Source organism: Pseudemcibacter aquimaris (assembly GCF_028869115.1).
GTDB classification, from domain to species: Bacteria; Pseudomonadota; Alphaproteobacteria; order Sphingomonadales; family Emcibacteraceae; genus Pseudemcibacter; species Pseudemcibacter aquimaris.
The window spans coordinates 2,575,172-2,632,842 of the sequence record NZ_CP079800.1 but is presented as its reverse complement, the minus strand read 5'-3'; the positions used below and the strand labels follow the sequence as shown (position 1 = coordinate 2,632,842).

Below are 57,671 nucleotides of genomic sequence, written 5' to 3'. Positions count from 1 at the left end.
GCGCTTGTGCCGGTAAAGCCGCAACCGATTAAGGTAATATGATTTATTTTGGTCATGTTATGATCACCTCGCTGGTTTCTTTAACTGTATCCAGAATGATGAATGATTCCGTACGAGTGATTGCTTTTAACGGTTTTACTTTTTGGCTTAAAAAAGATTGAAGTGCATCCGTGTCGGAAACACGAATTTTTATGAGGTACGATCTTGCGCCACTGATATGATGGATTTCTTGAATTTCCGGGAATTTGGCAAGTTTTTCGGTTGCTTCCTTTTCACCGTCATAATCCATATCCACAAGAATAAGCGCAGCAAGGTTCGCGCCGACCTTTCTTGCATTCATCACTGCGCGCCATTCCTGAATGTAGCCGTTCTTTTCAAGTTTGCGAACGCGTTCATTTGCTGTTGAGACAGATACGCCAACAGCTTTCGCGATTTCTGCGCTGGAAAGGCGGCCATTTTTTTGAATGAGGCGCGTTATTTTCTTGTCAATTTCATCCATATCAATAAAAAATCCTGAAAAATTATAAAATTTCAAGAAATAATATTGATGTGATCACGTTAGTCAAGTGAATTATTTAAGTATTCAAGAATATGATTGTTAATGTCATCCATATTCAAATCATTATGACCGTAACCAAGAAGTTCATTAAATTGAGCATTGTTATTAATGTTGGCTAATTTTTGGCCAAATTTTATCGGAATAACTTTATCACGGTTTCCATGAAACATCAGAATAGGAACATCTACATTCTTAATATGCTCTATGTTGTTATAACGATCTTTCAGAAGCAGCTTTACCGGAAGTATTGGGTAATGGCTTGCGGCCACATCAGCCATACTGGAATAAGGAGATATTAGAGCAAGAAGTGATGCATCATATTTTGTTGCCATTTGGACGGCAACCCCAGTACCGAGTGAGCGTCCCATTAAAATAATATCTTTTTCATTAAGTCCTTGCGAGATCAAATGATTGATTAGGTTTTCTGCATCGGCAATATTGGCTTGTTCAGACGGCTTGCCGGGATTGTCGCCGTATCCACGATATTCCGCAAGAATGATATTAAACCCTTCTTGTGCAGGGCGTCGCATCATCATAATACGGTCTGCCGCATTACCCGCGTTACCATGAAAGAAAACGATAGTTTTCTTATTCTCACGTCCTTGAAAGCGCCAGTGTTTTAATTCGAACCCGTCATGGCTTTCTATGGCGAATTGCTTGAATGGGTTTTCAGGTGTTAATGCAAGAGGTGATATGTCTGTTGGTTGATAAAGAAGACTTCTTTGAAAAACATAAAGTAACAACAAAAGCAATATATAACATGCGGCGAGTGTTGTTAGTATTTTAATCATTAATCATTCCAGTTTGGCGCCATCGCTGAACCGATAAGCGCGGGCATGTCCGACGTAATAATCGAAACAGGTATTTGTTTATTATAATCGGTCATGGGCCCTTTATCGGTAAATTTTGCAATAAAATCATCATGACCGATCAAGTCTATGTTTTTCGGGATAATGCCGCCACCAATAAAGACGCCACCCTTGGCACCTTGCGCCACGGAAATATCACCGGCAATACTGGCAAGCATTTCAAAAAATAAATTCATGGTTTCTACGCAAAGCGGATCATTATTATTTTGTGCGTTTTGTGATATTTGCGCGGCGGTTAATTCATCCGCATTAAGTTGCTGATCAAAATTTAGAAAATCATATATCCTGCAAATGCCATTTCCTGACATAAATGTTTCAATGGAAACATGTGGAACAGATTTTTTGGTAAATGTCAGTAATTTTTGTTGTCTTTCTGTTTTGGGCGCAAATGAAATATGCCCGACTTCGGTTGGTACAACGTTTAATGCGTGTTTTGATGGTACACCAATGGCACCACCTAACCCTGAGCCCACTCCAAAAACGCTAAATGGTGCGCCGGTAAGACCACTTGTCGCAGGTGAGATTGTTTTTAAATCATCATTGCTTAAATGTGGTATTGAATGCACCAAGGCTTCATAGTCATTAAGTAATGTTACGTTTTCGAAATGAAATTCATTTTCAAGATCTTCTGCAACAATTTCCCAGTTAAAATGCCATAGGTTTCCGCGTCTTGCGGTCATGGCGCCAGCAATGGCGAAACGAGCGATTGCTGGCGTTTCATTGATGGTCGAAAGATAATCTTTCAACATTAAAGAGAATGTCTTGTATTCACGACATTGTAAAACGCCGATGTTGGAAATACTGTCCAGTTTTCCATCAGCGTTAAGGGTTGCGATTGCAAATCTACCGTTTGTCCCGCCAACGTCGGATACTAATATTTTGTGCATTATTATAACTCTTGAAAATTTTGCAGGTATATTGCCGCAGTAATTCGATGTTGTCTAATGCTCTTTTATATGAAATAACAAAATAAAAAGGGTGAGGAATAAATGACATGCTGGCAGTAACATCTTTTATTGGCTTTACGGGGCTTGTAGCGCTTATTTCATATTTGAAAACCCGTGATGATCATATGAATTCGTCAGATGATTATTTCCTTGCAGGACGTAGTTTGACGGCGTGGGTGATTGCCGGTTCCCTGATTCTGACGAATTTATCAACGGAACATATGATCGGTTTAAATGCCGATGCATTTGCGCATACGATTGCGGTTATGGCGTGGGAAACGACGGCGGCGCTTGCGATGGTATTAACCGCGCTTTATTTTCTGCCGCGCTATTTGCAACGTGGGTTAACGACGATCCCAGAATTTTTATCATTACGGTTCGATCAATCAACGCGGGTTATTGCAACTTTACTCTTTCTATTTTCATATGTTGTAGCCATTTTACCGGTGGTGTTGCTTTTTGGTGCAGCAGGGCTAGAAAGCCTTTTTAATGTATCTGAAAATCTTGGTATCGACAGGCAAACCGCCCGCTGGCTGATGGTATGGTCCATTGGGTCACTTGGTTCATTATACGCTATTTTTGGCGGGCTTAAGGCTGTTGCCATATCGGATACGATAAATGGTATCGGATTTTTGATCGCAGGGTTACTTATTCCGTTATTGGGATTAATGTTCGTGGGGGACGGCAATCCGATTAACGGGTGGAACACGGTTTATACGGCGGTGCCGGAAAAATTTGATATCACCGGCGATGAGCCGGGTTCTTTTTTACCAATTGGTGTTCTGTTCACAGGTATGATTGTTAATCAGATTTTTTTCTGGTGCACGAACCAATCAATTATTCAGCGCGCACTTGGTGCCAAAAACCTTAAAGAAGGACAAAAAGGCGTCTTGATAGCGGCAGGGTTTAAAATACTAGGGCCTGTTATCATCGTTCTTCCGGGTGTGATTGCATTTTATATGTTCCGAAGCGAAATTGGACAAGAAGATGCAATGCTGGCCTATCCGATGCTGGTGAAAGAGGTTCTGCCGGAACCACTTGTGGGATTTTTTGCCGCCGTTATGGTGGGGGCCGTATTAAGCACGTTTAACAGTGTTTTGAATAGTTCCGCGACTTTATTCAGTCAGGGCATTTATCAGATCTTTATGAATAAGGATGCTTCGGGTAAAGAGGTGGTTTTATCGGGACGCGTATGCAGTATCGTACTTGCGATTGCCGCGATGATCGCCGCCCCGATGATTGATACGGAAGGCAGCCTTTATAATTATCTACAAAAGATCAATGCGACATTCTTTGGTCCAATGCTTGCGGTCATCCTGTTTGGATTTTTAACCAAAACAGCGACGGCGCGGGCAGCAAAAATTGCTATGATCACAGGGCCGGCAATCTTTTATCTGTTTGTTTTTGCATTTGGTGAAGAAGTGCAGAATTTTGCAAAATCTATGTTTAATACGAATGATGAAATTCATTTCTTACATTTTCTGGCGCTAGTGTTTTTAATTACATCAACGCTAGTTTACATTGTCAGTAAAATTTGGCCGGAAGAATATGTGGAACGCGTTAATCAGGTGGTTAAGGTTGATTTAGAACCTTGGAAGCATGCGAAACTGGTCAGCATTATAATTTGTTTGATCGTTTTTGCTGTCTATTATGGTTTTTCCCAGTAATGAAATTATAAAAGATTGATTGTCCGTTCTGGCGGGAAATGAAGGGTGGCTGTGGTGCCTTTTCCTTCAATGCTTTCTAGGGTCAAGTTACCACCGTGCTCTTCGATATAGGCACGTACAAGTGATAGACCAAGGCCGGTTCCTTCGTGACTGATCTGACTTGAAGTATCAAGTTGGGTAAAGGGCTGTATGACGGATTCTAATTGATCCGCAGGAATGCCGACACCATTATCCTTAACGGCAATCGCAATTGAGTGATGCTGGTCTATTCTTGCCAGGATATCAATTTCGCTTCCATCAGGGCTAAATTTAATGGCGTTTTGGATAAGGTTAATCAGCATTTGTTTAAGCAGGCGATCATCACAGAAAAGTTTCACATGTCTAATATTATTACTGATATTGATCTTCATGTTTTTGCTGCTTAATTCAGGTGAAAACAGATTTTTAATCGGTGTGAAGAAATTCTGAAATATAATTTCTTCTTCGCTTAAGGTGATTTTATTGGCTTCAATTTTAGCCAGGTCAAGGATATCGTTAATGATGTTCAGCAAATGTTTGCCGCTGGCGATTATGTCATCAATCGGGCCTTCAAGCGGCGTGTTTTTTACCTTGCTATAAATATCTAGTTTTATGGCTTCTGAAAATCCAATAATAGCATTAAGCGGCGTCCTTAATTCATGGCTCATATTTGCAAGAAATTCAGATTTCACAAAGTTTGCTTCTTCGGCTTCGTCTTTTGCTTTGGTCAGTTCGTAAGTTCTTTCGATGACCTTGTCTTCAAGTTCGTCATTAGCTGCAATGAGTTGCTGTTGAGCACGGTTTCTTTCTCGGCTTAAATATAGCATCCGAAGTACAAGCAATAAAAAGGCAATAATAGCGACGACAGCCGCGATCAATAATGATTGTTGTTGGCCGATAATTTGTGTCTGTTGGCCAAGATCTTCTGTTAGTGCTTCTTGTAAAAGTCGCTGATCTTCTAGCGCTGCTTGTTGCTCAGATAAGCGTGCTTCGTTGCTCGCGATTAATTCCTGCTGTCTTGCAACCTCATCCCTGCTTTGGTTAAGTTGCGCCTGCTGTTCTTCGAGTAATGCTCTTTCGTTAATATTTTGCTGGCTAAGCTGTTCCATTTCGGAACGGATGTTTTCCAATTCGTTTTGACGATTGCTGATGATTTCGGCCTGTTCTGAAATGGTTCTATTTTGATCATTCAGTGTTGCATTTTGTGTTTCTAATCTCGAAAGCGTTTCATTAAGATTTCGGCTTGCTTCTTCTGAATTTCTTTCAAGTTCAAGAAATTCTCCTGCTAACCTGTTCAGGTTGTCTTCCATTTCACGGTAAAGAAGTGCCACGTCCATTTCAGAGCCGCCAAGAAGCAAAATATCACTGCTGACGTCCAGTTCTTCTAGCAAAATGTTTGCGCGGTTCACTTCAAAGGAAACGGTACTGTCATCTGTCACCGTTAAATTAATCATTGAATGTTGAAGGGCGCTGTTTTCATCACTGATAAGCAAAATGTTATTATCGCGGATTGTGAAGGCAATTTCGGAAAGAGGCTGGCCAGCGTTTGAACCTACAAATAAAATTTCCAGATCAGCTATATCGGATAATGAATTTATTTTTTTTAAAGTTAGGGTTTTGTTTCTGACTAATCTGTTTTCAACAGTGGACATTAATGTCGTATATTGAAGATCATCTTCGCCAAAATAACCAATATCAATATTGTTTAAATCAGGGTCATCTTTCCAAAATACATATTGTACAAACCGGACGGTAAGTTCTGATTTTACTGCCTGTGTTGATATGGTTTGTGCAATGGAAAATTGAATGCTGCATAATATAATTGAAACACATGCAATGACTTTGCAAATGCATTTCCCCCCGAAAAGTGCGGTTTTATATTTTTGCATTGGTTTGATTACTCTGGTTACTATTCCTTGTTGCACTTGCATGATTATTTCATCTTAAGAAAGGTATAGTTGTAAATACTTATTATTTTATTAAAAAAAACGCGTTAAAAACAGCTAATTTTACAGTATCAAATGAATAAGTTGGAATAAGTGTATCGCCATTCGGTTTTCGATAAATAATTTTTTTATTTGTTTAGGTAATAATTAAGTAACTGATTTTTGTCATAATGCCTTCAATGAATTATCAAGGAGGGAAGATTAATGTATTACGAACCAAAAGCACCAACGAAACTTGAAGATGTTGGTTATGACCCATTGCTAGTATTACAGCTTATGGCTAAGGGCATGGGAATGGAAAATCTGGAAACCGGTGTCCAGCTTGCGAATGAATTAAGACTTCCATCAAATATTATTGATGCAGCCCTTCAAAGAATGGTTGATAGAAAACTGGTTGAATCAGTTGGTATGACAAATAGCACCACCGGGGGAATGGGGCAGTTAAGATATAAACTGACCATGCTTGGTCGTGATTTCTTTAATGACGCCATGGCGCAAAATCAATATTTTGGCCCAGCACCAGTGCCGCTTGAGAAATATTGTGAACAGGTTCGCGCGCAGGCAATTGGCGATGAACGCGTTTCACCAGAAGATATTGAAGCATCATTTCATGATATCGTTGTGCCGGATGAATTTACCCGCCGATTGGGACCAGCCGTTAATTCGGGGATGAGTATTCTGATTTATGGTCCGGCTGGAAATGGTAAAACAACAGTCGCAGAAAAAGTGGCGAAAATTTACGAAGCGATAATTTATATTCCACATGCGATTGAAGTGGATGGAACGATCATTAAGGTTTTCGACCCTGCGGTTCATGAAAGCGTTGAGGTGGAAAACCCTGATCCTGAAAGACGTAAGCTTTTTAGGGCAATGAACGATAAACGCTTTTTACCATGTAAACGCCCGGTGATTATCACGGGTGGTGAATTAAATATGGAAATGCTTGATTTAAAATTTAATGAACTGACAAAATTTTATGAAGCACCACTTCATATTAAAGCGCTTAACGGAACTTTTATTATTGATGATTTTGGTCGTCAACAAGTAAGTCCGGAACAATTATTGAATCGTTGGATTGTTCCACTGCAAAGCAGAATTGATTTTATGAAACTTCATTCAGGGAAATCATTTGAAATTCCGTTTGATGAACTTGTGATTTTCTCTACAAACCTTTCACCGGATGACTTGATGGATCCGGCCTTCCTTCGCCGTATTCCTTATAAGCTAGAAACCAAAGATCCATCGATTGAGGCTTTCCGTGCTATTTATGCTGCGGTGTCCAGAAAAGCGGGGCTTGAACTAACTGATGATATCTTGGATTTTACCGTTCATTATATTGAGGAAGTTTGCGGTAAAAGTTTGGCGGCATATCAACCAAAATTCATTATCGATCAGGTAAAAGCCGCTTGTAAATACGAGGGTGTTGAGCTGCAATTAACCAAAGAATATGTGGAAGAGGGTCTTGCGAACCTTTATGTGCAGGGTAGTACATTTAAAGGCCAAGTCGGCATGACACCGAAAGAGTAAAAATAAGATCAATTTTTTCTTTGTCTTCACTAAAAAGTTGTTACACTCTCTTTAAAAATAAAAGGGAGAGAACATGCTTAAGAATTTGCAGGCATCGGCAATAATGTTGGCGTTATCGTCAACGGTTGCGATGGCACAAAATCCAATTACTGATAATCATTTAAACGCACAGGTCGCGGGTTATAAAGCGGCCTTTACCTGTTCGGGTGTCTTTAATGGCGGAAAAGCCGTTGAACAGATTAACCGTGAAGAGCTAGCGGGTATTTATCCTGCTTACCGTGAGCCGTTATCCAATATGCCGGATGCGGTTATTGACCGCGATGAAAAATATGTCAGTGTAAAATACAGCGATACGATGCCGCCAAGATACGTTGTTTGGCGTGATCATCTGGGATGTGTGCAATTGCCAATCGGTGCATCGCTTGATGACCGTGAATATATGCCAACCATCGATGTTGATAAACCGGAAATGCCGGATGCAAATTGGCCGATTGGTAATAAGGTCGGTTCATATGATAATGAAAAACTAAATGACATTATTCATAAAGCTTTTGATGGCAAGACATACGGCGATAAGACTTATACCACGGCCGTATTGGTGACAACACCGGATAAGATGCTTGGTGAAGAATATCGTGACGGATTTAATATTCATACATCGCACCGTACATGGTCGGTGGCAAAATCCATTGCGGCAACTGTGATTGGTGCAGCAGTTGATGATGGCATCGTTGATGTAAAGGCGCCCGCAGATATTGAAGCGTGGAAACGCCCGGGCGATCCGCGTGGTCGCATTACGCTTGAAAATTTATTGCATATGGGAAGTGGTCTTCATCATAACCGTGCAGGCAATAGAACCGATGATGTTTATTTCGGTGGTGCGCTGATGAGTGACTGGTCCACCAGTCTTTCGGTTGAAGCCGAGCCGGGCAGCAGATGGAAATATGCCAACAATGATACGATGCTTGCTATTCGTTCATTAAGAGAATCTATCGGTGATCGCCAGAAATATATGGAATATCCATTTAAAGAGGTGCTTTATAAAATCGGTATGTTGGATACGAAGCTAGAAACCGATTGGGATGGTAACTTTATCATGTCATCGCAAGTGTGGACCACAGCACGTGATCTTGGCCGTCTTGCAGTGCTTTATTTGAACCGTGGTGTCTGGCAGGGCGAGCGCATATTACCGGATAATTGGGGTGATTATGTATCAACACCGGCGCCATCCGAACCAAGCAGGGGTGTTGGTTATGGTGCACAGTGGTGGTTGTATCCGAAATCAAAATTTCCGGAACTTCCGGCAGATATGTATATGGCCAATGGTAACCGTGGTCAGCGTATTATGATGATACCAGATAGAAATATCGCCATTATCAGGCGCGGTCATGATGATAGTACTGTTGCTGTGTTTGACGTTGTTGCCTTTACACGGGATGTGTTGGCCGCCGTTGAATAATAACAGGAAATAGAAACAAAAAAGGCCGGGAAAAATCCCGGCCTTTTTATTTGAAATTCTTTTTGAATTTAAAGCGTAATATTTTCACACTTTACTTCGATGCCATTGGCTTTAAGGCCTTCAAGCCATAGCTTAGCTTCAGCAATGCCGTGCGGTGCTGGTTGAACACCTGTGTCCAAACGGTTTTCAATGATCGCGCTTACGGCTTCGGCCACTGTATATGATACGGTATCGGCCATGGCTGAACGCCATCCAGTACCCTTTGCATCAACTGTTAGTGATCCATGCCAGTCACCGGCTGTTAGTGCCACATAAAGCACAACGCGGTCTTCTTCGTCGTCAGCATATTGATGGTCATTCCATAATTGATCAGAAAGGGCCTTAAGATCATCCATTGACGCATTTTCAATTGTATCAAAGATGTCTTTCCATGCTTCTTTCCATCCGCCCATACGAAGCGTGCCGCGAACAAAAGTGTTTAGATTGCTTTCACCAGCAAGGCCATATTCCTCAATATAAGGAAGGCTGTTACGGTTTGCATAGGCTTCGAATGTTTCGCCGTGGATGGCGATTTCAGAAACGTTGGTCCATGCTTTATTGATTGTCGTTTCTGCGCCGTCCTGCACAAGTTGGGCTTGATTGGTAAGCGCTGTCAACACACCAAGTGGTGTCCAGCTGAACTTATATGTAAATGGTGTTGGTTCCGCAGGGAAACCACCACAATAAGAAACGAAATCAACTTTGTTTCCTTTACCAAGCACGCCAGCGTTATTGGCTTCATCAACAATAATATGCGTAAGCAGGTGGTCGATCCCAGGATCAAGACCCACTTCATTGATGAAAACAAGACCTTTGTCTTTTGCTTTTTCATCAAGGGCAATCATTTCTTCGCTTAGGTAGCTTGATGTTACCAGATGGCAATCTTCGTCCAAAGCAACATTGGCCACTTCCACGTGGAAAGTCGCAGGCAGCATTGAAATAATAATGTCGCCTTTGTTCAGCGTATTTTTGAAATTTTGAAGTGATGCTTCGTCACGAAGGTTAAGTTCAGCAACATTAAGTTTTGCGCCTTCGTTTACTTGTTCACTTAAAAATTTGGCACGGTCAAGTGTCATGTCCCAAACTGTGGCTTCGCCCCATTTATTGGCAAGAGATACAAGACCTGGGCCAGATGCAAGTCCGGCACCGATCCAATGAATTGATGGTTTATCTGATGACATTTATCGTCCCTTCGAATTAAGAATTGTTCATTCTGCTAACGGCTTCGTCGAAGCTTGCTTTTGCAGATGTCCATGGTTGTTCCTGATCACGTGTTCTAAGAACTTTAAGATGCGGTAGCATTAGTTCAGCGAACTCTTCGCTTGATTCACGTGGAAGCAGTGAAGGCAGGTTATCAATCGCGATTAGATCAAGTGATGTACCATCTTCGCCGGAAACCTCAATGTATGATTTATCCCAGCTTGTTGGTTCGCCATAAATCGGAACAGGATTAAAGTCGCTAAATGGGTCACAGCCTACATCAGTCACGATTGAAAGGTTCATTCCTTCCTTGATGTCCTGCATACGGATGAATGGGTCAATTTTGCTCTTGATAAATGCGCAGTTGATCATGATGTCATGCGCTGCGACGGCATCACGGTCAAGATTTTGTGTTTCTTCATAATCCCATTTTGTGACTTCCGCGCCGTGGCGTTCGTAAATTGCAGCTGCGCCTGTTCCGCAACGACCACCAGCACCAATGATTAGTACCTTTGGTTTTTTCTTATCCACAGCAAGTTTTGCAATTGTATCATCAAGAATGTCAGCATTTTCAAATGGTTGAAGCGGTGCATCAATATAGCTCTCGCCTGCTTGCTTACTGTACCAATGAAGCATGGAAAGGGCTGCACCCATATAACCAGCACGGTAACCAAATGCCACATAACGCATTCCGTTTTCACGGGTCATATATTCAATATCAAGAAGGTCAGCACCGCCCGTTGTAAAACGCGTTAGTGTTTCTTTCCAACCTGATTGTTCCTTATAAGCATGGGCAAAAAGGATATGAGTGTTTTTAATAACCGCTGGCTCTTCCGGTAATTCTTTAAGGCCAAGAATAATGGCATCTTCAGGATGGTTCATCCATCCGCCAGCATCCACCATTTCACAACCCGCTGCTTCATAATCGGCATTTGGAATAATACGGTTGTCTGATCTTTCAACAACGACATTATATCCATCTGCCATTAGCTCTTTTGCACCTTCCGGTAAAAGCGGTGTACGGCGTTCTGTTGGTCTTGATTCTGAACGAAGCCAGATAGTCTTAACATTTTCCATGATTGTGTGTTCCAATTATTAATCATCAACAAAGACGTACTTAATAAAGCTTATCAGCATTTATGTAAAGCGTAGTGATTTATAGAAAACGGCCCCAATGTTTATTTAACAAAGAGGCCGTTCTTTAATGTTTCAAATATTGGATTATTAATTTTCGTAATGTTTCTTGATGTATCCGTTTAAAAGCCTGATTCCAAAGGACCTTGAACCCGGTGAAGCCTTGGTCGGCATGGCTTTATCGGAATATGCAACACCAGCAATATCAAGATGGGCCCAATTGGTTTCTTCACGTACGAATGCACCAATGAATGCAGCGCCTGCACTCGCACCCGGAGCAGATGGTCCGGAGTTCATAATATCCGCTACATTATTTTCGATGGCTTTAAAGTGATTCTTGTTTAGCGGCAGGTGCCAAAGCTCGTCACCGGTTTCCTTACCCATATCAAGTAATTTATCCGCAAGTTCATCATGACGCGAGAAAAGCGCCGCGTAATCATCCCCTAAAGCACGGCTCGCTGACCCGGTCAGTGTCGCTAGATTAACAAGAAGCGGCGGATCATATGTTACATCGGTATAATGAATGCCATCGGCAAGAACCAAGCGCCCCTCTGCATCTGTTGATCTGATTTGTACGGTTTTACCAGACATGGTATTTACCACATCACCCGGGCGCTGTGCATTGCCGCCTGGCATATTTTCAGCGAGTGCCGCAACACCAACGGCGTTCACTTTTGCACCTCGACCGGCAAGTGCATAAATGGTCCCGATCGCGCTTGCAGCGCCGGACATATCAAATTTCATGTTCCACATGTTGTTGGAACCTTTTATGCTGATGCCGCCGGTATCGAACGTGATGCCCTTACCAACGATAGCGACAGGATTATCGCCGCTGTTGCCACCATTATATTCCACAATCATGATACGCGGTGGGCGTTTACTACCGCGACCAACGCCATAAATGGCGCCCATATTCATTTCCAGCATTTCCTTTTCATCAATGACTTTGATCGTGATGTTATCCATGCCAGCGAATTTCTCGGTCCATCTTTCAACGAAGCTTTCCGGATAAATTACATTGGCCGGTTCATTGGAAACATCACGTGCGTGCCAGATTGCGTTAGCAACCGGATCAAGTTCTGCATCAAAATGTGATTTGGCGTCATCATCATTGTTGCTGATGATGGTAATGTTTTCCTGGCTCTTCTGGCGGCTTTCTTTTGTGTAATATTTATCAAAATAATAAATACCAAGCTTTGCGCCGTAAGCCAGATTTGCAGTCGCATTTGCGGATACGTCATATACCATTGATGGGGCTTGCTTAAATGCTTTTACCGCGTCTTGTGCGGCGTCACCGCCAATTTTTTGCCACTGAAGGTCAGATTTTTCTTCGCCCTTTGCACCAAGTCCCACAAGCATAATCTGATCATATCCAGACCCCATTGGGGCAGGGATGACTTTCGTGCTCATCTCGCCTGCTTTAAAATCGGCGGCTTTAATGGCATGGCTCAAGGCGCCATTTGAATTGCTGTCAATCGTTTGTCCGAAACTGCCGAGGTCACCATTTTCAAATACGCCAATCACAAGGTTGCCTTGTGACGGGACGTTATCCGAAAATGAAACGGTGGTTTGCGCCAGTGCGGATGTGGTTAATAACCCTGCTGTTGCAAGTGATAGAAAAGTTGTTGATAATTTCCGCAAGATTTCCTCCTGTTATTTTGTATGTAAATAATTGCGGAAATCATTGCGTAATTTATGTATGGGGTCAACCAATAAAATTGATTGCGATATAGTCTGGATTAGCTGTCCTGCGAACCGGAAAGTCTGTTTTTTACTGCGTCCATGGCATCAAGCCATGGTTTATAACCATCGTCAGCATTAATCACTTTTAACCCAAGGTCGGTAATGCCGCCTTTGGTCGCGACATTTTCGATGATCTGTTCAAATGTCTTGTCGCTATCTTTGCCGGACATGATGGCCGCACCACAAATTGTTTGTTCTGTGATTTTGCGTGCCATTTCTGGATCAAGGCCATTTTCTTCGCCCCATTTTCCAGCTTTCGCGATAAATTCAAACAGCCATCCGTAAAAGGCGCTATAGGTACTAGCGGTGGTGAATTCTTGTTGGTTTTGGCACGGGATGACTGTGCCAAGCAAGGAAAGCAGTTCATGTGCTTCGTCATTGTGCGGGTAAAGCAAAGTCGGACTTTGATTGACCGCTGCACATGATATGGGTAAGCAACAAACAACATTTGCCGGGGCAATAAGCGGTTTTAATAAATCAGGTTTTGATCCGGCCACCACAGAAATGACCAATTTATTTTCTGGAAATTCTAATCCATCAAGCACACTGTTAACTGTGTCTGGTCTAACGGCCAGAATAATAATGTCTGATTTATTGATAACATCTTGGTTGTCGGTGGCAACCTGACATCCATATTCTTTTGAAAGGGACGCTGCCTTTTCATTGTTGCGTGGGGATAATGTTATGTTGATTGATGGGGCGCGGTTCATAAACCCTTCGACCAGATATCCGGCGAAATGGCCGACCCCGATGATCCCGATGTTTTTAGTCATAACGTGCTCCCTGCACCATTCTAACCAGTTCGGTCAGTAAATCTTCAACGGTTAAACATACCGTGACACCAAGTTGCCTTAAATCATCACTGACATCAACAGGTAAGCTTGAATGATCGTCGTCTTTTACCTGATTTAATTTTCCGCCAATGAATATGGGCAGTGATAATCCGGCGTCTGCCAGTTCTTTTCTTAATCTGGTGATATAATCAAGGGCGACGCCATTATATGTGCTGATCGCGATGAAAGATGCCGACTTTTCCTGTGCTTCTTTTACGACCACTTCAGGATCGGTACTAACGCCGCCATCAATAACGTTTACATCAACTTTGTTAAGCACAGCTTCGATCAGAACTTTTCCGTATTCATGAACATCGGTACAGGCAACGCAGGCCCTAAAACGTTTGTCTTTGATGATTTCTTTTTCTTCGGCGCTTAAAAATTCTGCAACTTCGTCAGCTTTATTTTCGAGTTCAGCGACTGTTGTTGCTTTAATCACTGGTTTTCTGTTTCTGATTTGCGTGTGGTCAATTTCACCGGGGCCGTATAGCTCTTCAAGCTTTTTGGCACCAATCCGACGAATGGATAACAACAGTTCAAACGGATTGTTAATATCGATGCCCGCTTCTTCTAATCCCTTAAGAACGCTTTCTTTAAATCTTGTGCCTGCTTCGATTAATGTGTCGGCGATATCATCGGCAACACCGTAATCAATCATCGGGACAAAACCCTCTGTCCGTTCAATCAGACGGTTTGTAAATAGATGCGCATCAATGATTTCTTGTGTGTCAGGAATGCGCAGTGCCTCGGTCACCGGAACAGGATTTAACCCATGGCCAGTTGGCCTTGTCATTTGTCCAATGATGTCCGGCATCATATAACTTGCGAGATTAGAATAATTGACGGTCGTGTTGGGACCATAAATGGTCGTGTTGCCGTAAACCATTGAACCCGGATTGATCGACACTCTTTCAAGGGCACGTTGGAACGCAAGTCGCGTTAACGGATCAGAAAATGTATGACCGTAACAATGTGAAATGTTGGCGCCGATTAATTCGTCGACAATATATTGTTCGATCAGAACCGCACCAATGCTGCAGGTGAGATCACAGAAAAGCGCAGAAAAGCCATCATCCAGATTTGAATGGATCAGAATATCTACGGGCTGTGCTGCACACAAGGCAAGTGCTTTAACCGTTTCAGCGGTGGTGGTAATGTCATCATTCCAATGCGGCATACGGAAATTAAAAAATTGGCCAATGTTGCCGATGGTTGTTGAGCCGGCCTTTAAAGCGGCGATCGTATTTTCAAATGCGGCGGGGGTGCCCATCACGAAATCGCCGAAGTGCGGCGCTACTGGCGCGCATTTTGTTAAGGCGGCAAAATCCCCCTCATTATCAAGGATTAGGCCTGTGCCTTTTGGCATGCCTGCGCGTAATTTTTTTGGATAACCCATGCTCCAGTCAAGACAGATTCCATAACGGTCAATGCGGTATCCTGCGTCGGCGATATCCTCATAAATCTTTTTATAGGCATCCTGACTTTTAATCGGGCTACGAAAACCGATTTGACCATGCAACATGACACGGCCATCTTTAACTTGTTGTTCTTTATATTCTTTTTCGCTTTTTACGCCATAAAGCGATAAGAATGGGCTATCTCCAACAGTGACTTCGCGTGCCATATCCTTGCCGACCTGCAGCATGACATTCACGTCTGGCAATTGATCTTCTGGAAAAATATCTTTTCGATTTAACACGTAACTAATTCTCATGATTATTAATGCCTGTAATTATCGTGCGCCTTTTCCTGATAATCAATTGAATTAAAATTAAGTCTTGAATAAGAAAAACGAAAATAAAATTAATCTTCTTTTCAATGGGAAGTTTGATATAAGGGGATTCATGAAAATTAATTTAGAAATAGAATTACTTCGCACTTTCATTGCGTTTGCTGATACCGGAAGTTTTAAACGTGCCGCCGAACTTGTGTTTCGCTCACAGCCCGCTGTCAGCATGCAGATGAAACGATTTGAAGATCTGGTTGGTAAACAGCTTTTTGAAAAAAAAGGGCGTGAACTGGTTCTGACCGAGGCGGGCCTAAACATGGTTTCTTACGCCAGACAGTTATTATCCATGCATGATAATATCGTTGAAAAGGTTCAAGGTCAGAAAATCGACGGTAAAGTATGCCTTGGTATTCCTGATGATTATGCCATGCTGTTTTTGCCGAACATTCTAAAACGATTTTCAGCAACCCATCCGGATGTGGTTCTGGATATTAAATCAGCGGGCTCAAATATATTGTCACAACGCCTGAATAAGGGTGAGCTGGATATTGCCATTTTGGCCGTTAGAACACCGGAAGAGGGCGACATTGTTCTTAAAAAAGATCCGATCGTTTGGGTGACGTCGAAAGATGGCATCGCCCATACCAAACGACCACTTGATTTGGCACTATTCCTTGATGGTTCCCCCATTGATAAAAATACTGTTTCATCATTACAAAAACATAAAAGTGATGATGATGAACCACTTGAATATAAAGTGGTTTTGGAAAGTAAAAGCTGGGCTGTGTTAACGATCGCGGCGCTTTCCGGGTTCGCTGTTGCAACCATGGCGAAATCAGTTGTGGTACCGGGCTTGCAAATCCTGACCGAAGAAGAGGGTTTCCCGAACCTAGGCCATACATATATCGTGATGCGTGCGACGCCGGATACCCAGTCAATTGCAACATCGTGCCTTGCAGAACGTATCATGGATGATTTCAGAAATGACCTGCCGTCAACGGCAGGTGCTGATTTCTTTTCATTAATGAATAGTGATTAAATTAATCTTTTTCGCGTCCGAAGTATAAAATTCCAAACCCGAGCACGAACGGAATACTGCGTTCAATCACGTCACCCGGTGTGTCCGGGAATAATGAAATAGCGACGGCAGTGATAAAGCCGGTTAGTAGTGCCGTATAAATCGTTTTTCCGGTAAAACGGTATCCGGCGAGTTTCATAACAACCGTTGGACCAAATGCCGCACCAAGCGCATTCCATGCAAATAACGCGCGGTCAAAAATTGTTGCCGGCAGATATAATGAAATCAGGATCGACATCACCACCAAAAATGCAACAGCAAGCCTTGAAACAAGTACTTCTTTCCCTTTGTATCGTTGGCCGAATTTTAGGTCATATGAAATACTGGATGCACCCACGAGCAATTGGCTATCCGCCGTTGACATAATCGCTGAAAGAACAGCTGCCAAAATGATCGCACCGATGATAGGTGTAAAGATAATGCCTGTTAATTGGAACAGGATTGCTTCTGCGCCAAATTCAGGGTTCGGGATCAGTACGTTGGCGGTAAGACCAACAATAAACATTCCGATGAACACAATAATAAACCATGAAAGTGTTAAGGCGCGTGCTTGACGCATTGCTTTTTCATCACGCAGTGCCATAAAACGCACAAGCAAATGCGGCTGTCCGATCGGGCCAAGGCCAATGGCCAATGAACCAAGGGCAAAACCAATGGCAGCTAATCCAATATTTTCACCTGTTAATTCAAGAAGTTCCGGTCTTCCAAGTTCACCTAAACCTTCAAACAGCGGGCCAAATCCACCAATTTTTATGAGTGCGAATAGCGGTAATGCAATCGATGCCATAACCATTAATGCGCCTTGGATGGCGTCCGTTACGCTAACGGCCCAAAAACCGCCAAGGAATGTATAAACCATGATGATAACAGCCCCAAGCACAATGGCGCTATCAAGCGAAATGTCGAATGTGGATGAAAATGTATTACCCGCCCCTTGGAATTGTGCGGCTACATAAAAGGCAAATGAAATTAGAATGACAATTGCGGATGCTTTCACAATTCTTTTTTGCCAGATGCTTTCCACATTATGACCCAGAAAATCACCGATTGTGACAGTGTTGTTTTCATGGGCAAATTTCACCATTCTTGGCGCGACATATATCCATGCAATTACGGCGCCCAAGATGGAACCCGCTGCAATCCAAATTGATGACAGTCCAAGCATATATGCAGCACCACTCATGCCCAGTAATGACCATGCAGATGATGAACTGGCAGAATAGCTAAGGGCTGCGACGATAGGGCCTAGCTGCCTGCCGCCAAGGAAGTAATCTTCTTCGGTGGTGACGCGCTTTGATGCCCAATAACCGACTGCGATCAATAATGATTGATATAAAACCAGAGTAACCAGTACTATTGATGCTTTGTCCATTTTATGTCCTTAAATTATCGCAGAGTTCATCAGATTGTGATCATAGTGCGCAAATTCATCACATCAATCAAATGAAAATATATGAAGCCACAAATAAAAATTATTAAACAATGTAGTCATATTTATTCGTTTTATTGACGTAACGCTTTATTTATTTTTAATTGTAAATGCTGAATAACACTGCATTATAAAATTTGAAAAATTTTTCATTTACACAAAGGATCCAACAATGTTTAAAAAACTTTCTTCATTGATCGCCGTGATATTTATGTTTGTCGGCGGCCAAGCATTAGCAGCTGATTTCGATACAGGCGGTGAAAACCCAACTGATGACAGTGTTCTTTATTATTTCGGTTATGGTTCAAACCTTGATGAAACATATTTTAAACAATGGACACCAAGTGCGAAACGCGTAACAACAGCACATCTTCCAAACTATGAAATCCAGTTTAGAAAATATTCAACTGACCTTGAAGGCGGTATCAGTAGTATCGTTCCAAAACCAGGCGGTCTTGTTCAAGGTGTTGTTTACACAATTAAAAAAGAAGAGATCGAAGCACTTGATATTCTTGAAGATGTTCCGCTAGGGATTTACAACCGTGAAACTTTCAAAGTTATTTCACCAGATGGCAAATGGTATAATGCTGACCTTTACTATGTAGCAAATCCAAAAGGTCCATACACACCATCACTTAAATATCTTGGTTACATGATTAAAGGTGCAAAGGCACAAGGCATCAACCAGCCATGGATTGATTATCTTGAAAACCTAAGAGACGAAACTATTAAGAAAAAAGAACAAGAAAAGTAATTTTTTCAATAAACTGAATTTGCCATTGGGATAATTAAGATGAAAACAGGAATTTATAGCTTCTTTGCAGCTTTGTGCTTTTCCTTGATTTTTAAGCCTTTCATCTTTGCGGCAGAACGTAAATATGAAACAGAAGCATTAAATCTGTTAACTGAACTTGTCCCCTATAGAACTGTGGCCGGTAACGGACAAGTCATCCCAATGGCAAACGTAATTGTTAAGCGTTTTGAAGACGCTGGCTTCCCTGATGAAGATATTCATCTAATCCCTATGTATGAAGATACGGCGGGATTGGTTGTGCGACTAAAGGGAAGCGATAGTTCAGAAAAGCCTGTTGTGTTCATGGGGCACATGGACATCGTTGATGCAAAACCGTCTGAATGGGAACTTGATCCATTTGTTGTCAGCGAAGTAAACGGTAAATTAATCGGCAGGGGGGTCGCTGATAATAAAGATGCAATTTCATTATTTGTGACAACAATGATCCGGTTAAAAAAGGAAGGTGTTGTCCCAAAACGTGATTTGGTATTGGTGCTTTCTGGTGATGAAGAAACCGGCGCAAAAACAACCAAAGAGTTATACACCACATATCGTCATTTAACGGACGCTGAATTTGCATTTAACAGTGATGCTGGCGGCGGTAATTATGATGAAAATGGCAAGGCCGTATCATTCGGTATCGAGGTCGCAGAAAAGGCATCAATGAATTTGAAGCTTACTGCCACCAATTCCGGTGGTCACAGCAGTGCACCACGTGATGATAATGCGATTTATGAACTTGCGGATGCGCTTGTTAAGCTTGGTAAATATAAGTTCCCAGTCCGTTACAATGAAATGACCCTTGATTATTTCCGGGAAAATGCAAAACAAAGCAGCGGTGAAATGGCCGCTGCGATGCGGGCATTTGCGAATAACCCAACTGATGAACGTGCGGCAAATGGCATTGAACAATTCCCTGAAATAAAAGGGTTTATTAGAACTACGTGCGTTGCAACCATGTTGTCGGGCGGCAATGCACCGTCAGCCCTAGCGCGTAAGGCAGAAGCCACAGTGAATTGTCGTATTTACCCTGGTGTCAGCGTCGAAGACGTCAAAAGTCAAATTCGCGATGTAATTGGGAACCCGGCAATAGAAATTTCTGATCTTAATATTCCGGAATATACACCGGGTGCATCGGACATGATCCCTGCTGCGTACGACGTCATTAAAAAGGCAGTACAGGCGCAACACCCACATGTTGAGCCTCTTCCATATATGGCGGCTTATACCACCGACGCCAAAGTGACCCGCTCTCTAGGTATTCCTACCTATGGGGTGTATGGCGTCTATTATGGAGTTGGCGATGGTAATTCACACGGCTTGAATGAAAATATTACCAAGCAATATTTCTATGATGCACTTGATTACTGGTACATCGTTATGAGCGAGCTATAAACTTGCTTCTTTACGTAGCCAGCTGATGAAGTGCTTGATTTTCGGAATATCTTTTTTCGCTTCCGGGCATACGATGTAATAGGCAAAATCCACTGGTTGTGCACGGCAAAAGAGCTTCACAAGCTTCCCTTTATCCACATCATCCTTGGCAATGGTGCCTTTTGCGATGGCGACGCCTCTTCCGGCGACGGCAGCTTCAAGTGCAAGTTGGGTTGTGTTGAAATGCAATCTTTTTGAATTTTCCGGCAGCGTTACACCGACTGCTTTTAACCACATATCCCATTTAGGGCAGCTTTCATCTTCAAGTGATGAATCATCATGAATTAAGGTAACATCTTTTAAGTCTTCATATGTTTTGATGCTGTCGTCTCCTGTTACGAGATCAGGGGAACATACGGCATAAACCTCTTCTTTCATTAATTCTTCCACATAAAGATCAGGGTAATTGCCTCTTCCGTATCTAACGGCAAGATCAAAGTCAGAATTTCTGAAATTAATAATTTCCATTGATGCGGAAACACGCACGGCAATTTCCGGATACTCTTCCTGAAATCTACCTAATCTTGGGATCAGCCATTTTGATGCAAATGATGGTGATAAAGTAAGGCGCAAGTCATTATCTTTTTCACTTTCTTGCATAATCCCCACGGTAATCTCAAAATTTTTAAATGCTTCTTCGAGTGATGGTAGGGCGCGTTCCGCCGGTTTTGTCAGGCGCAAGACCTGTTTATCACGCACGAAAAGCTGCACGCCCAGATAATCTTCTAGTGTGCGAATTTGCTGGCTGATTGCCGCCGGCGTCACTGAAATTTCTTCGGCTGCTTTTTTAAAACTTAAATGTCTTGCTGCCGCGTCAAAAGCTCTTAAAGCATTTAACGGTAATAAAGCCCGTTTCATTGCTTATCCTTTGAATTAATCATTTTACTTATTTAAAGCGTGTTCCCATGAATACCACACTCTGTTTTCACTTGTCCACGCCAACGTCCGGCTCTTGGATCTTCGTCTTTTCCAACTGCAGTGGTGCATGGCATACAACCGATAGAAAGAAAATTATCCTTCAGTAGCGGATGTTCCGGCAATTTATATTTTTCAATATAATATGCCATGTCATCTCGTGACCAGTTTGCAAGAGGGTTTACCTTAATACGCATATCATCCAGTTCAAATAAAGGGATATTCGATCTGCTTGCGGATTGATATTTTTTTCGACCTGATATCCATATGTTCGTGTTCTTAAGAGCGCGATTTAAGGGTTCAACTTTACGAATAAAGCAGCATAAATCCGGTCTGCTTTCGTGAGCAATGCCATGTGGGTCTTTTGCATTTAGCATTGACGTGTCTGGTTTAAAACTCTTGATGTTTTTTAAGCCAAACTCATGTTTTAAAATATCTTTATATTGAAGCGTTTCTTCGAATAATTTTCCGGTATCAATAAGAACAACTGGAATGTTGATGTTAACGCGTGAAACAAGATGAAGTAATACGGCTGATTCCGCGCCGAATGAAGACACCAACGTAAGCGACGGGAATTCAAGCGCCAAGTCACGCAACAACGTAAAGCTGTCCGTATCTTTATAATGATCATTTAGCTGATCAACTTTATTCACAAGTTCCAGATAGTTCATCTGATTTTCCAATGCTCAATACGTTAAAATGCCCCGCCGCCGCTAAAGTGTGGGCCACTGCGTGCTACTCTTAAATCATAGACGGTATCGGTTCCTGCAAACGTATTTTGGTATGCTTCAGGAAAACGATTAAGTTCATCGTCGATGATTTTCTGGTCGAATGGTTTTTCGAAATATAGTGCGGTGAAACCAACTTGCGCATATTGGCGTGCCTGATCAGCGCGAATATCACCGCTTGCTATTAATTCACCTTTAAATCCTTCTCTTCTTAGGCGGCGTGCCTGACTATAGGCTCGACCATCCATAAAAGTCGGGAACAGAAGCACAATTGCTTCTGATGACAAAAAAGCTTCATCAAGTTCATGTAATGAATTGGTGTTATCAATCACCAATGATCCAGAAGGAAGCGATTTAATTACAGATAACTTAGTCATATAATGCTCCTTTAAATGGGGCCATGCCAACACGGTTATAAGTGTCGATGAAACGTTCGTTGCCTTCTTTTAAGCCCAGGTATGTTTCGATAACCGTATCAACCGCAAAGATAATTTCCTCTTCTGAAAAGCCGGGGCCAGTGATCTTACCAATGGATGCGTTTTCATCAGCACTGCCACCCAATAGTATTTGGTAAGCTTCTGTGCCTTTTTTATCGACACCAAGTATGCCGATATGACCAACGTGATGATGCGCACATGCATTAATACAGCCAGAGACTTTAATCTTTAGCTCGCCAATTTTTGCTGCGCGCACAGGGTCCGAATATCTGGTGCTGATTTCTTGCGCCAGTGGAATGGATCTTGCGTTCGCGAGCGCACAATAATCAAGACCCGGGCAGGCAATGATATCTGACACCAATCCGTGATTTGGAGTTGCCAGATCGATATCTTTTAATTCAAGCCATAATGCCGGCAAGTCATCCTTATAAACATGTGCAAAAACAAGGTTCTGTTCATGTGTTGACCTGATTTCACCGAGCGAATAAATTTCTGAAAGTTTTGCAAGTGCATCCATCTGATCGGCTGTTATATCACCTGGGATGCCGCCATTTGGTTTTAGAGAAATCGTTACGGTTGCGTAATTTTCAACTTTATGCTCGTGCATGTTATTATCAATCCATGCCGCAAAATCAGAATTTTTATTATAAAAACGCTCAAAATCTTGTGTTGGAACTGTTTTGAAATCGTATGATGGCGGCTCAAAATGTCTGAAAATCAATTCTTTTGCTGCATCAGGCAGGTCAGTATTGTTCTCTTTCAAGATCTCCTGCCATTCTTTTTCAACAGTTTCACGGTAATTGTCGATGCCATTTTCTTTAACAAGAATTTTGATGCGAGCCTTGTATTTATTGTCGCGTCTGCCATCAAGATTATACGCACGTAAAATCGCCTCAAGATAACTGAGTAAGTGTTTTTCTGGCAGAAATTCTTTAATCACAGTGCCGATGATTGGTGTTCGGCCAAGGCCGCCGCCAACTAAAACTTTAAAGCCAATTTCATCCTTGTCGTTTTTAACTACCTCAAGGCCAATATCGTGAAATCTGATGGCGGCACGGTCATGCTCAGCGCCAGTGATCGCGATTTTAAATTTACGCGGAAGATAGGCAAATTCTGGGTGAAATGTTGACCACTGTCTAATGATTTCTGCGTAAGGGCGTGGGTCTGCGACTTCGTCTTTTGCTACACCGGCAAGTTGATCGGTGGTCGTGTTGCGAATGCAGTTTCCACTGGTTTGAATTGCATGCATTTCAATGGACGCCAGTTCTTCCAAGATTTTCGGAATATCAACCAACTTAGGCCAATTATATTGGATATTTTGCCTGGTGGTGAAATGTCCATAGCCTTTGTCATAAGTTCTTGCGATATACGCAAGCTTTCTAAGTTGGACAGCATTAAATGTACCATATGGAATTGCCACACGGATCATATAAGCATGAAGCTGCAGATAAACGCCATTCATCAAACGAAGTGGTCTAAACTCTTCTTCGCTTAGTTCACCACTTAGACGGCGATCAACCTGACTGCGAAACTCTTCGATGCGCTGTTGAACAATTTTATGGTCATAAGCATCATACTGGTACATGATTGCCTCTTCTTGTTTGGTTGTTTTGTGCTGAATATTCGATAGTTGGGCCGTTCGAACGAATTTTTTCACGCATGGAAAGTGGGCGAATGTCGGAACCGCTAAGTTCAACTGGAATAATTTCTACACTGATCAGATTTTCATCATCGATGGTTTTGAGCGCTTCTTTCTTAAGATGATCTTCGTCAGATGAAACCAATGAAAATTGAATATCCTCTGACCATTTTTCACCATCAAAATAAACGACAACGCCGTCTTTAAGGCGATTGCCAGTGATGATTTTCAATGTTAATGACTTTTTACTCATAATTTTTCTCAACTTAATTTGCGACTTTAAGCGGTGTTACGAGCGGCAGTGCAAAATCGTCTGCCTCTCTCACCACTTCACCCACGATCAAGAGTGCGGGGCTGATAACATTGTGTTCTTTTACCAAGTCACCTAATTGTGAAAGTTCACCGTATACGCGTCTTTCATTTTCTCTTGTGCCATTTTCAATAATGGCAACCGGGGTTTCGGGTTTATATCCGTCCCTGATTAATGATGTGGATGTTTCATCGGCGGTGGAAATGCCCATGTAAATGGCAATGGTTTTTCCGTCACCAGCTAATCCGTGCCAGTTTTGGGTTTTGTCTTCTTTTAATTGCCCTGTCGCAAACGTGACCATTGATGCATGTTCACGGTGCGTTAATGGAATTGAACTATTTGCGGCTATGCCAACGGCTGACGTAATGCCGGGCACAATTTCATAACTGATGCCGGCGTTTCTTAAGGCGTCGATTTCTTCTGCGACACGCCCGAAAATCATCGGGTCGCCACCTTTTAAACGAACGACAAGAAGACCTTTGTTAGCATGGTCGACGATGATTTGATTGATCTCATCTTGTGAATTTTTATGGACGGCACGTGATTTACCGACATCAATCAGCTCTGCATCACGCCTGCTTAGGTTCAGGATATCTTTTGAAACCAGATTATCATGAATGATAACGTCTGCTTCCTGAAGCGCGCGATGCGCTTTCAGCGTTAGTAATTCCGGATCACCCGGCCCAGCACCCACCAGACGGACGTGGCCTTTTTGACCGTCTTTATCCGCAGATCCGATAAGTTTTAAAATTCTTTTGCGTTGTTGTGTTACTGGCAATTTCAGCAACGTGCTAATTTCGCGGTCAGAATAAATATTATTCCAAAACTTTAATTTTAGTGCCGCTTTTGCGATTAATTTATTAACGCCGGGTCTATATCCATGAAGTAGTTCCACCAGATTTCCGAGATCAGTTGGGAGGAGCTGTTCGATCTTTCTTCTTAAATTACGTGATAGAACGGGTGCTTTGCCGTCAGTGGATATTGAAACGGTGATTGGTCCGCGCTGAACAATGGCGGGCGTTGTAAAGCTTGAATGAACTGGATCATCCACATGATTATATGGAATGTTTAATTCTTTCGCTGCCTTTACAATTGTCTTAAGTTCATCATCGCTGACTTTTGAAATATAGATTAGTTTTTTATTGTTTAATATTTCTGGTGTATAGCCGCCTTTGATAATTTCAATTTCGGCACCAAATAATTCTTCGATATTCTCATCATCATAGACGAGCGCAGTAACACTGGCTCCAACCGCAAGCAGCAATCGGATTTTGGCAATAGCCAAGTGTCCGGTGCCAGCGACCAGTACATTCGAATTATTTAAGTCCAATAAAATTGGAAAACGGCTCATTTGTTTATTCCCTGATAAAATACAACGCCTTTACTGCTAATCTTTGTCAGGTCAAAATTCAAACAAGTATTTCTATTCTATTATGATAGAAATTTTATTCTTATATTAGAAAAATTATTCTAATAAATAATAATTGTGGGAATTAAATTATAAATTTTGGATGTAATTCTGCTACTTCTTTCCTTGTGGTAAAGAAGGTGATTATCGCTGAATTTTGGGTGTTAATCGATCTTTGGCGAAAGCCAGCGCATCATATTGATAAATAGATTTGCATTATCATTATTTGGTGAAAGTGTAACTGCGATGTCTTCTGTCTTTTCGCCATCGGAAAATGTGAAGATAAAATTGCGAAACATGCCTTGGTCGGTTGCGACGACAACTTTCCCTTTACCAAATGTAAAACCAATCATTCCTGCATAATCATCGGATATTTCGGCGGCGATTTCACCAGTTGTATAATTGATGCTGCCTGCTGGGAAAGGAAGAATGGCATCTTCTTTTTCGCGGAAGATGGCCGTGCCACATAAAAAATCAACTTTGTTTACCGGTAATGGTCCTCCCGCAACAGGATGTTTTTTGTTTAATGTGTTGTCTTTTTCGGACATGCCAAAATAATGGGAACAAATTCCGGATGCGGGATCGGTATAACTTGGGTATTCTTTGCTCCAGACGTAACCGTCTCTTAGTTTCACATTCAGGGCTTCAAGTATCGGAAGTGCACCACCACCACCAGGCCAGTGACTAAGTGACAAATATAATCCACCACCATTATCGATAAAACGAATAATGGCATCAAGTTCTTCACTTGAAAGTGGGCTTTTCCAATATTCACCGCCATTAGGCAATTCTATTTTGTTGTTCGGTAAGCCGTGGATGATAAGTACATCGGCATCATTTAAATGCTGATCAAGGGACGTATTTGCATCTTTTAAAGTAAAGCCATCTTTGCGCATCATGTCTTGCATATGCATTGTGCCGTTTTCTTCGTCCGGGATGGAATAAATCGTTTCATGAAAGCGGTCGATCAAGACGCGCGTACCGTGATTGTTTGTTAAGGCAGGGAAGTCAGGTACATAATCTGTTTTAACGGCATCAACAAATTCTCGTTTGATTACCTTATGATCCGTTTCTTGAGCGGTACTTATTGATAATGCGCAGGTTAAAATTCCGAATAATAATATTGTAAATCGGGATTTTGGGTGCATTTATCAAATTCCTTTTTTCATGAATGAGTTTCTATTAGTAACGCGTCAGTAATAAAAAGTAAAACCTCGTATATAAATGCTTAATTGCGCCTGTTGTTTAAGCGCTCTCTTATGGTATTTTTACGAATTGTGATTGCCTTTAACTGTTCATCGTTAAGATGATTTTTTAATTCACTTTCAAGCTTGTCATTGATTTGGGAAAATTGGGTTCTGGTATTTTTCATCAATGTTTCCATTTCATTGCCCGAACGCTCTAAAATTGGCATTACTACTTCTTTTTGATCTGCGGGCATTTCGCCAATGATTTCTGCATATTGGTTCACGAAACCGTCTGCGGTCGTAAAAGATTGTAGTTTATCAATCCGCACTTTTACCACACGACCAACCAAAGCGCCGCCGATAAGCATTCCAATGATTAATGTGCTTATTAGAATTAAAAATGTTTTTGTTTTTTTCTTTGTGATAGTTTCCATTGTTTTTCCTAATACAGCATTAAGGATAAAAAACCTTCGTCAGGAAGGGCGAATAATCGACAAAATCACGATCACCGATCGAGCACCGTACTTTCGCGAGTGCGGTGTTATCCCCGGCAATTTCAATATGATCGATGAAATCTTTTCGCTCTTCTGCGCGCGATGCGGGGGAAATACGTTTTGAAACAACATCAAAATATTCATCCATATGGCGAAATAACGGTACCGGTTCGTCGGCCGTTGCGTATAAGGCACGTGGATGGAATACCAGCGTAAGAAGCGCGACATCACAATGGTATAGCCCATCGAAATAGTCCTGCATCAGCGCTTCTAGTTTTTCACGCTGATTGCTCACGATAGCAGTCCTTCTGCTTTTAAGGCGCGTTGTACCGACGGGCGTTCACGGGTACGTGCCAGAAATGCTTTAATGTTCGGCCATGCCTCTAGCGAATGATCAATAAAATTGGACCAGTTCATGATCACAAATGCATATGCATCTGCAGCTGTGAAATTATCGCCAAACAGATATGATCTTCCATCGTTTAATTTATCTTCCAGATAATCCAGTCTGGAATTTAGTTTTTTTATTACGGTTTCTTTTCTTTCATCGGTCATATTATCTTCAGCAAAAATGGGGGAGTAAGCCTTATGTAATTCTGAAGATAGATAGCCGAGTGTTTCGTTAAATTTGGCGCGTGCGACTGTACTGTCTTTTGGTGCCAGACCGGATTCTGGTTTTAAATCCGCAATAAAGGTAAGAATGGCTGTATTTTCAAGAATGCTTGTCCCATCATTCAGTTTTAAGGCCGGAACGTAACCAAGTGGATTAATCTTGGAATAATCCTCTCCATTTTCGGTTGTTCCTGTGCCACGGATGACTTTTTCGATTGAAAAGTCCATGTTCAATTCATTGAGCGTGATGTGTGATGCCATTGAGCAGGCACCCGGCAAATAATATAGTTTCATCATTATATTCCATTGTTTATTGGCTTAAAAAATTTGCCAGCGTTAATTACCCTGGATGGTTTACATAGGATGTGTAGTATCATCTTGCAATATGGTAACTAATGGTTACTATAAGAATTGAGTTACCCCAAAGAAACCTGATGAATTCTGGGAAACCAGCTGAAAATCGGGTAACCAGATGTAAGGAAAGTGAGGCCGTTCATGGCATTAAAAATGCGACATAATAAAAGCCCAAAACCGATTGAACCCTGCGCCTTAACGCAGTGTATGAACGTCATTGCCGGTGCATGGGCCCCAAATGTAATCTGGATGTTGCGTGGCGGTCCACGCCGTTTTAGTGAGCTTCGCGCGGACATTCCCCCGGTTTCAGCAAAAGTACTGTCGGCACGTTTATCGGAACTTACAGAGCGTGGTGTCATCCTGCGTCACGTAAGACCGACATCGCCCCCATCCACTGAATATGAACTTACCGAGCTTGGAAGGGAGCTGATCCCGGCATTAGAAGCAATCGTTGAAGTTGGCCATAAGTTAAAAGCGCAACAGAAATTAAACGCGAAATAGATTATTCAAAATAATCAAATTCAGTAATCAAATCACAAGGATAGATTAGCGAAACGTGAAACGTTAAATTAGCCAATCAGGTAAATTAAGCCAGGAAAGGACAAGATATGTTGGAAATCAGGCCGGAATGCGAATGCTGCGATAAGAAATTACCGCCAAATTCAACGGAAGCCTACATTTGTAGTTATGAATGCACTTGGTGTGAGGATTGCACCGAAAATATCCTAAAGCATGTTTGTCCTAATTGCGGTGGTGGTGTTGTTAAAAGACCGATCAGGCCCGCAAATGAATGGCGAAAAGGGTTAAGCACTAAACATCAGCCGCCCTCAACCAAGATCGTAAAAACAAAATTCACCCATCAGGAAATCAGCGATTTTGCCGATAAAATGAATGAGATCTTACCCGAGAACCGTTGATTTAAGTTAAAGCATGCAATTAAAAACAATAAATGGTATATAATATACAATGTTAAAATGAATCATCACTTTTGATTGAATTTGGCTAACGAAATAGGCACTCAATCGATAATAAAAAGGGGAATATTTGATGAAAAAGTTTTTAATTGTATCGCTTATGACTTGTATGGTTCCGTCAGTCGGATTTTCAAAGGTTAGCAGTGCGGATTATGAACGTGCGGAAAGTTTTTTACCGTGGAATATGCGCGAATTGGTTACTAACGTTGATCCGGATATATCCTGGCTGGAAAATGGTGACGGGTTATGGCTTCGGGAGCAAACACCGAATGGTATCAGGTATAAATTCCATACTGAAAATGATGCTGAAATAGCATTTGACCATGGGCGCATTGCAGCATCGCTGAACGCACTTGATGAAAAACAGTTTGATGAAAATAATCTGGATTTTGATAATCTGAATATCATTGGAAATAACGAACAATTCAGTTTCACCACAAGCCGTGGCAATCATTATAGCCAATATAGCTGTTCCCTTACGGAATATAGTTGTTCTGTTAGTCATATTGACGGCGTTTTATCACCAGATGGAAAATGGTCCGCCACCGTCGAAGAAGACCGTAATATTTATTTGATAAATGTTAGTACCGGTGAAAAGCATCAAATGACACATGGTGCGGATAAGAAAAATATTATCTATGGTACGCGCATGCCTGCAGTAAACCTGATGATTGCGGCGGGACAAGAAGATGTGCTACGCAGACCGAACATTTACTGGGCACCGGACAGTTCAAAATTCCTGTCTTATAAACTGGATATGAGTAAAGCCAAAACACTGACGCTTGTTCAGGCGGTCCATGAAGACGGCATTAGACCAAAAACATTTAATTATCCATATTCATTACCCGAAGATAATGAACTAACCATGATGGAACATATTATTTTCCATGTGGATGGCTTAAAAGCGGTGCCAACAGACGCAAGCCCCATTCCGATTAGGTATGAGAGCGTTGGGCCAGAATACACATGGTCTAATGATTCAAAACTTTTAAGATACATTGAATATAACCGTGGAAATTCTGAAGGTTGGCTTAAAGAGGTCGATGCGGCAACAGGCAAGACAAGACTGATCACAACCAAAACCGCAGGCGAAGGGTTTGTATACCCTCATTCAACCAGATATCAATTTATTAATAATGATGCTGAATTTATCTTTACATCAGAACGGGATGGCTGGAACCACTTTTATATGCATGACGGTAAGACCGGCGATGTAAAACATCAAATTACAAAAGGTGAATTTTTCGTTCAGGAAATCATGGGTGTTGATGAGGAAAACGGCCATCTGTATTTCACCGCCAACGGACGTGAAGCGCACAGGGAAACTGATGGTGACCCATATTTGCGTTATCTATACCGTATTAATCTGGATGGTTCGGATATTCAGTTAATCACCAAGGAACGCGGCGATCATGAAGTTTCCATGTCACCAAAACTGGATATGGTGGTTGATAAATATTCGCGTCATGATCTGCCAACTGAAACAATGTTGAAAAGTATAGATGATGGTGGTTCAAACAAGCTCCTTACCAAAGCTGACATCAGTGAATTAACCGCTAAGGGATGGAAATTCCCAAAAACATTTAAGGCATTCGCAGAAGACGGTAAAACACCAATTTACGGAATGATGTTTTACCCGACCCATTTTGATCCCAACAAAAAATACCCGATCATTGAAAATATTTACACGGGCCCTGCCTTGCATAACGTAAAGAAAAACTTCAGGCAGACCTATCAAGATACGGCGCAGTCCATTGCGGAACTGGGTTTTATCGTGTTTCTGGTTGATAGCCGTGGTACAGGTTATAGACGTACTGATTTCCATTTTGGCGCCCGTGGCAACCTTGGCGGTTTTTATGGTGACAGGGTTGCGGCCGTAAAACAGCTCGCGGAAAAGTATCCATATATTGACGGGGAAAAAGTTGGTATTTTCGGCATGTCTGCTGGTGGATATGCATCGGCACGGGCCATGTTCCTTTATCCTGATTTTTATACGGCTGCCGTTTCATCATCGGGCAACCATGATCACCGACTTGATAAAGCCAACTGGAATGAGCGCTGGATGGGATTACCGGTTGGGGAACAATATGTTCAAAGTTCAAACCTTGAAATTGCTCACAGATTAACAGATGGAAAATTGCTGCTTGCTGTTGGGGAGCTGGATCACAATGTGCCACCCGCTGCGACGATGCAGTTACTTGACAGGTTGATTAAAGCCAATAAAGATTTCGATCTGATTATGATGCCGAATAAACAGCATTCATTAGAGGATGATTTCTATTTCATTCGTAAAAGATGGGATTATTTTGTCGAGCATCTGTTGGGGGAAGCACCACCAGAATACCGTGTTCGTTATTATGAATAAATAAATTGAAAGTGGTGCCAATGATAATGATTTGGCGCCACTTTTTTATTTGGGATATTTATAATAAATGATCGCTATAAATCTGATAAAAGATCGACACACCCCGTTCAATTAATTCATCGGGGAAATCGTAATCCGGGTTATGGATTTGCGGATTTTCTTCACCGGCACCGAATGCAAACATGGCCCCACTGGCGGATGCGCTAATGGCGCCGAAATCTTCTGACCATCGGAATGGTTCATCCAGATATGCCACGTCATGATTTGTTTTTTGTGCGGCTTTCGCGACATGTTCAACGCATTCTTCGTGGTTTACGCTGGCATCGAAAACATCGGCCCATTCAATTGAATGGCTTAAGCTGTGTTTTTGAGCCGCTTTCTTAACCAGTTCTTCTGATTTTTCGACAAGCTTTGCCATGCCTTCGTTGCTTTCGCTTCGTAAGGTGACCATGAAAACCGCGTCACTTGGTGCGGTGCCGAACGCGCATTCACCCATGCTTGAATGAACGGTCGTGGACATCAATAATTCATCCATATCAATTGTATCTGCAATATTTGGGAAGGCGGCGAGCAATTCGGAAAGTGCTTGTGCCGGGCTAATGCCTGTTTCCGGATAGGCGGCGTGGGCAGTTTTCCCGGATAATTTTATGATCATTCCGCGAGAGGCACAATTAAATGTTCCAGTTCGGATCATAACCTGCCCCATTGGGTGTCCGGGCAAGTTATGAAGCGCATAACAATAATCAGTTTCAAGATCTTTAAACTTTTGATCGGCAACAACAAATCTTCCGCCTTCGCCGGTTTCTTCGGCAGGCTGGAATAAAATGACGACGCTGCCTTTTTGAGGGCGGTTCTTGGCAATTTTTTCCGCAAGTCCAAAAATGATCGACATATGGCCATCATGACCGCATTTATGGGAAACGCCCTTATTCACCGAACGATAGGAAAAATCATTTATTTCTTCGATGGGTAATGCATCAAGTTCAGCACGGAATAAAATTGTTGGCCCATCTTCGGATGATGTGAATTTGGCCGCGACGCCGCAACCACCGATACCGGTAATGATTTCATCGGGATTAAGTGTTTCTAACTTTGATTTCAGTAGATCAGCCGTTTCAAATTCAACACCAGAAAGTTCAGGGTGTTGGTGAATGTGGTGACGTAACTTAATTAAATTTTCGGTCATTATTCGTGCGCCTGATAAATATATAAGTTGTTATTTTTAAAATACTTTATAATAATGTTTTTCATAAAGAAAAAGAAATAAAACAATAATTATAATCAGGGGAATATTTATGAGTTTGAATGATTTTTTAATCTCAATCGACAGTTTATTGGGAAGCGCGCCATGGTTTCCATTTGTGTTATTGGGGGTTGGATTATTCTTTTCAATTTATTTAGCATTCCCACAAATCAGATTATTTAAACATGCCTGGGCCGTTTTATTCGACCCGAAAAAAGACAGTAAAGCAAAGGGGGAAACATCCCATTTCCAGGCCATGTCGATGGCGCTTTCCGGCACGATCGGTACGGGGAATATAGGCGGTGTGGGCCTTGCTATTTATTTGGGCGGACCGGCGGCCATTTTCTGGATGATGGTAACGGCCTTTGTTGGTATGACTACAAAATTTGTTGAAGTAAGCCTTTCCCATAAATACAGGGTAACCGTCGAAGACGGAACCGTATCTGGTGGCCCCATGTATGTGATGGATAATGGGCTAAACTGGAAACCGCTGGCGATACTATTTGCCGCGACCATTGCGATAACATCTATGGGTTCCGGTAGTATGCCGCAGGTTAACAATATGGCGCAAGTCTTACGTGAAACTTTCAATATTAATGAAATGGTCACTGGTGGTGTTGCAACCACATTACTGGCGTTTGTGATTATTGGTGGAGTGACCAGAATTGCGAGCTTTACGTCAAAAGTCGTTCCTATCATGGCGATGCTTTATCTGGTTGGTGGTTTTGCGGTAATCCTTACCAATTATGAAAATATCATTCCGTCATTTATGACAATATTTGCTGATGCCTTTACCGGCAGCGCTGCTGTAGGTGGGTTCCTTGGGGCAACATTCGCGTTTGCCTTTAACCGTGGGGTCAATCGAGGGTTATTTTCCAACGAAGCCGGGCAGGGTGCAGCAGCGATTGCCCACGCATCCGCAGTAACAGATGAGCCGGTATCAGAAGGCGTGGTGGCGTTACTTGAGCCATTCATTGACACGATCATGATTTGTACCTTAACGGGACTGGTTATTTTGTCATCTGGCGTCTGGACAGAGAAACATGAGAATATTTTCCAACAATCCGACTTCGCAATTATTGAAGGAACATATTCCGATACCAATTCACAAGATAAAGAAGAACTATTTAAATATTTAAACTTCTTAGAAAGCGCGACCATTGAAGAATATAACGGTGAAATTGAAATTGTTGACGGGAAAATGGTCACTGATGATGTTACTATTTTGAATGCGCGGTCCGTGGCGGAAGATGTTATTTTTTACGAAGACACGTTAACAGGTGAAAGTGAATTATATTCAGGACCATTATCAATAACAAACGGTGACATTGATAATGGTGACATTGTCGTAACGGGAAAATCGCTTGTCCATTCTGCGGCACTAACCAGTATTGCCTTTACCAAAAGTTTCTTAGGTGAGGGGGGTAAGTATATCGTTGCCATTGCACTTACGCTTTTTGCTTTTTCTACGGCTGTATCTTGGTCTTATTACGGTAACAGATGCGTGGTTTATTTGTTTGGTATTAAAGCGGTTACACCGTTTAGGGCAGTGTTTCTAACGGGGTTCTTTTTGGCATCCTTTGCGGATACCACAATCATATGGACGGTGGCGGCAATTACGGTTGTGTTTAGTACGCTTCCTAATCTTCTTTGTATGATTGTTATGCGTAAAGAGATTAAAAACATGGTGAATGATTATGTCGAAAAAATCAGACCATAATGAACCCAATTCGTTTTTCTGAATAAATCGCAATAAGTGACGATATAACGCTTTATTGTTATATTATAACAATTTAATATTTCGCAGAATCAATAATATCTAGTGGTTGGGGGAATGACCGTTCATTTTGCTCTTGAACCACTGATCAAGGGTATAATGAAATGCGAATTATTCGCCGACATATCAGATTTATTTTGTTTGCTGTAATAGCTTCATTGCTATTCAGTCAGCATGAATTGATCACGCATGATCATAAAGATACCGTTGACCCTTGCGCAATATGTAAAATAATTGATCAGAATAATCTGACGAACATAAATAATACACCAATTGAACTGTCATTAATGATTGTCTTGGGGGGGATGTTATTTGCGTTTAACACCATAATAGCATCATACAATCATTGGTTCATTCCATTTTTAAGGGCACCTCCGCAATTCTCGAACAATACTTTTTAAATAAAATTTATAAGAAAAAAATATTCGAGAATAAAAAATGAATAAAAAACTATTATGCACAGCATCTGCTGTTGCATTATCGCTTTCGATGTCACTCTCATCGATTGCACAGGAAAATAACAACCAAGAATTAGAAGAAGACGTTATCGTTGTTAAAGGCATTGTTGGCGAGCTGGAATTAAAATCATCTGCCGAGGCATCAAGCCGCCTTGGCTTATCACTATTAGATACACCAGCAAGTGTAGACATTATCAACAGCCAAGTAATGCAAGCTCGCGGATATCAGAAACTATCTGATGCCGTTGGAAATCAGGCGGGTATAGTTGTTGGTGAACATCCGACGGCACCATCGATGTTTTCATTGCGTGGATTTGACCGTGCACAAATTACGGTGCTTCGTGACGGGTTATGGATTGGCCCGGCCAGTATGACCATGCGTCAACAAAATACATTTAACCTGGAAAGTGTTGAAATTTTACGTGGGCCAGCATCCGTATTAAATGGTAACGGCGCTGTCGCCGGTACAATTAATACCGTTATTAAAACTGCAAAAGAAACGGATGAACATAACTTAAATGCCCTTGCAAGTTACGGAAGATGGAATTCAATGCATCTGGGCGCGGGGATTGGCGGGCCGCTTGCGGACAATATGTATTACCGTATTGATGCCAGCCGTTTTTCATCCGATGGGTATGTTGACCGCGGCGATAGCCATTCAACGAATATCACGGCCAGTATGCTGTGGGATGTCACAGAAAACTTTAGCTTTAAAGCAAGTGTTGATTATCTTGATGATGAAGTGAGCGGATATTTCGGTACGCCACTTGTGCCGATGTCCGTTGCTATTGATCCTGCCACAGATGTTCTAACAACGACAACTGGGGAAACAATCGACCTTACGACACGATTTAACAATTATAACGTCGAAGATGCCTATTCCATCGCCGATCAATTATTCGTCAGATTTGATATGGAATATCAGGTGAATGAAAATGTTCGCATCAACAATACAGTTTACAGATACCAAGCAGACCGAAACTGGCAAAATGCAGAAGGTTATGTTTATTGTTCCGAAATCGTTGGTGTTTGTGATGCAGATTCGCAAGGACAAGTTCAACGTTATTACGGATACTTCATTCTGGATCATGAACAGGAAAATTACGGAAACCGATTTTCCATCAACGTAGATCAGGATTTTGGTGGTATTGAAAATAAATCCGTTTATGGCTTTGAATATTCGGATTTTGATTTTGTACGTACGCGCGGCTTTAGACGTTCTGTTGGGCAAGTGGACGGTGATTCCGTTGATTTAAGAAAACCTGTGCCGGGTGTTTATGGTGAACGTGAATTACGTGGTTCATCACCAACAGGCATTCAAATTCGTGCCTTATTTGCGGAAGATATGATCCGTATTTCACCAGCCTTTAGCATTGTGTCGGCACTTCGTTATGAAGAAATGGATCTTCGCCGCGAGAATTTCAACGCAGAGGGTGATTTGGAGGCAAACGGCTTTACGCGTGATTTCAATTGGTGGAGTTACCGTGTGGGTGCTGTTTATAAATTCGACGAGAATGTTTCCGTTTATGGCCAATATAGCGATGCCAAAGACCCAGTTGGATCAAATATTTTCCTTGTAAACGGTAATCAGGATTACGACCTGACAAGCGCGGAACAATGGGAAGTTGGGGTAAAAGCCGTACTCCTTGATGGCGATTTACAGACGACCTTTGCCTATTTCGATATTACGCGTGATGATATTCTGGAAGCCTTTAACCGTGATAGCGCGGGATTAATCGGCGGCAGAAAGTCACGTGGTTTTGAATTTTCAACGACAATGAAACCAACGGATCAACTTAGTCTTGGGTTTAATGCGGCATATACGGACGCAGAATTTACACCCGGGGAGAATGTTGTTGCGTTTGCAGGAAATACCCCACCGAACGTACCGAAATGGACGACTGCGGCATATATCAATTATAATGAAATTGCCGGACTTCCGGTTAATGCGGGGGCATCGGTTCGTTATGTTGGGGAACGATTTGCAGATAACGCAAATACAACCAAACTTCATGGATACACAACGGTTAATCTATTCCTTGGATGGGATGTGAATGATGAAATTCGCGTATCAGCGCGGGTTGATAACCTGTTTGATACGGTCTCAATCCCATGGTCGGATGTGTTTTATTACCAAAGTGTAAGTCCAGGGTTCCTTTATGCAAATGAACTGGCCCTTGGCGCACCAAGAAGCTTTGGTTTCACGATACAGGCAGATTTCTAAAGTCTCCCACCGTCAGAACCGGCAGAAGAATATAAATGAGCGAACTTAAACAGAACAACATGAGTGATCAAAACGCAGTAAAGGATAAAAATCGGATTTTATCTCTTGATTTTCTGCGTGGTGTGGCTGTGCTGGGGATGCTAATTGCCAACGTCCCTTGGCATGCGGGGACATCAATGTCCCGGGTTTATGATCCCGATCTTACCAGCACGGTCGCATGGTTGTTGCAATATTTGGTATTTGACCAGCGGTTTATGCCAATTTTTTGTATGTTGTTCGGTGCGAGTTTATATCTTCTTGCCGGTTCTGATACTCATTCCTCCAAATTTAACCGTTATTACCTGCGCCGGATGGCGATTTTAATGGTGTTGGGGGTTGCCCATGCATATTTATTATGGCCCGGCGATATTCTGATTACCTATGCTGTATGTGGGCCATTTTTATTGTTGTTTATGAATGTACGGGTGTCATATCTTATTTGTTTTGGCGTTGTATTTAAATTGATCGATTTGGCAATTGGTGAATGGCCGGGGCTTTATACATCGACAATTGAGCAAGTTTTATTTTCATGGTGGGTTGATTATGGACCTGCGCCATCAACGGCCGCCGAAGCCTACAGCGGTAGTTATGGTGACTTTCTAAAATATAACACATGGCGTAATCAATTTATTCAATGGACGGCATTACCGAATTTCAGAATCTGGAATGCGTTAGGGTTTATGCTAATTGGTATGGCCCTGTTTAAAACGGGTGTGCTGCAAGGTAGTAAGAACACTTTGTATTACCGTAAGATGTTGATGTTCAGCTTGCTTGCCGGGTTGCCTTTATTGCTATACGGCATTTTTGCCCGTATCGGCATTAATGAAACGGTTGGAGCTTATCTTGGATTTACAGAAACATTACCACTTAAAAATATTACATTCAGAACGGGATGTGCGATTTTGTCATTCAGTGTTTTAAGTGGCTTACATCTAATTTATCCAACTTTATCAAGAACCTTTGCAACTAAAATTGAAGCCGTTGGAAAAATGGCGCTTACCAATTACATATTTCATTCAGTGTTATTTGTACTGATATTTCATTCATTCGAATTGATCGCGTTTGATACCCTTGATCATGATGAATTATTTTTAATTGTCGTCATAGTATGGATTGTACAGATTATCATGAGTTCATTATGGCTGAAAAACTTTAAACAAGGACCATTAGAAGCGGTCTGGAGAAAGATGGCTTCTTAAGGGTTTTCCCCTCCATATTATTGACTTATCCACTAATGCTTAAAGGCAATAGAAATTAGGATTTCTTTATAATCATCTAAGCCAAGATGTTTTTATAAGAATATGATATTATGAGTGATCCGGTGATCCCGTAAATGCGTAATAAGAATATTCAATAAAGATAAGTAGGCATTTATGAAAAATAATAAAAAACTCAATATAGCAATAATCGGTTCAGGCATCTCTGGTCTTGGTGCTGCGTGGCTACTTTCAAAAAAGCATAACGTTACAGTTTATGAAGCAGGAAGCCATTTTGGCGGGCATGCTAATACTGTCACCGCGGTGACGTCTGATGGTAATGTTCCGGTTGATACGGGTTTTATTGTTTGTAATGACAGAAATTATCCAAATTTCCTGACCCTAATGGATAAATTAAATATTAATCCGCACCCCACTGAAATGTCATTTGCGGTCAGCATGGATAATCATTCTTTTGAATATGCAGGTAGCCAAAATTTAATGAGCTTGATTGCGCAGAAACGTAACCTGCTACGCCCAAGGTTTTGGCGCATGATAAAATCGATTATGCGCTTTTATGATGAAAGCAGCAAAATCGATCTGGGTGCCGCCGAAAATCAAACGTTACGTGAATATTTGGAATTACAGCAATATGATCACACGTTCTTGCGTGATCATATTTTGCCGATGGCCGCTGCGGTTTGGTCGACACCTTCGAGTAAAGTCGGTGATTTCCCCCTAGCCAGCTTTTTAAGGTTCTGTACAAACCATGGTTTATTACAGATAAAAGACCGACCGCAGTGGTTCACCATTCCGGGGGGTAGTCGCGAATATGTCAATGCGTTGATGAATGACACGGATGCCACATTCGAGAAAAATTCGCCGGTAACAGAAATTAAACGCGTGGCAGACGGTGTTTCCGTAAAAATTGACGGAAAAGAAGCAAAGCATTTTGATAGAATACTGATAGCAACACATGCGGATACCGCGCTTTCCATTTTAAAAGATGCCGATGCGCTTGAACAAAATATTCTCGGTGCTTTTAAATATGCAACAAACCGCGCTGTTTTACACAGTGATGAACGCTTTATGCCTAACCGTAAAGGGGCGTGGTCCAGTTGGAATTATTTGCAAAATGATAGCGCGGATGATGATAGTTTATCGGTTACATACTGGATGAATAAACTGCAACCACTAAAGACGAATACCCCATTGTTTGTGACGTTAAATCCATCCATTGAACCTAAACAGGAATTAATTCATTACAGCAAGGAATATGCGCATCCAATTTTCGATTTATCGACATTAAATGCGCAAAAGAAACTGATGGACATTATGGGGCACCGCAATGTTTGGTATGCTGGTGCACATTTTGGTTATGGTTTTCATGAAGATGGATTGCAAAGCGGTTTATTTGCAGCAGAACAATTAGGGGGTGTGTGCCGACCGTGGAACATGAAGGATATGAATGGTCGCATTATTGCGCTTAACGCTGAAAACACGAGTATTCGTCAGGTTCAAAATCACAAGAAAGATGCTGCATAATGGATACGAACGGACTTTATATCGGCAGCGTATTTCATAAACGTTATGCGCCAAAGGTGCATAAACTGCGTTACAAGGTGTTTAATTTGTATGCGGACCTTGATGAGTTAGAGCAGCTTGCTGAAAAGAACCGTTTTTTTTCCTTAAACAGGTTCAATTTGATCAGTCTTCATGAAAAGGATTACGGAGATCCCAATCATCAAAATGATATGCCACTGAAAGACAGAATCCTAACATTATTAAGTGATAATGATGTTGATGCGGCGGCCGTTGAAAAGATTAAAATTCTTACCTATCCGCGTATATTTGGTTTTTCGTTTAATCCGCTAACGGTTTATTACTGTTTAGGGAAAAACGATCAGGATATTGCCATTGTTTACGAGGTCAGAAATACATTTTCCGAACGTCATAATTACATATATGCAGTTCCTGAGAATGCATCCTTTTATGATAAACATTTTGCGCAAAAAAGATTTCATGTAAGCCCGTTTTTTGACAGGGAAGGGAAATATCAATTTTCTCTAAGGAAACCGGGTAAAAATATTTCTCTTACCATTCAATATGAACATCAAGGCGAGCCAAGATTAACAGCATGCTTTAGCGGGAAACGCGCGGCAATTACCGACAAAAATCTGCTTCTGCTAAGTTTGAAATCACCCTTTATGACAATAAAAGTCATTGGCGGAATTTTATTTGAAGCCATGAAATTAAAATTGAAAGGGTTAAGGGTTAACCCGCACCCAGAAGACCATATTTACCAATCATCAAAAGCGCTCAAAATCGTAAATGAAAATAGTGATATTTAGGGATAAGTAATGAAAAATATTGAAACGATAAAAAATCAACAGAGTGACTATAAAAACACATATATTGTGTATGGTTTAATAGAGAAAATATTAGACCGCAAAATTCGTGAGCGTATTGGGCTAGCAGAATTTGGCTTTATTGAGGTCAAACTACCCAATGATTTTAAAGTGGTACACAAAGGCGATAAACAAGGTCATCATGTTTATATTCATTTTAAAACATGGAAAAGCCTTTTTGGCTATGTTTTATCTGGCCAACTTGCATTCGTTGAGGCGTTTGTTAAAGGCGATATTACCGTTTCGTGTTTGCCTTCATTGATAAATTGGTTTTTGGATAACGAACCTTATTTCCCTGAAAAGCAAAATCACGCAGCCTCTGGATTGATAAATCGATTTTCACATTTATTTCTAAATGATAATAGCCGTAACGGATCAAAGAAAAATATTTCGTTTCATTATGATCTGGGTAATGACTTTTACAGCCTTTGGCTTGATAAAACGATGACATATTCTGCGGGTGATTTTGCCCAAACAAATGACCTTGAACAGTCACAAAAGGATAAATATCAACGCATATCGGATCAACTGGATTTAAGTGATGGTGATCGTGTGCTTGAAATTGGCTGTGGTTGGGGTGGTTTTGCAGAACATGTTTTGACGAAACATCATCTTGATTATCGTGGTATTACAATTTCCAAAGAACAGCTTGATTATGCGCTTAACCGGTTTAATCAAATTACAGTTAGAAAAAATCTGGCCGTCTTTGAAGATTACCGAGATACCACGGGCGTATACGATAAAATTGTCTCGATTGAAATGTTTGAAGCCGTCGGCGAGAAGCATTGGGATAAGTATTTTCAAACGTTAAAGTCACGACTGGCAAGCGGTGGTAAAGCGGTCATACAGGTTATTACCATCGATCATGACAGGTTCTTAAAATACCGAAACCGTGTTGATTTTATTCAAAAATATATCTTCCCTGGCGGTATGTTACCGAGCAAGGAGGTTTTCGCAGAATATGCCCGAAAATCCAATCTGAAGATCGTTGATGATTACGCATTTGGTAACGGGTATGCAGAAACATTAATTCAATGGAAAAAGAATTTTATCGCCAATTGGCCAAAAATTAAAGAACTCGGCTTCGATGAACAGTTTTACCGTTTATGGCTTTATTACCTGGATTATTGTATCGCCGGTTTTGAAAGAAACACGATTGATGTCATGCATTTCACCATGGTTCATGGCCGTTAAGTTTTAGTGAGTGGATTAAGAATTATGAATGTAAATGATTATCAAAATAATGGCCCGGAATTTATTCTTGAGCAATATTTCAATGGCAAGACGGTTGCCTATGGTGTTTTTGAAAACAGATCCGGAAAAATTGTTAATCAGTTTAAAGCCACAATTACAGGATCAGTTCAGGATGATATCCTGACGCTTCATGAAGATTTTATCTATCAAAATGGACAAATCGATAAAAGGTTATGGCAGATCAAAATTCTGCCTAATGGTTATTATGAAGGCACCACAAACGGGGTTGTCGGTGTTGCGCGCGGGAAACGTGCCGGCAATGCATTTAACTGGACATATGTGTTCGATCTTCCGGTTAAAAACACAAGCTATAAACTTAAATTCGATGATTGGATGTTTTTACAGGATAATGAAGTCATGATTAATCGTGCTTTCGTCAGTAAATGGGGGTTCCACGTTGGTTCTGTGACTTTATCTTTTTATAAAGAACAGTGATTTATAGATTATTTAGATAGCCGTTTTTTCCGCATAAACCAAAAATATACTGAATAAGGCAATATACGCAAAATTTTCAACATGAATACAAATGGATTTGGAAAAGTGATATCAAATCCATTTTTCTTAAGACCTTTAAGGATCTTTTCAGCAGCATAATCCGCTTCCATTAGTTGCGGCATATCAAAATCGTTTTTGTCTGTCAGTCTTGTTTTAATAAAGCCAGGTGTTATCAGACGAAGATGAATATTTTTTTCCTCTAGATCCAGCTTCATGCTCTCGACAAAATTTGTAACCGCAGCTTTTGACGCGCCATAACCGCCCCCACCAGGAAGACCACGCCATCCGCTTGGTGAACTGATTACAGCGATTGTAACGTTATGATCATCATTCTTTTGTGATGCTATAGCCTTGATCATATTAACTACCCCCATGAAATTTACATTCATCATGTCAAAAATATCTTTGGGATCGTAATCATATGATTTCATTGGCGTATAGATGGCTGCATTTAAAATGATTAAATCTGGAAATGTTCCCAATTTATGTTGGATAAGTCCCGCTGTTAAACCACAGGCAATATGATCGGTCACATCCAGTGGAATTGGTGTGGCGTTTGAAATTTTATGGCATGTTCTTCTTAAAGCAGGGGTGTTTCTTGATGAAATAAATAACCGCGTTTCTTCCAATGCCAACCTTTTCGAAAGTGCGGCCCCCAGACCGGTTGAGCCGCCAACGACCCATGCTGATTTCCAGTTGGTTTTCTTCATGTCCCGCACTTTACGCATTCATATGAAATTACCGATCCGTCGCGTGCTATAAACTTAAGTGATACCCATCTTCCTTTATCATCGTACCATGCCGATACATCATTTAAATCGCCGTGATAATCATAGCGGTAAGCATCACGAATTCCCAAGTTAGTCGGCACTTTGTCCCATCCAATAGGGTAAATTTTAATTGAATTTATTTTTCCTGTGATGGTGTTATAAACTTTGGTGTCATTAAGGATGAGCGGGTTCCAGTGACTGGTCGGCAAAAGATCATTATTTTGATCAAAGTTTTTCAATAGTACGTTTTTTGAGCCGCCATCATTGCTATTGCTTTCCACTCTACTAAGGCCATCAAGCGCCCAATATTCACTTGCGGAAAGATTGAATTTATAAGCCGTAATGAAAAGGAATTTTATATTGATTTCTGTTGATGATTTTACTTCATCGAGCCCATCAGTATGGCCAAATTCAACGATGTGTTGGCCAACGGGTTTATCATTTCTATTGATGATAAATTCAAGTCTTTCACCATAAATATGTCTGGCCCACTTAGCTGGATTATCCATAGTGTACGAGGCATTTTCAACGAGGCTCGCCGTTGATAGCAGAAGAATTATAGCAGACATATTTTTCCTTTCCTGAATATAACTTTATACGCAGAAAAGGAAAGAATGGATCATGAAATTAAAGGCCGATGAAAGGTTGTACCATACGTCCGATTAGGCTGTGAATTTTTATGGGGGCTTCTGTTACCACAAGGCATATGCAATCTTCACCATCATCAATGATGGGTGTATGATTTTTTGTATCTTCATCCGCGATTTCAATCATGCCTGGACGATAACATTGTTCATCAATATGATAGCTTCCTTGTAAAACCAATGTAAGCTCTAACCCATTATGATCGTGGGTTGGGATTTTTGCTCCGCCTTTGGCTTTTAAAAGCCATAAACGTTCATCATTTGGGCCAGTCCATAACCTTACCTGAGAAAGGCCTGGACCCATTGTGCGCCATTTTAGTTCATCCAATGGTTTGCCAATATAATCCGCAAGAGGTGTCGGAAGATTACTGTCACTGTTTTCAGTTTCAGAAACTTGATGTTCTTCATCAATCCGGTCCATCAAATTATCAAATAAGTCGTTTGAAATATCGGCTGGCTCACAGTTTTCCATGAACATACCGCCAATGTTTTCTGCATCCAAAATTTTTTGTTGTAACGTTGGATGATAAGAACAGTGCGAGGCCACCACTAATGCATGTGCTTCGCTGAGCGCCCCAGATGCATAGGACACAATCCAATCGTCGGATATAATGCCATTGGTTTTCATTGATGTTTTCCTAACTCTTTTCGAAGGGCTTTAAAAGCCATTCTGATACGTGATTTTACTGTGCCTAACGGCAATCCTGTTGTTTCAGCAATTTGCGAATGTGTTAATTCCTGAAAAAATGAAAGTTTAATGACTGTCTTTTGGTCATCGTTTAGCTTACCCATCGCGTCTTCAATCAATTTTGAATCTTGCGAATGCTGAAGGTTCTGATCAGTTTGTTCAGGCGCTGCAATTTCGTGTAAATGATCGTCTGCATTTACCGTTGGATATTTTTGGCGTCTGGTAATGTCGATATATTTGTTTCTTGCGACCCTGAAAAGCCATGTTGAAATTTTTGCTTTTTCAGGATTAAATTTATCGGCTTTTTGCCATAAGACGACCATTACATCCTGTGCTATATCCTCTGCCTTTTGATTAGAGATTTTAAAATTTAGCAAATAGCTTTTTAACCGTGGTGCAAAATATTCAAATAATATCTTAAATGCCGCGCGGTTTTTTTCTGTTGCTACCATTAACACAAGTTCTTCATGACTTAACGAGGTTATATCTAACGTTGATAAGCTGGGTGGCTGATCCATTGATTTCCCTTTTATCGCCAATGATTTTTCAGCTATCGCAGTAGGGATAGCAGCAGCGGCATATAGTGCAGCTTTATCATTAAATTCAACATGTGTTTCAATCTCTGGCATGCTGTCTTTACGCATGACTTATGATATTGGATCACTTCTTCTTAATTTTTTCAATAATATTTTTATGAGAATGCAGCAGTAGATATAGCAATAAAAAAGCCCCGTACGAAATTAAACGGGGCTAGTAAAAAGTTTGTTATCGGTTTATGGCTTCACTCTTTATATTTTTCAAGCGTATCGTTAAGCAGTTTGTTATTCGGAATATCATAAAAACCGTTTACTTCGATGTAATAATTTTCCGGGCCGTATCCAACGACAATGTTCATGCGGTCGCGTTCAACGACCACTGAATCAGCGCGAAATTCGAAAGCAGGCTTGGTTTTCAGAAACTTGTACCATGGGTTCACGTCCGACGTTAGGAACGATACGGTCGCTGCCTTTTCTGGGGTTGCTTTAAGCATTCCTTGCCCAGAACGAACCATGCCGACATAGCCTGTGTTTGATGTTCTGTAAATCAGGCTGTTTTTTTGTGTTACGACACGCTCGCCACCAAATACATCTTCATAAAATTCACCGGCCTTGTCGGCATCATTATAATACATCCAATAAACACTTGCTTTTACACCGATATTCGCTGGACGCCAGCTGTCTTGGGTTTCATCCGGGAATAATGTCGGGCTTTTATCCAGAATTGGCATTAATTTCGCATTTTCCTCGTGTGGGCCAAAGCGTTCAAATTCAAGCAGGTAACCTTCTGGGTCCTTAAGCACAAAGCCGTGATACGGGCGGCCATTGAGTGGGTCAAGATGATCAAAAAATTCCACATTACCGAGCGCTTCCTGTTTTAAGGCGTAAGCGTACCATTCTTCGATTTGTTCTGATACAAAAGCAACGGCAAATGTTTTTGGCTTATCTTCTTTATGAAGGCCGACGCTTTTTGCTACTAGGGTAATGTAACTTGATGGTGATGTTTGATACGTCACAACGCGACCATCAAATTCCCACACCTTTTTAAAGCCAAGAATGCGTCCATAATAATGCATCGCATGGGCGAGATCATCGTAATAGAACATGACGTTATTGCCGATCACATCACGTGCTTCCGCATCGGTTTTTTCCAAGTCCGGAATATAATTCCATTCTGAATCGTCAACGACTTCCTGCGCGCTTACGGGCAGGGCCAATATTATGAACAAAATGGCCGTCTTTAATAATGATTGTAATGACATCTAAATGATCCCCTTTTATGGATTGTATATAATATACTATTTGATTATATGATTTGAAATCAACTGTCAAACATTGGCGTTCAGAAGAATAACAATAGCGTTTTTTTCGTTGCGGGCTCAATGACACTCATCTATGGTGGCGTCAAAAAGCGGGACAATATGAATTTTTCAGATTTTTTCTTTGATCAAATTATCATGTCATCAGTTGGTGAGCTGCTGATTGGACTTGTGGTCGTATTGGTAATTAGTTTCGTCGCCTTTACCCAACTGGGTCGTTTTTTTAATCGGCGTTTGGTGATTGTAAGCACCGTATTTGCTGCTTTGCTTACTGTCATGTTGCTTGAATTCATCGCCTTTCAATTTAGGCAGGATGTATCCGGGGGTTATAACGGAACTGTTGCGCCCGCCTTTCGTGAACGCCGCGATATCGCCCATGAACAAACCGTCGCGCGTTATAATGCTGCAATAAGCGAATTTCGTGAAGCGCAGCAATATGACAGGCTCTGTAATTTTTATACATCCTATCATGCCTATTTATCATCGCGGCAAATGAACGATGAAATTTTCATTTTGGTCAATCAGTGGATCGAAGATGTGCAAACGGCACCGGTTGAAACCTGTAAGGCGAGGGCCTATGCCTTGCGTGCTGACCATAATGTTAAAATCAATGATTACACAGCAGCCCTTAATGATATTAAATTGGCGGGTTCAATTGATGTGGTTGAAAACTATACCTCTTTCAATTCCATGTTGCATTTGATGCGCGCAGAAATTTTCACAAAAAAAGGTGACAATGCCGCCATGCGACAATCGTTTGATGCGCTGAATAGGCTTGCGGATGAATTCCCAGCTTACGGTGAGGATTTCCCAGAAGTTCTTGGCGTTATAGCGCAAAATTATGCTGAATATAAATATTATCTTCACAGACAATTTTCCGATTATGAAATTGAATTCGGTGATACGGGGCAAGCCTTTCATCATCTGGCGCTTGCCAGTGGCTTTGCGGGTCATCATCAAGCACTTGACCTATTGGTCGCGAAAAACGGACTTGAACTTGTCATGGCGGACGGGGGAAGTCGCGCGGCAATAAATGAACTATTGGCGCTTATTGAAAATAATCCGTACGACATACTTTATGAAAACCAATTAAATGACGGCCACCATCACCCACTTGATTTATTGAATGCCTATCAAAAAATGGGTGAACAGGAATTAGCGCATAATAACCTTGATGCCGCCCGCACGATATTTTCTTTAGTTTTTGATGGCTATCAAAAATCATATCAGGGTCGACTAGAACGTTTTGAAGACCTGACCGCACAAGGAACACAGAACGAGAGCTTTATCAATTCAGAAAAGCAATTTGTGTTAGATGCGGTTCATCAATTCATGACGGCGGCAATAACCCTTGCCAACATTGAACAAAAACTAGGAAATATTAGCCGCGCAAACGAACTAAATACGCAGATTGATATGCTCAGATCCAGATATAATCTATAGCAAGATTTTATAAACCAAGATCAGATAGGCTTGGGTGGTCGTCTGGGCGACGGCCTTGAGGCCAATGGAAGAGACGTTGATCTTCTTTAATCGCGACGTCATTAATGCTAGCATAACGTTCTTTCATAAGGCCTTGATTATCGAATATCCAATTTTCATTGCCGTAAGCACGGAACCAATTTCCCTTACCATCATGATATTCATATGCATATCGAACTGCTATTCGATTTCCTTCGAACGCGAATAGTTCCTTTATAAGGCGGTATTCTCGTTCTTTTTCCCATTTGTATTCTAGAAAAGTGACAATTTCTTCTCGACCTTTAATAAAATGGTCGCGGTTACGCCATTTGCTGTCTTCGGTATAGGCAAAAGAAACTTTTTCAGCATCACGACCATTCCAGCCATCTTCAGCGAGCCGAACTTTTTCGATTGCAGTTTCTCTATTAAAAGGTGGAACTGGTGGTCTCATAAATCTTTCCTTCGTTAGCTTATTTGCTTGATGAAGATAATATGATTAATTCCTGCTTGTTTGTTAATATGGATAATTTGAAATTTATTATTTCATTTTTTAAAATAATAAATTTCTGAATATAGGAATGTTCTAAGAGTATTTACTGTAAGATCGATATCAGTAAGGATAAAACAGATGAAAAACTGGTGCTGCTGGAGAGAATTGAACTCTCGGCCTCATCCTTACCAAGGATGCGCTCTACCACTGAGCTACAGCAGCGAAAGATGGGTGGCAAAAATCTGCCGTCAGGCGCGGAACATGCCACAACGTTTTAATTCCTGCAAGTCAAAAGTAAGGAAATAATTGCGATTATTTTCCATTACCCTTAAAAAGGTCATAATGTTGATTAAAACAATATGATGAAAAATGACAAGCAGCAAATCACAAGCAAAAAAAGAAAAGCAGGAACGCTTAAACAAGGCCTTGCGGGATAACCTGAAAAGACGTAAAGCTCAGGCACGCAAAACCGATGAAAAAAGCGATAAAAAGGAAAGTTAAATTATGGCCATAATGTCAGATAAATGGATTAGGGATAAAGCACTGAACCACGGAATGATCGAACCTTTTCATGACCGTCAGGAAAGAAATGGTGTTATTTCCTATGGTCTTTCGTCATATGGTTATGATGCGCGGGTTTCTGAAGAATTTAAAATCTTTACCGATGTTGATTCGGTGACGGTTGACCCAAAAGAATTTAACAACAACAGTTTTGTTGACCGCCCGGGTGATGTTTGTATTATCCCGCCAAATTCATTTGCGCTTGCAAGAACGGTTGAATATTTCCGTATTCCGGAAGATGTGCTTGTTGTTTGTCTTGGTAAATCCACATACGCCAGATGCGGTATTATTGTGAATGTAACCCCGCTTGAGCCAGGGTGGGAAGGGCATGTGACACTTGAATTTTCCAACACAACGCCGCTGCCTGCGAAAATTTACGCCAACGAAGGGGCATGTCAGTTCCTGTTCTTCGAAGGAAACGAACCTTGCGAAGTGCCATATAACAGCCGAAGCGGTAAATATATGGGGCAAACCGGTGTTACACTTCCTAAACTATAAGTAATTTGGCAAAACTTTAAGGATTAAATATTGGATAGAATTGCAGTAACGGGCGGCTTTGCCCTTAAAGGAAGTCTTCCGATCAGTGGGGCAAAAAATGCGGCACTGCCACTTATGTGTGCGGGGTTATTAACTGAAAGCGCGCTGACACTTTCCAATTTGCCGCACCTTGCGGATATTAGCACTCTCAAATCCTTACTCGAAGGACACGGCGCAGAAACAAAGATCGAGGACGAAGGAAAAAAACTGGGTGAAGGACAGATTATATCTTTCACGACACCCGCGATTACCAATACGACCGCACCATATGATATCGTGCGAAAAATGCGCGCGAGCATTCTTGTGCTTGGTCCGTTACTCGCGAGAACGGGTGAGGCAACTGTTTCACTGCCCGGTGGATGCGCCATCGGCAACAGACCGATTGATTTGCACCTTAAAGGCTTCGAAGCCATGGGTGCGAATATTGAGCTTGAGGAAGGGTACGTGCGTGCGGTGGCACCGGGCGGTCGGCTTAAGGGCGGCACAGTCGTTTTCCCTACCGTATCGGTTGGTGCAACAGAAAATATCCTGATGGCGGCAACCCTTGCAGAAGGAACAACCGTTATTGAGAACGCAGCACGTGAGCCGGAAATTGCTGATCTCGCCAGTTGCTTGATCGCAATGGGCGCGAATATTACCGGGATTGGTACAAGAACACTGACCGTAGAAGGTGTGGATAAATTACACGGCACGGAATATTCCGTCATGTCCGACCGGATCGAGGCTGGAAGTTATGCCATCGCAGCTGCCATGACACGTGGTGAGCTGGAACTGGTTGGCGAAAATTTGCTTGAGGTCATGACGGGAACCGTTGGCGCATTACATGAAGCTGGCATTGAATTCACCGAAACGGATCAAGGTGTGATTGCAAAGCTAGCGAGTGATAAAATTAAGGGGATCAATGTCACAACACAGCCATTCCCGGGTTTTCCAACGGATATGCAGGCGCAGGTTATGGCGATGATGACCATTTGCGATAGCGCATCAGTGATCAATGAAACCATCTTTGAAAATCGTTTTATGCATGTGCCGGAGCTCACCCGTATGGGCGCGGATATCACCATGCATGGATCAACAGCGATTGTGCGTGGTGTTGATCAGCTTTTGGGGGCACCAGTGATGGCAACGGACCTTCGTGCATCCATGTCATTGGTGCTTGCCGGACTTGTGGCCGATAGACAAACATTCGTTAATCGCATTTATCATCTTGATCGTGGCTATGAACGTCTGGTAGAAAAGTTACAGAACGTTGGTGCGAAGATAACCCGCGACAGCGGTATGGGGATTTAAAGCCAAAAGGCGAATTTAAATGGAAAAAGGGTTAAAGCTTAAAGCACAGGATCATGAAGACCTGACGATCATTTCTGCGTACCTTCAGGATGCGGTGACGGTTGTCGGGGATTTTTCATTTTCACCGCGCGAACGTCTTTTTGCCCTAATGATCAATAGATACCAGTGGGAAGAACACGGCATCGGCAGCAAGGATCAAAAGCATAATTGTCACCGTATCCGCACGGGTTGTCATTTTGAAAATGTGCTTAAGGTCAGCGCGCAAAACATTCCACAAGGTGATAAATCCCACGTGTTAGAATTGCTCGCGATTGAGGCGGGTGAATTGGAAAATGGCAACATCGCCATTGATCTGATTTTTGCTGCGGACGCGGTGATCAGACTTGAAACAGAATTAATTGAAGCAAGCATGCAGGATATTGGGGAGCCCTATAAGGCGAAATGCCATCCAAAGCATGGAATTTTAGAGGGATTAAATGAGTAACATTCCACCATTTCATTATTCTTTCAAAATGAAAGATCATGATACAACACGTCATTTTTATGGCGATATCCTTGGTTGTGAGGAGGGGCGTTCAAATGAAACCTGGCTTGATTATAATTTTTTCGGCCATCAGGTAACCGCACATCTTTCCGATAATATCCCGGAACTTGATTATTGTGGTCTTGTGGATGGGGTTAAGGTTCCGATCCCGCATTTCGGGGTTGTTTTATCAATTGATGATTATGAAAAGGTGCAGGCGTCACTGGAAAAACATGATTATCCATTCGTGATTAAACCGACGGTCAGATATGCCGGCAAGCGCGAACAGCAACATACGATGTTCATCATTGATCCATCGGGAAACCCGCTTGAATTTAAAAGCTATAGTGGGGTTAAAGAAGATTTTGTCTAAACCATTTGGTTTTCTTTAGATTTGCTCTAGCCATCAGTCTTGATTTTCTGTAAAAGAAGCCAGAATCTATAGCGATTACGCTATTTTTTATAATTGGTAATCAGGAATAAGACGGTGTCAGATATTGAACCTATGATTATGGCCTTGCCAAAGGGGCGCATTCTCGAAGAAGTTATGCCGATCATCCGCGCTGCGGGGATCGAGCCGGAAGCGGATTTTGATAATCCGAAATCACGTAAACTTACCTTTGATACCAATCATGATCATCTAAAAATTATTCGTGTCAGAAGTTTCGATGTGGCGACCTTTGTTGCCTTTGGTGCTGCGCAAATCGGCGTTGCCGGTAATGATGTGCTTCTTGAATTTGATTATCCGGAAATTTATGCGCCGCTTGACCTTGATATCGGGCATTGTCGATTATCCGTCGCTGAGCTTAAAGAATTAAGCGAAACAGATGACCCAAGCCAATGGAGCCACGTTCGTGTTGCGACCAAGTATCCGAACTTAACCGCACAATATTTCGCACAGCGTGGGGTACAGGCGGAATGTATCAAGCTTAATGGTGCTATGGAACTTGCGCCAAGCCTTGGTCTTTGTCGCCGTATTGTTGACCTGGTCAGCACGGGCGCGACCATGAAGGCAAACGGCCTTGTTGAAATTGAAAAAATCATTGATATCACGTCACGTTTTATTGTGAACCGTACAGCGTTTAAAACCCGCAGCGAAGAAATCAGCGACATCATCGATCGTGTTAGAGGGGCGCTCGATGGTTAATCAGTTAAACACAAAAGATGCCGGGTTTTCGGATGCTTTTTCAGAATTATTAAAAGCGAACCGTAACACGGAAAATGACGTATCTGGTGTCGTTAAAGAAATTCTTAAAGACGTTCGTGAAAACGGGAATAAGGCCCTTTTTGATTATACGTCGAAATTTGATAACCTTGAATTAAACGAAGACACAATGCGTGTCAGTGACGCGGAAATAAACGCGGCGCTTGAGCAGGTATCCGTGGAAACCATGGACGCCCTTAAAATCGCGGCAAAACGCATTAGTGATTTTCACATTCGCCATATCCCCGAAGATGATGACATGACCGATGAGCAGGGCGTACGTCTTGGCGTTCGTTGGAATGCTGTTGGTGCCGCCGGTATTTATGTGCCGGGCGGTAAAGCGGCATACCCATCATCCGTTTTAATGAATGCTATTCCGGCAAAAGCCGCCGGCGTTGAACGCATTATCATGGTTGTGCCATGCCCGAACGGTGAATTAAATCCGCTGGTGCTGGCCGCGGCGCAAGTTTCAGGTATCACTGAAATTTATAAAATTGGTGGGGCGCAGGCGGTTGGTGCACTTGCTTACGGAACCGAAACGATTAATGCGGTTGATGTGATTGCGGGGCCGGGTAATGCCTATGTTGCCGCCGCGAAAAAGGAAGTATTCGGAACCGTTGGTATTGATATGATCGCGGGTCCTTCAGAAATTCTTGTGGTGGCGGATAATCAAAATGATCCGAAATGGATTGCCATGGATTTGCTTTCGCAGGCCGAACATGACGAGGTCGCCCAAAGTATATTAATCACTGATGATGCGGATTATGCAAAAGACGTAATTGCAGCGGTGGATGGTCACCTTAAAACGTTACCTCGTGCTGAAATCGCCCGTACCAGTTGGGAAAACCACGGATGTGTTATTATTGTGGATAACCTTGATGATGCACCGGCACTTATTGACCAAATCGCCCCGGAACATCTTGAAGTGGCGGTGGAAGACGCGCGTGGGTTTACCGTGAAAATCAGAAATGCCGGTTCCATATTCATTGGCCGTTATACACCCGAGGCCATCGGTGATTATATCGCCGGGCCAAATCATGTTTTGCCAACATCAGGAAGCGCGAGATTTTCATCTGGCTTAAGCGTGCTTGATTTCATGAAACGAAATACACTTATTGAATGTGATGCGGATAATCTGGCGGTTATTGGGCCGCCTGCCATGTCTCTTGCCGATGAAGAGGGGCTCGACGCTCATAAACATTCCATAGGAATTCGTTTAAAATGATTGCTAAAAAAGAATAATGACATGATCGAAAATAGCGGCCCCAACAGAATCTGTCATATCGAACTTGATGAAAAATCAATCATTCGACGTTCGGCTGAAATTGAACATGAAAAAAAAGTCGCCATTTTTGATTTGCTTGAGACCAATCATTTTGCCCCACATGGCGCACTGCCCGATGAATATCAGGGACCGTATCATGTCAATATGCGCATTGAGGATAACCGTCTTGCCATCGATTTAAAAACGGAGGCGAAAGATTATCTGAAAACGCTTGTTTTGCCGTTATCGCCGCTGCGCCGGATTATCAAAGAATATTTCATTGTTTGCGATAGTTATTATGATGCGGTGAAATCTGCAACACCGCAGCAATTAGAAGCCATTGATATGGGCAGACGTACCCTTCATAACGAAGGGTCACGGATTATGCAGGAACGCTTTGCCGATAAAATCGATATTGATTTTGAAACGGCCCGCCGTTTGTTCACCCTTATTTGCGTTTTACAAATAAGGTAGCGTTCATGGATAATCATATGCCAGATAGTGTTCTTTTTGTGTGTAATTATAATTCGGTGCGTTCACCAATGGCCGAATGTATTGCAAAATCATTATGTGGCGACCGGATTTTCATTGATAGTATTGGTATTTGTAAGGACCTGCTGAAGGTAAACCCTTTTGCCATTTCTGTGATGGAAGAAACGGGGCTTGATTTATCCGCGCATAAGCCAAAACATTTCGAAGACCTTCATGATACCTCAATCGATCTTATTATTTGCTTAAGCGAAGAAGCAAAAGAAACCATGTCTGAACTCACCCGTGGCAATGATACTAAAATCGAGCTTTGGAATACAGAAGACCCGTCGGGCGTAAAGGGCAGCCGGGAAAATATCATGACCGCCTTTAGGGAGGTCGCAGAAGAGTTAAAAGGAAAAATCGAACAGAGACTTTGTTCTTGAAGGTGCATAAATAAAGTTTTTTCTTGAAATTTATGAGCTATCCGTTATTTTTCCGCTAGTTAGTTAATCATATTAACCAGGGAGCCATTATGGCTAAAGAAGAATTATTAGAAATTCGTGGCACTGTCACAGAACTATTACCAAACGCAATGTTCCGCGTAACCCTTGAAAATGGGCACGAGGTTCTTGGCCATACAGCAGGAAAAATGCGCAAAAACCGCATTCGTGTTCTGGCTGGTGATGATGTTCTTGTGGAAATGACACCATATGATTTGACCAAAGGTCGGATCACATACCGCTTTAAATAAGCGCGCCTCGTCACATGTCATCCAATGAACATGTCAAAAATCCAACATTAATCCTTGCTTCTGCTTCACCGCGTAGACTTGATCTGCTGGGTCAGATTGGCATTACGCCTGATCAGGTAATGCCTGCGGATATTGATGAAACACCGCTTAAAGGTGAATTGCCACGCGCCCTTGCGGGCAGACTTGCACAGTCAAAAGCTGAACATATCGCGGCGGATCATTCTGATCGCTTTGTTCTCGCGTCTGATACGGTTGTTGCCTGCGGCAGACGTATACTGGGTAAGGCAGCAGATAAGGAACAGGCAAAACAGTTTTTATCGATATTAAGCGGACGCAGCCATACCGTATATACGGGGGTATCACTGATCACCCCAAACGGCAGCAGCCACAAAACAATTAAAACATCGGTGAAATTTAAGAACTTAAGTCCGGATGAAATTGACGCCTATCTTGATCATGATGAATGGGTCGGTAAAGCGGGCGCATACGCCATTCAAGGGATCGCCGCGCAATTCGTTAAATCCATAAACGGGTCATACAGCAATGTTGTTGGCTTACCGTTATTTGAGGTCGCGAACATGTTAAAAGGCAAGGGATGTAAGTTTTAATATGGAAACCGGAAAGCATATATTGATCAACCGCGGTATTGGCGAAACCCGTATGGCGATTATGCAATATGGCACGGTGACCGATATTCGTTTGTTCCGCGACCATAACCCGTCCTATGTTGGGGCCATATACCTTGGCCGAATTACAAAATTATCGCCGGAAATGCAGGCTGCATTCGTTGATTTGGGTGAGGGGCGCGAGGGGTTCTTACCGCTTAAAAACTTACCAAAAACACCGGGTAAAAAACCAAAGGATTTAACTACCCTTCTTCATGAAGGGCAGCGCATCATTGTTCAGGTAACCGCCGATGCGCCAAAGGGAAAATTATGCAAGCTAACCGCAAAGGCGGAATTAATCAGCACATCATTGGTTTTACATCCATTTCGTCTTGGTGCCTTTGTATCTAGCCGAATTAAAGACCCGGACCGCCGCGCGACCCTAAAATCATTTGGTGAAGATATTATTCCGGATGATATGGGCATGACATTCCGCACGGACGCGGAAAATGTGGATGATGATGAATTAAAGCAAATTGCCACAGAAATGATTTCCCATTGGCGTCATGTCACCAAGAATATTAAAGACCGGAAATGCCCGTCCTTACTGACCCAAGGGCCGGAACCAATTGAACAAATATTACGTGATTTTTCCGCTGCTGATATCGACAGCATTATTATTGATCAAGTGGGCGCGTTAAAAACCGCAAAAAATTGGTCAAAAATATTTGCGCCAGATTTATCGGATAAAATTGAAAGCTATACGGAAAATACACCGCTTTTTGATTATTATGAAATCAGCGATGATATCGAACTTGTGACTTCCCCACATATTTCATTAAATAGCGGCGCATGGATCACGATTGAAGGGACAGAAGCGCTTACCGCCATTGACGTTAATATGGGCAGTGCAAATGTTTCCAAGGACGCGGGTAAAGCCGTATTCGCCATCAACCGTGAAGCGGCCCGTGAAATTTTCAGACAAATTCGCTTGCGTGGTATTGGTGGCCTTATCGTTATTGATTTTATCGACATGACCGATAAAGGGAATGTGAAAAGCCTGCTTCATTTTATCGATGAATTGATGTTTGATGACCCGATGCCGATCCAGCGCGGAAATATTTCATCATTCGGGCTTTTGGAACTCACCAGAAAATCAAAACACATTCCGCTTGATAGGCTATTGCTTGAAAAAACGGAAATCACCAAAAGCGTGGAAGCGTCATGCCTTGACCTGATCCGCATGGCTGAGGGGGACGCAAAAAATAAACCGGGACTGCCTGTTTTAATTAAGGTCTCAAAGCCGCAAAAAAAATGGTTAGAAGACCATAGCGAGCTTTTTGATGATTTTCTTAAGAAAACTGGGTCAACATTAACAATGGAACAATTATGAAAGCGGCAAATCAAATTTTAAAATGCCCGATTTGTAATGAAGGCACAAAAGAAAAATACAGACCTTTCTGCAGCAAAAGATGTAGCGAAATTGATCTCGGCCGCTGGTTTAACGAGAGCTATGTAATTCCCGGTGAGCAAACATCGCTTGGTCAGGAAAATGACGATGAAATGGACTATTGATAAGTCGTTTATTATCAATATTAATTTTTTTTGAAAGAGTGCTTTACAGCCACGTTCTAAT

58 protein-coding genes and 1 tRNA gene (1 of these 59 cut by a window edge) are annotated in these 57,671 nt (G+C 41.9%); 30 read left to right on the top strand and 29 right to left on the bottom strand.

What is annotated here, in order from left to right:
* The 4 genes in view from KW060_RS12400 to KW060_RS12385 are tightly spaced (at most 59 nt apart) and all read right to left on the bottom strand, a layout consistent with a single transcriptional unit that may run on beyond the window.
* Window positions 1–56, bottom strand: partial view of an FAD/NAD(P)-binding protein gene (locus KW060_RS12400; protein ID WP_249035703.1) — the beginning only. Its footprint begins 1,540 nt before the window's first position; the window shows 56 of its 1,596 coding nt (coding positions 1–56); its start codon is at window positions 54–56; the stop codon falls past the left edge of the window.
* Complete coding sequence (locus KW060_RS12395; protein WP_249035702.1) at window positions 53–499, bottom strand: Lrp/AsnC family transcriptional regulator; 447 nt, start codon at window positions 497–499, stop codon at window positions 53–55. Before KW060_RS12395 ends, KW060_RS12400 begins: the two co-directional genes overlap by 4 nt.
* Window positions 500–558: 59 nt before the next feature.
* Window positions 559–1,350 (bottom strand): alpha/beta hydrolase, encoded by a 792-nt coding sequence (locus KW060_RS12390; protein WP_249035701.1) that lies wholly within the window; start codon window positions 1,348–1,350, stop codon window positions 559–561.
* The gene (locus KW060_RS12385) at window positions 1,350–2,315 is read right to left on the bottom strand and encodes a glucokinase (protein ID WP_249035700.1); all 966 of its coding nucleotides are present in this window, start codon (window positions 2,313–2,315) and stop codon (window positions 1,350–1,352) included. The genes KW060_RS12390 and KW060_RS12385 overlap by 1 nt, the downstream gene beginning before the upstream one ends.
* Window positions 2,316–2,422: 107 nt before the next feature.
* Between KW060_RS12385 and KW060_RS12380 the strand changes: the two genes are divergently transcribed.
* Window positions 2,423–4,042 (top strand): solute:sodium symporter family transporter, encoded by a 1,620-nt coding sequence (locus KW060_RS12380; RefSeq protein ID WP_249035699.1) that lies wholly within the window; start codon window positions 2,423–2,425, stop codon window positions 4,040–4,042.
* 5 nt (window positions 4,043–4,047) lie between these two features.
* Here KW060_RS12380 and KW060_RS12375 read toward each other — a convergent pair whose 3' ends face one another.
* Complete coding sequence (locus tag KW060_RS12375; protein WP_249035698.1) at window positions 4,048–5,949, bottom strand: YfiR/HmsC family protein; 1,902 nt, start codon at window positions 5,947–5,949, stop codon at window positions 4,048–4,050.
* A 261-nt stretch (window positions 5,950–6,210) separates the two neighbouring features.
* On the opposite strand from KW060_RS12375, the gene KW060_RS12370 reads away from it, so the two are divergent.
* Window positions 6,211–7,533, top strand: a complete 1,323-nt coding sequence (locus tag KW060_RS12370; protein WP_249035697.1) for an ATP-binding protein — start codon at window positions 6,211–6,213, stop codon at window positions 7,531–7,533.
* A 73-nt stretch (window positions 7,534–7,606) separates the two neighbouring features.
* A complete protein-coding gene (locus KW060_RS12365) occupies window positions 7,607–8,992 on the top strand; it encodes a serine hydrolase domain-containing protein (protein WP_249035696.1) in 1,386 nt (461 codons plus the stop codon).
* Between the two features lie 68 nt (window positions 8,993–9,060).
* Here the strand turns inward: KW060_RS12365 and KW060_RS12360 are convergent, their stop codons facing one another.
* From KW060_RS12360 to KW060_RS12340, 5 genes are all read right to left on the bottom strand, one after another.
* Window positions 9,061–10,212: a saccharopine dehydrogenase family protein gene (locus KW060_RS12360; RefSeq protein WP_249035695.1), complete on the bottom strand. Its 1,152-nt coding sequence runs from the start codon at window positions 10,210–10,212 to the stop codon at window positions 9,061–9,063.
* A 16-nt stretch (window positions 10,213–10,228) separates the two neighbouring features.
* Complete coding sequence (locus tag KW060_RS12355; protein WP_249035694.1) at window positions 10,229–11,308, bottom strand: saccharopine dehydrogenase; 1,080 nt, start codon at window positions 11,306–11,308, stop codon at window positions 10,229–10,231.
* A 147-nt stretch (window positions 11,309–11,455) separates the two neighbouring features.
* Entirely contained in the window at window positions 11,456–13,006 is a 1,551-nt protein-coding gene (locus tag KW060_RS12350; protein WP_249035693.1) for a leucyl aminopeptidase, read from the bottom strand.
* A 98-nt stretch (window positions 13,007–13,104) separates the two neighbouring features.
* A complete protein-coding gene (locus KW060_RS12345; protein WP_249035692.1) occupies window positions 13,105–13,881 on the bottom strand; it encodes an NAD(P)-binding domain-containing protein in 777 nt (258 codons plus the stop codon).
* Window positions 13,874–15,655: a cobalamin-dependent protein gene (locus tag KW060_RS12340; protein ID WP_249035691.1), complete on the bottom strand. Its 1,782-nt coding sequence runs from the start codon at window positions 15,653–15,655 to the stop codon at window positions 13,874–13,876. Before KW060_RS12340 ends, KW060_RS12345 begins: the two co-directional genes overlap by 8 nt.
* Window positions 15,656–15,785: 130 nt before the next feature.
* Here KW060_RS12340 and KW060_RS12335 point away from each other — a divergent pair, with 130 nt between their 5' ends.
* On the top strand, window positions 15,786–16,709 hold the full coding sequence (locus tag KW060_RS12335; RefSeq protein WP_249035690.1) for a LysR family transcriptional regulator: 924 nt from the start codon (window positions 15,786–15,788) through the stop codon (window positions 16,707–16,709).
* Window position 16,710: 1 nt separating this feature from the next.
* Here KW060_RS12335 and KW060_RS12330 read toward each other — a convergent pair whose 3' ends face one another.
* Window positions 16,711–18,120, bottom strand: a complete 1,410-nt coding sequence (locus KW060_RS12330; protein ID WP_249035689.1) for a sodium/proline symporter — start codon at window positions 18,118–18,120, stop codon at window positions 16,711–16,713.
* Between the two features lie 229 nt (window positions 18,121–18,349).
* Between KW060_RS12330 and KW060_RS12325 the strand changes: the two genes are divergently transcribed.
* Window positions 18,350–18,931, top strand: a complete 582-nt coding sequence (locus KW060_RS12325; protein WP_249035688.1) for a gamma-glutamylcyclotransferase family protein — start codon at window positions 18,350–18,352, stop codon at window positions 18,929–18,931.
* A gap of 39 nt (window positions 18,932–18,970) precedes the next feature.
* Window positions 18,971–20,365, top strand: a complete 1,395-nt coding sequence (locus KW060_RS12320; RefSeq protein WP_249035687.1) for a M20/M25/M40 family metallo-hydrolase — start codon at window positions 18,971–18,973, stop codon at window positions 20,363–20,365.
* On the opposite strand, the gene gcvA is transcribed toward KW060_RS12320, so the two are convergent.
* The 10 genes from gcvA to gstA all read right to left on the bottom strand — a co-directional run bounded on the left by gcvA (window position 20,360) and on the right by gstA (window position 28,431).
* A complete protein-coding gene (gene gcvA, locus KW060_RS12315; protein WP_249035686.1) occupies window positions 20,360–21,262 on the bottom strand; it encodes a transcriptional regulator GcvA in 903 nt (300 codons plus the stop codon). The genes KW060_RS12320 and gcvA overlap by 6 nt on opposite strands.
* A 32-nt stretch (window positions 21,263–21,294) precedes the next feature.
* The gene (locus KW060_RS12310) at window positions 21,295–21,990 is read right to left on the bottom strand and encodes a phosphoadenylyl-sulfate reductase (protein ID WP_249035685.1); all 696 of its coding nucleotides are present in this window, start codon (window positions 21,988–21,990) and stop codon (window positions 21,295–21,297) included.
* A gap of 23 nt (window positions 21,991–22,013) precedes the next feature.
* Window positions 22,014–22,424, bottom strand: a complete 411-nt coding sequence (locus KW060_RS12305) for a DUF934 domain-containing protein (protein ID WP_249035684.1) — start codon at window positions 22,422–22,424, stop codon at window positions 22,014–22,016.
* A complete protein-coding gene (locus KW060_RS12300) occupies window positions 22,417–24,069 on the bottom strand; it encodes a nitrite/sulfite reductase (protein ID WP_249035683.1) in 1,653 nt (550 codons plus the stop codon). Before KW060_RS12300 ends, KW060_RS12305 begins: the two co-directional genes overlap by 8 nt.
* Window positions 24,056–24,376 carry a DUF2849 domain-containing protein gene (locus KW060_RS12295; protein WP_249035682.1) on the bottom strand — a complete coding sequence of 107 codons (321 nt, stop codon included), beginning with the start codon at window positions 24,374–24,376 and terminating at the stop codon, window positions 24,056–24,058. The genes KW060_RS12300 and KW060_RS12295 overlap by 14 nt, the downstream gene beginning before the upstream one ends.
* A 13-nt stretch (window positions 24,377–24,389) precedes the next feature.
* Window positions 24,390–25,784, bottom strand: coding sequence for a siroheme synthase CysG (gene cysG / locus KW060_RS12290; protein ID WP_249035681.1), 1,395 nt, complete (start codon window positions 25,782–25,784; stop codon window positions 24,390–24,392).
* A 221-nt stretch (window positions 25,785–26,005) separates the two neighbouring features.
* The gene (locus KW060_RS12285) at window positions 26,006–26,989 is read right to left on the bottom strand and encodes a DUF4350 domain-containing protein (RefSeq protein WP_249035680.1); all 984 of its coding nucleotides are present in this window, start codon (window positions 26,987–26,989) and stop codon (window positions 26,006–26,008) included.
* An 80-nt stretch (window positions 26,990–27,069) separates the two neighbouring features.
* The gene (locus KW060_RS12280) at window positions 27,070–27,462 is read right to left on the bottom strand and encodes a hypothetical protein (protein ID WP_249035679.1); all 393 of its coding nucleotides are present in this window, start codon (window positions 27,460–27,462) and stop codon (window positions 27,070–27,072) included.
* Window positions 27,463–27,481: 19 nt separating this feature from the next.
* Window positions 27,482–27,817, bottom strand: a complete 336-nt coding sequence (locus KW060_RS12275) for a nuclear transport factor 2 family protein (protein ID WP_249035678.1) — start codon at window positions 27,815–27,817, stop codon at window positions 27,482–27,484.
* Window positions 27,814–28,431, bottom strand: a complete 618-nt coding sequence (gstA, locus tag KW060_RS12270; RefSeq protein ID WP_249035677.1) for a glutathione transferase GstA — start codon at window positions 28,429–28,431, stop codon at window positions 27,814–27,816. Before gstA ends, KW060_RS12275 begins: the two co-directional genes overlap by 4 nt.
* A gap of 198 nt (window positions 28,432–28,629) precedes the next feature.
* Here gstA and KW060_RS12265 point away from each other — a divergent pair, with 198 nt between their 5' ends.
* From KW060_RS12265 to KW060_RS12255, 3 genes are all read left to right on the top strand, one after another.
* Window positions 28,630–28,989, top strand: a complete 360-nt coding sequence (locus KW060_RS12265) for a winged helix-turn-helix transcriptional regulator (protein WP_420833121.1) — start codon at window positions 28,630–28,632, stop codon at window positions 28,987–28,989.
* Between the two features lie 107 nt (window positions 28,990–29,096).
* The gene (locus KW060_RS12260) at window positions 29,097–29,405 is read left to right on the top strand and encodes a DUF1272 domain-containing protein (protein ID WP_249035675.1); all 309 of its coding nucleotides are present in this window, start codon (window positions 29,097–29,099) and stop codon (window positions 29,403–29,405) included.
* A gap of 130 nt (window positions 29,406–29,535) precedes the next feature.
* Entirely contained in the window at window positions 29,536–31,827 is a 2,292-nt protein-coding gene (locus tag KW060_RS12255) for a S9 family peptidase (RefSeq protein WP_249035674.1), read from the top strand.
* Between the two features lie 58 nt (window positions 31,828–31,885).
* Here KW060_RS12255 and KW060_RS12250 read toward each other — a convergent pair whose 3' ends face one another.
* The gene (locus KW060_RS12250) at window positions 31,886–33,013 is read right to left on the bottom strand and encodes an amidohydrolase (protein ID WP_249035673.1); all 1,128 of its coding nucleotides are present in this window, start codon (window positions 33,011–33,013) and stop codon (window positions 31,886–31,888) included.
* 109 nt (window positions 33,014–33,122) lie between these two features.
* Here KW060_RS12250 and KW060_RS12245 point away from each other — a divergent pair, with 109 nt between their 5' ends.
* The 7 genes from KW060_RS12245 (at window position 33,123) to KW060_RS12215 (ending at window position 42,861) form a co-directional block, all read left to right on the top strand.
* Window positions 33,123–34,790, top strand: coding sequence for an alanine/glycine:cation symporter family protein (locus KW060_RS12245; protein ID WP_249035672.1), 1,668 nt, complete (start codon window positions 33,123–33,125; stop codon window positions 34,788–34,790).
* A gap of 495 nt (window positions 34,791–35,285) precedes the next feature.
* Window positions 35,286–37,529, top strand: coding sequence for a TonB-dependent receptor (locus KW060_RS12240; RefSeq protein WP_249035671.1), 2,244 nt, complete (start codon window positions 35,286–35,288; stop codon window positions 37,527–37,529).
* Window positions 37,530–37,564: 35 nt separating this feature from the next.
* Window positions 37,565–38,767, top strand: a complete 1,203-nt coding sequence (locus KW060_RS12235; protein WP_249035670.1) for a DUF418 domain-containing protein — start codon at window positions 37,565–37,567, stop codon at window positions 38,765–38,767.
* Window positions 38,768–38,941: 174 nt separating this feature from the next.
* Window positions 38,942–40,309, top strand: coding sequence for an NAD(P)/FAD-dependent oxidoreductase (locus KW060_RS12230; protein WP_249035669.1), 1,368 nt, complete (start codon window positions 38,942–38,944; stop codon window positions 40,307–40,309).
* Window positions 40,309–41,115, top strand: coding sequence for a DUF1365 domain-containing protein (locus tag KW060_RS12225; RefSeq protein WP_249035668.1), 807 nt, complete (start codon window positions 40,309–40,311; stop codon window positions 41,113–41,115). Before KW060_RS12230 ends, KW060_RS12225 begins: the two co-directional genes overlap by 1 nt.
* A 9-nt stretch (window positions 41,116–41,124) precedes the next feature.
* Entirely contained in the window at window positions 41,125–42,366 is a 1,242-nt protein-coding gene (locus KW060_RS12220; protein WP_249035667.1) for an SAM-dependent methyltransferase, read from the top strand.
* A 6-nt stretch (window positions 42,367–42,372) separates the two neighbouring features.
* Complete coding sequence (locus KW060_RS12215; RefSeq protein ID WP_274757288.1) at window positions 42,373–42,861, top strand: DUF3833 domain-containing protein; 489 nt, start codon at window positions 42,373–42,375, stop codon at window positions 42,859–42,861.
* Window positions 42,862–42,869: 8 nt separating this feature from the next.
* Here the strand turns inward: KW060_RS12215 and KW060_RS12210 are convergent, their stop codons facing one another.
* From KW060_RS12210 to KW060_RS12190, 5 genes are all read right to left on the bottom strand, one after another.
* The gene (locus KW060_RS12210; RefSeq protein ID WP_249035665.1) at window positions 42,870–43,631 is read right to left on the bottom strand and encodes an SDR family NAD(P)-dependent oxidoreductase; all 762 of its coding nucleotides are present in this window, start codon (window positions 43,629–43,631) and stop codon (window positions 42,870–42,872) included.
* Window positions 43,628–44,260: a DUF6134 family protein gene (locus KW060_RS12205; RefSeq protein ID WP_249035664.1), complete on the bottom strand. Its 633-nt coding sequence runs from the start codon at window positions 44,258–44,260 to the stop codon at window positions 43,628–43,630. The genes KW060_RS12210 and KW060_RS12205 overlap by 4 nt, the downstream gene beginning before the upstream one ends.
* Before the next feature lie 58 nt (window positions 44,261–44,318).
* Window positions 44,319–44,963 (bottom strand): ChrR family anti-sigma-E factor, encoded by a 645-nt coding sequence (locus KW060_RS12200; protein WP_249035663.1) that lies wholly within the window; start codon window positions 44,961–44,963, stop codon window positions 44,319–44,321.
* Entirely contained in the window at window positions 44,960–45,667 is a 708-nt protein-coding gene (locus KW060_RS12195; protein WP_249035662.1) for a sigma-70 family RNA polymerase sigma factor, read from the bottom strand. The genes KW060_RS12200 and KW060_RS12195 overlap by 4 nt, the downstream gene beginning before the upstream one ends.
* Window positions 45,668–45,804: 137 nt before the next feature.
* On the bottom strand, window positions 45,805–46,821 hold the full coding sequence (locus tag KW060_RS12190; protein WP_249035661.1) for a VOC family protein: 1,017 nt from the start codon (window positions 46,819–46,821) through the stop codon (window positions 45,805–45,807).
* Between the two features lie 159 nt (window positions 46,822–46,980).
* Between KW060_RS12190 and KW060_RS12185 the strand changes: the two genes are divergently transcribed.
* Window positions 46,981–48,321, top strand: a complete 1,341-nt coding sequence (locus KW060_RS12185; RefSeq protein WP_249035660.1) for a hypothetical protein — start codon at window positions 46,981–46,983, stop codon at window positions 48,319–48,321.
* Between the two features lie 7 nt (window positions 48,322–48,328).
* Here the strand turns inward: KW060_RS12185 and KW060_RS12180 are convergent, their stop codons facing one another.
* A complete protein-coding gene (locus tag KW060_RS12180) occupies window positions 48,329–48,790 on the bottom strand; it encodes a nuclear transport factor 2 family protein (protein ID WP_249035659.1) in 462 nt (153 codons plus the stop codon).
* A 186-nt stretch (window positions 48,791–48,976) separates the two neighbouring features.
* Window positions 48,977–49,051 (bottom strand) — tRNA-Thr (locus tag KW060_RS12175).
* A 147-nt stretch (window positions 49,052–49,198) separates the two neighbouring features.
* Between KW060_RS12175 and KW060_RS12170 the strand changes: the two genes are divergently transcribed.
* The 13 genes from KW060_RS12170 to KW060_RS12110 all read left to right on the top strand — a co-directional run bounded on the left by KW060_RS12170 (window position 49,199) and on the right by KW060_RS12110 (window position 57,610).
* Window positions 49,199–49,330 carry a hypothetical protein gene (locus KW060_RS12170; protein ID WP_274757287.1) on the top strand — a complete coding sequence of 44 codons (132 nt, stop codon included), beginning with the start codon at window positions 49,199–49,201 and terminating at the stop codon, window positions 49,328–49,330.
* 3 nt (window positions 49,331–49,333) lie between these two features.
* Window positions 49,334–49,888 (top strand): dCTP deaminase, encoded by a 555-nt coding sequence (dcd, locus tag KW060_RS12165; RefSeq protein WP_249035658.1) that lies wholly within the window; start codon window positions 49,334–49,336, stop codon window positions 49,886–49,888.
* Window positions 49,889–49,918: 30 nt separating this feature from the next.
* The gene (murA, locus tag KW060_RS12160; protein WP_249035657.1) at window positions 49,919–51,217 is read left to right on the top strand and encodes a UDP-N-acetylglucosamine 1-carboxyvinyltransferase; all 1,299 of its coding nucleotides are present in this window, start codon (window positions 49,919–49,921) and stop codon (window positions 51,215–51,217) included.
* Window positions 51,218–51,236: 19 nt separating this feature from the next.
* Complete coding sequence (locus KW060_RS12155) at window positions 51,237–51,701, top strand: DUF2948 family protein (RefSeq protein ID WP_249035656.1); 465 nt, start codon at window positions 51,237–51,239, stop codon at window positions 51,699–51,701.
* Entirely contained in the window at window positions 51,694–52,113 is a 420-nt protein-coding gene (locus tag KW060_RS12150; protein ID WP_249035655.1) for a VOC family protein, read from the top strand. The genes KW060_RS12155 and KW060_RS12150 overlap by 8 nt, the downstream gene beginning before the upstream one ends.
* Before the next feature lie 132 nt (window positions 52,114–52,245).
* A complete protein-coding gene (gene hisG, locus KW060_RS12145; RefSeq protein ID WP_420833193.1) occupies window positions 52,246–52,887 on the top strand; it encodes an ATP phosphoribosyltransferase in 642 nt (213 codons plus the stop codon).
* On the top strand, window positions 52,880–54,169 hold the full coding sequence (gene hisD, locus KW060_RS12140; RefSeq protein ID WP_249035653.1) for a histidinol dehydrogenase: 1,290 nt from the start codon (window positions 52,880–52,882) through the stop codon (window positions 54,167–54,169). Before hisG ends, hisD begins: the two co-directional genes overlap by 8 nt.
* 21 nt (window positions 54,170–54,190) lie before the next feature.
* The gene (locus tag KW060_RS12135; protein ID WP_249035652.1) at window positions 54,191–54,682 is read left to right on the top strand and encodes a UPF0262 family protein; all 492 of its coding nucleotides are present in this window, start codon (window positions 54,191–54,193) and stop codon (window positions 54,680–54,682) included.
* Between the two features lie 5 nt (window positions 54,683–54,687).
* A complete protein-coding gene (locus KW060_RS12130) occupies window positions 54,688–55,122 on the top strand; it encodes an arsenate reductase ArsC (protein WP_249035651.1) in 435 nt (144 codons plus the stop codon).
* A gap of 89 nt (window positions 55,123–55,211) precedes the next feature.
* On the top strand, window positions 55,212–55,430 hold the full coding sequence (gene infA, locus KW060_RS12125) for a translation initiation factor IF-1 (RefSeq protein WP_249035650.1): 219 nt from the start codon (window positions 55,212–55,214) through the stop codon (window positions 55,428–55,430).
* A gap of 14 nt (window positions 55,431–55,444) precedes the next feature.
* Window positions 55,445–56,038 carry a Maf family protein gene (locus KW060_RS12120; RefSeq protein WP_249035649.1) on the top strand — a complete coding sequence of 198 codons (594 nt, stop codon included), beginning with the start codon at window positions 55,445–55,447 and terminating at the stop codon, window positions 56,036–56,038.
* 1 nt (window position 56,039) lies between these two features.
* Window positions 56,040–57,428: a ribonuclease E/G gene (locus KW060_RS12115; RefSeq protein WP_249035648.1), complete on the top strand. Its 1,389-nt coding sequence runs from the start codon at window positions 56,040–56,042 to the stop codon at window positions 57,426–57,428.
* Window positions 57,425–57,610: a DNA gyrase inhibitor YacG gene (locus KW060_RS12110; RefSeq protein ID WP_249035647.1), complete on the top strand. Its 186-nt coding sequence runs from the start codon at window positions 57,425–57,427 to the stop codon at window positions 57,608–57,610. The genes KW060_RS12115 and KW060_RS12110 overlap by 4 nt, the downstream gene beginning before the upstream one ends.
* Window positions 57,611–57,671: the final 61 nt, after the last annotated feature.

Bases quoted from the DNA above. Each gene is read 5' to 3' on its own strand.
- KW060_RS12395 (WP_249035702.1), bottom strand. From the start codon at position 499: ATGGATGAAATTGACAAGAAAATAACGCGCCTCATTCAAAAAAATGGC.
- KW060_RS12390 (WP_249035701.1), bottom strand. From the start codon at position 1,350: ATGATTAAAATACTAACAACACTCGCCGCATGTTATATATTGCTTTTG.
- KW060_RS12385 (WP_249035700.1), bottom strand. From the start codon at position 2,315: ATGCACAAAATATTAGTATCCGACGTTGGCGGGACAAACGGTAGATTT.
- KW060_RS12380 (WP_249035699.1), top strand. From the start codon at position 2,423: ATGCTGGCAGTAACATCTTTTATTGGCTTTACGGGGCTTGTAGCGCTT.
- KW060_RS12375 (WP_249035698.1), bottom strand. From the start codon at position 5,949: ATGCAAAAATATAAAACCGCACTTTTCGGGGGGAAATGCATTTGCAAA.
- KW060_RS12370 (WP_249035697.1), top strand. From the start codon at position 6,211: ATGTATTACGAACCAAAAGCACCAACGAAACTTGAAGATGTTGGTTAT.
- KW060_RS12365 (WP_249035696.1), top strand. From the start codon at position 7,607: ATGCTTAAGAATTTGCAGGCATCGGCAATAATGTTGGCGTTATCGTCA.
- KW060_RS12360 (WP_249035695.1), bottom strand. From the start codon at position 10,212: ATGTCATCAGATAAACCATCAATTCATTGGATCGGTGCCGGACTTGCA.
- KW060_RS12355 (WP_249035694.1), bottom strand. From the start codon at position 11,308: ATGGAAAATGTTAAGACTATCTGGCTTCGTTCAGAATCAAGACCAACA.
- KW060_RS12345 (WP_249035692.1), bottom strand. From the start codon at position 13,881: ATGACTAAAAACATCGGGATCATCGGGGTCGGCCATTTCGCCGGATAT.
- KW060_RS12340 (WP_249035691.1), bottom strand. From the start codon at position 15,655: ATGAGAATTAGTTACGTGTTAAATCGAAAAGATATTTTTCCAGAAGAT.
- KW060_RS12335 (WP_249035690.1), top strand. From the start codon at position 15,786: ATGAAAATTAATTTAGAAATAGAATTACTTCGCACTTTCATTGCGTTT.
- KW060_RS12330 (WP_249035689.1), bottom strand. From the start codon at position 18,120: ATGGACAAAGCATCAATAGTACTGGTTACTCTGGTTTTATATCAATCA.
- KW060_RS12325 (WP_249035688.1), top strand. From the start codon at position 18,350: ATGTTTAAAAAACTTTCTTCATTGATCGCCGTGATATTTATGTTTGTC.
- KW060_RS12320 (WP_249035687.1), top strand. From the start codon at position 18,971: ATGAAAACAGGAATTTATAGCTTCTTTGCAGCTTTGTGCTTTTCCTTG.
- gcvA (WP_249035686.1), bottom strand. From the start codon at position 21,262: ATGAAACGGGCTTTATTACCGTTAAATGCTTTAAGAGCTTTTGACGCG.
- KW060_RS12310 (WP_249035685.1), bottom strand. From the start codon at position 21,990: ATGAACTATCTGGAACTTGTGAATAAAGTTGATCAGCTAAATGATCAT.
- KW060_RS12305 (WP_249035684.1), bottom strand. From the start codon at position 22,424: ATGACTAAGTTATCTGTAATTAAATCGCTTCCTTCTGGATCATTGGTG.
- KW060_RS12300 (WP_249035683.1), bottom strand. From the start codon at position 24,069: ATGTACCAGTATGATGCTTATGACCATAAAATTGTTCAACAGCGCATC.
- KW060_RS12295 (WP_249035682.1), bottom strand. From the start codon at position 24,376: ATGAGTAAAAAGTCATTAACATTGAAAATCATCACTGGCAATCGCCTT.
- cysG (WP_249035681.1), bottom strand. From the start codon at position 25,784: ATGAGCCGTTTTCCAATTTTATTGGACTTAAATAATTCGAATGTACTG.
- KW060_RS12285 (WP_249035680.1), bottom strand. From the start codon at position 26,989: ATGCACCCAAAATCCCGATTTACAATATTATTATTCGGAATTTTAACC.
- KW060_RS12280 (WP_249035679.1), bottom strand. From the start codon at position 27,462: ATGGAAACTATCACAAAGAAAAAAACAAAAACATTTTTAATTCTAATA.
- gstA (WP_249035677.1), bottom strand. From the start codon at position 28,431: ATGATGAAACTATATTATTTGCCGGGTGCCTGCTCAATGGCATCACAC.
- KW060_RS12265 (WP_420833121.1), top strand. From the start codon at position 28,630: ATGGCATTAAAAATGCGACATAATAAAAGCCCAAAACCGATTGAACCC.
- KW060_RS12260 (WP_249035675.1), top strand. From the start codon at position 29,097: ATGTTGGAAATCAGGCCGGAATGCGAATGCTGCGATAAGAAATTACCG.
- KW060_RS12255 (WP_249035674.1), top strand. From the start codon at position 29,536: ATGAAAAAGTTTTTAATTGTATCGCTTATGACTTGTATGGTTCCGTCA.
- KW060_RS12250 (WP_249035673.1), bottom strand. From the start codon at position 33,013: ATGACCGAAAATTTAATTAAGTTACGTCACCACATTCACCAACACCCT.
- KW060_RS12245 (WP_249035672.1), top strand. From the start codon at position 33,123: ATGAGTTTGAATGATTTTTTAATCTCAATCGACAGTTTATTGGGAAGC.
- KW060_RS12240 (WP_249035671.1), top strand. From the start codon at position 35,286: ATGAATAAAAAACTATTATGCACAGCATCTGCTGTTGCATTATCGCTT.
- KW060_RS12235 (WP_249035670.1), top strand. From the start codon at position 37,565: ATGAGCGAACTTAAACAGAACAACATGAGTGATCAAAACGCAGTAAAG.
- KW060_RS12230 (WP_249035669.1), top strand. From the start codon at position 38,942: ATGAAAAATAATAAAAAACTCAATATAGCAATAATCGGTTCAGGCATC.
- KW060_RS12225 (WP_249035668.1), top strand. From the start codon at position 40,309: ATGGATACGAACGGACTTTATATCGGCAGCGTATTTCATAAACGTTAT.
- KW060_RS12220 (WP_249035667.1), top strand. From the start codon at position 41,125: ATGAAAAATATTGAAACGATAAAAAATCAACAGAGTGACTATAAAAAC.
- KW060_RS12210 (WP_249035665.1), bottom strand. From the start codon at position 43,631: ATGAAGAAAACCAACTGGAAATCAGCATGGGTCGTTGGCGGCTCAACC.
- KW060_RS12205 (WP_249035664.1), bottom strand. From the start codon at position 44,260: ATGTCTGCTATAATTCTTCTGCTATCAACGGCGAGCCTCGTTGAAAAT.
- KW060_RS12200 (WP_249035663.1), bottom strand. From the start codon at position 44,963: ATGAAAACCAATGGCATTATATCCGACGATTGGATTGTGTCCTATGCA.
- KW060_RS12195 (WP_249035662.1), bottom strand. From the start codon at position 45,667: ATGCGTAAAGACAGCATGCCAGAGATTGAAACACATGTTGAATTTAAT.
- KW060_RS12190 (WP_249035661.1), bottom strand. From the start codon at position 46,821: ATGTCATTACAATCATTATTAAAGACGGCCATTTTGTTCATAATATTG.
- KW060_RS12185 (WP_249035660.1), top strand. From the start codon at position 46,981: ATGAATTTTTCAGATTTTTTCTTTGATCAAATTATCATGTCATCAGTT.
- KW060_RS12180 (WP_249035659.1), bottom strand. From the start codon at position 48,790: ATGAGACCACCAGTTCCACCTTTTAATAGAGAAACTGCAATCGAAAAA.
- KW060_RS12170 (WP_274757287.1), top strand. From the start codon at position 49,199: ATGACAAGCAGCAAATCACAAGCAAAAAAAGAAAAGCAGGAACGCTTA.
- dcd (WP_249035658.1), top strand. From the start codon at position 49,334: ATGGCCATAATGTCAGATAAATGGATTAGGGATAAAGCACTGAACCAC.
- KW060_RS12155 (WP_249035656.1), top strand. From the start codon at position 51,237: ATGGAAAAAGGGTTAAAGCTTAAAGCACAGGATCATGAAGACCTGACG.
- KW060_RS12150 (WP_249035655.1), top strand. From the start codon at position 51,694: ATGAGTAACATTCCACCATTTCATTATTCTTTCAAAATGAAAGATCAT.
- hisG (WP_420833193.1), top strand. From the start codon at position 52,246: ATGATTATGGCCTTGCCAAAGGGGCGCATTCTCGAAGAAGTTATGCCG.
- hisD (WP_249035653.1), top strand. From the start codon at position 52,880: ATGGTTAATCAGTTAAACACAAAAGATGCCGGGTTTTCGGATGCTTTT.
- KW060_RS12135 (WP_249035652.1), top strand. From the start codon at position 54,191: ATGATCGAAAATAGCGGCCCCAACAGAATCTGTCATATCGAACTTGAT.
- KW060_RS12130 (WP_249035651.1), top strand. From the start codon at position 54,688: ATGGATAATCATATGCCAGATAGTGTTCTTTTTGTGTGTAATTATAAT.
- infA (WP_249035650.1), top strand. From the start codon at position 55,212: ATGGCTAAAGAAGAATTATTAGAAATTCGTGGCACTGTCACAGAACTA.
- KW060_RS12120 (WP_249035649.1), top strand. From the start codon at position 55,445: ATGTCATCCAATGAACATGTCAAAAATCCAACATTAATCCTTGCTTCT.
- KW060_RS12115 (WP_249035648.1), top strand. From the start codon at position 56,040: ATGGAAACCGGAAAGCATATATTGATCAACCGCGGTATTGGCGAAACC.
- KW060_RS12110 (WP_249035647.1), top strand. From the start codon at position 57,425: ATGAAAGCGGCAAATCAAATTTTAAAATGCCCGATTTGTAATGAAGGC.